Annotated in this window: 50 protein-coding genes and 1 pseudogene (1 of these 51 cut by a window edge); 29 read left to right on the top strand and 22 right to left on the bottom strand. The window is 51.4% G+C overall.

The annotated features are described in order from the left end of the window. Positions 1–366 (top strand): DUF1963 domain-containing protein (locus BJ887_RS16515; protein ID WP_121340124.1); only part of this gene is annotated, 366 nt, incomplete at its 5' end. Between the two features lie 218 nt (positions 367–584). After that, positions 585–884: a DUF6966 domain-containing protein gene (locus BJ887_RS16510; RefSeq protein ID WP_044867644.1), complete on the top strand. Its 300-nt coding sequence runs from the start codon at positions 585–587 to the stop codon at positions 882–884. A gap of 320 nt (positions 885–1,204) precedes the next feature. On the opposite strand, the gene BJ887_RS16505 is transcribed toward BJ887_RS16510, so the two are convergent. The 3 genes from BJ887_RS16505 to BJ887_RS16495 all read right to left on the bottom strand — a co-directional run bounded on the left by BJ887_RS16505 (position 1,205) and on the right by BJ887_RS16495 (position 3,680). Continuing rightward, the gene (locus tag BJ887_RS16505; RefSeq protein WP_044867642.1) at positions 1,205–2,080 is read right to left on the bottom strand and encodes a GyrI-like domain-containing protein; all 876 of its coding nucleotides are present in this window, start codon (positions 2,078–2,080) and stop codon (positions 1,205–1,207) included. Between the two features lie 238 nt (positions 2,081–2,318). Beyond that, positions 2,319–2,576 carry a hypothetical protein gene (locus BJ887_RS16500; RefSeq protein WP_044867641.1) on the bottom strand — a complete coding sequence of 86 codons (258 nt, stop codon included), beginning with the start codon at positions 2,574–2,576 and terminating at the stop codon, positions 2,319–2,321. A 228-nt stretch (positions 2,577–2,804) separates the two neighbouring features. Continuing rightward, positions 2,805–3,680, bottom strand: coding sequence for a LysR family transcriptional regulator (locus BJ887_RS16495; protein WP_121340123.1), 876 nt, complete (start codon positions 3,678–3,680; stop codon positions 2,805–2,807). A 128-nt stretch (positions 3,681–3,808) separates the two neighbouring features. Between BJ887_RS16495 and gstA the strand changes: the two genes are divergently transcribed. After that, positions 3,809–4,414 (top strand): glutathione transferase GstA, encoded by a 606-nt coding sequence (gene gstA / locus BJ887_RS16490; protein WP_121340122.1) that lies wholly within the window; start codon positions 3,809–3,811, stop codon positions 4,412–4,414. Between the two features lie 332 nt (positions 4,415–4,746). Here gstA and BJ887_RS16485 read toward each other — a convergent pair whose 3' ends face one another. Both BJ887_RS16485 and BJ887_RS16480 read right to left on the bottom strand, forming a co-directional pair. Further along, complete coding sequence (locus BJ887_RS16485; protein WP_121340121.1) at positions 4,747–5,526, bottom strand: SDR family oxidoreductase; 780 nt, start codon at positions 5,524–5,526, stop codon at positions 4,747–4,749. Continuing rightward, entirely contained in the window at positions 5,526–5,852 is a 327-nt protein-coding gene (locus tag BJ887_RS16480) for a nuclear transport factor 2 family protein (RefSeq protein WP_014169009.1), read from the bottom strand. The genes BJ887_RS16485 and BJ887_RS16480 overlap by 1 nt, the downstream gene beginning before the upstream one ends. Positions 5,853–5,941: 89 nt before the next feature. On the opposite strand from BJ887_RS16480, the gene BJ887_RS16475 reads away from it, so the two are divergent. Together BJ887_RS16475 and BJ887_RS16470 are read left to right on the top strand one after the other, a co-directional pair. Next, positions 5,942–6,268, top strand: coding sequence for a helix-turn-helix domain-containing protein (locus tag BJ887_RS16475; RefSeq protein WP_032681484.1), 327 nt, complete (start codon positions 5,942–5,944; stop codon positions 6,266–6,268). Positions 6,269–6,848: 580 nt separating this feature from the next. After that, on the top strand, positions 6,849–8,429 hold the full coding sequence (locus BJ887_RS16470; protein ID WP_121340120.1) for a phosphoethanolamine transferase: 1,581 nt from the start codon (positions 6,849–6,851) through the stop codon (positions 8,427–8,429). Positions 8,430–8,630: 201 nt separating this feature from the next. On the opposite strand, the gene BJ887_RS16465 is transcribed toward BJ887_RS16470, so the two are convergent. The 4 genes from BJ887_RS16465 to BJ887_RS16450 form a co-directional block, all read right to left on the bottom strand. Continuing rightward, entirely contained in the window at positions 8,631–9,527 is an 897-nt protein-coding gene (locus BJ887_RS16465; RefSeq protein ID WP_044859287.1) for a PhzF family phenazine biosynthesis protein, read from the bottom strand. A 137-nt stretch (positions 9,528–9,664) separates the two neighbouring features. Beyond that, on the bottom strand, positions 9,665–10,201 hold the full coding sequence (locus tag BJ887_RS16460) for a GNAT family N-acetyltransferase (RefSeq protein WP_086463066.1): 537 nt from the start codon (positions 10,199–10,201) through the stop codon (positions 9,665–9,667). Between the two features lie 255 nt (positions 10,202–10,456). Then, positions 10,457–13,489: an autotransporter outer membrane beta-barrel domain-containing protein gene (locus BJ887_RS16455; RefSeq protein ID WP_121340119.1), complete on the bottom strand. Its 3,033-nt coding sequence runs from the start codon at positions 13,487–13,489 to the stop codon at positions 10,457–10,459. 116 nt (positions 13,490–13,605) lie between these two features. Continuing rightward, positions 13,606–13,920: a lipoprotein gene (locus BJ887_RS16450; RefSeq protein ID WP_014169014.1), complete on the bottom strand. Its 315-nt coding sequence runs from the start codon at positions 13,918–13,920 to the stop codon at positions 13,606–13,608. Between the two features lie 175 nt (positions 13,921–14,095). On the opposite strand from BJ887_RS16450, the gene BJ887_RS16445 reads away from it, so the two are divergent. The 3 genes from BJ887_RS16445 (at position 14,096) to BJ887_RS16435 (ending at position 16,906) form a co-directional block, all read left to right on the top strand. Beyond that, positions 14,096–14,728 carry a response regulator transcription factor gene (locus tag BJ887_RS16445; RefSeq protein ID WP_044867764.1) on the top strand — a complete coding sequence of 211 codons (633 nt, stop codon included), beginning with the start codon at positions 14,096–14,098 and terminating at the stop codon, positions 14,726–14,728. Further along, positions 14,725–16,512 (top strand): hybrid sensor histidine kinase/response regulator, encoded by a 1,788-nt coding sequence (locus BJ887_RS16440; RefSeq protein WP_086463064.1) that lies wholly within the window; start codon positions 14,725–14,727, stop codon positions 16,510–16,512. Before BJ887_RS16445 ends, BJ887_RS16440 begins: the two co-directional genes overlap by 4 nt. 76 nt (positions 16,513–16,588) lie before the next feature. Beyond that, positions 16,589–16,906 carry a YebG family protein gene (locus BJ887_RS16435; protein ID WP_047955193.1) on the top strand — a complete coding sequence of 106 codons (318 nt, stop codon included), beginning with the start codon at positions 16,589–16,591 and terminating at the stop codon, positions 16,904–16,906. 152 nt (positions 16,907–17,058) lie between these two features. On the opposite strand, the gene BJ887_RS16430 is transcribed toward BJ887_RS16435, so the two are convergent. Next, complete coding sequence (locus tag BJ887_RS16430) at positions 17,059–17,895, bottom strand: MipA/OmpV family protein (RefSeq protein ID WP_086463063.1); 837 nt, start codon at positions 17,893–17,895, stop codon at positions 17,059–17,061. A gap of 205 nt (positions 17,896–18,100) precedes the next feature. On the opposite strand from BJ887_RS16430, the gene BJ887_RS16425 reads away from it, so the two are divergent. Next, on the top strand, positions 18,101–18,778 hold the full coding sequence (locus BJ887_RS16425) for a response regulator transcription factor (protein WP_020885069.1): 678 nt from the start codon (positions 18,101–18,103) through the stop codon (positions 18,776–18,778). Beyond that, positions 18,778–20,172 (top strand): HAMP domain-containing sensor histidine kinase, encoded by a 1,395-nt coding sequence (locus tag BJ887_RS16420; RefSeq protein ID WP_086463062.1) that lies wholly within the window; start codon positions 18,778–18,780, stop codon positions 20,170–20,172. Before BJ887_RS16425 ends, BJ887_RS16420 begins: the two co-directional genes overlap by 1 nt. A gap of 86 nt (positions 20,173–20,258) precedes the next feature. Here BJ887_RS16420 and BJ887_RS16415 read toward each other — a convergent pair whose 3' ends face one another. The 4 genes from BJ887_RS16415 to BJ887_RS16400 all read right to left on the bottom strand — a co-directional run bounded on the left by BJ887_RS16415 (position 20,259) and on the right by BJ887_RS16400 (position 23,885). Continuing rightward, positions 20,259–21,041 (bottom strand): alpha/beta fold hydrolase, encoded by a 783-nt coding sequence (locus tag BJ887_RS16415; RefSeq protein WP_121340130.1) that lies wholly within the window; start codon positions 21,039–21,041, stop codon positions 20,259–20,261. 99 nt (positions 21,042–21,140) lie between these two features. Further along, positions 21,141–21,524 carry a RidA family protein gene (locus tag BJ887_RS16410; RefSeq protein WP_020885066.1) on the bottom strand — a complete coding sequence of 128 codons (384 nt, stop codon included), beginning with the start codon at positions 21,522–21,524 and terminating at the stop codon, positions 21,141–21,143. Between the two features lie 107 nt (positions 21,525–21,631). After that, positions 21,632–23,089, bottom strand: a complete 1,458-nt coding sequence (locus tag BJ887_RS16405) for an MFS transporter (RefSeq protein WP_121340118.1) — start codon at positions 23,087–23,089, stop codon at positions 21,632–21,634. 49 nt (positions 23,090–23,138) lie between these two features. Then, positions 23,139–23,885, bottom strand: coding sequence for a glucose 1-dehydrogenase (locus tag BJ887_RS16400; protein ID WP_044857227.1), 747 nt, complete (start codon positions 23,883–23,885; stop codon positions 23,139–23,141). A 111-nt stretch (positions 23,886–23,996) separates the two neighbouring features. On the opposite strand from BJ887_RS16400, the gene BJ887_RS16395 reads away from it, so the two are divergent. Beyond that, positions 23,997–24,866, top strand: a complete 870-nt coding sequence (locus BJ887_RS16395; protein ID WP_014169025.1) for a LysR family transcriptional regulator — start codon at positions 23,997–23,999, stop codon at positions 24,864–24,866. Between the two features lie 19 nt (positions 24,867–24,885). Here the strand turns inward: BJ887_RS16395 and BJ887_RS16390 are convergent, their stop codons facing one another. Beyond that, complete coding sequence (locus tag BJ887_RS16390) at positions 24,886–25,794, bottom strand: LysR family transcriptional regulator (protein ID WP_020885062.1); 909 nt, start codon at positions 25,792–25,794, stop codon at positions 24,886–24,888. Between the two features lie 125 nt (positions 25,795–25,919). Between BJ887_RS16390 and BJ887_RS16385 the strand changes: the two genes are divergently transcribed. The 10 genes from BJ887_RS16385 (at position 25,920) to BJ887_RS16340 (ending at position 35,192) form a co-directional block, all read left to right on the top strand. Further along, entirely contained in the window at positions 25,920–26,657 is a 738-nt protein-coding gene (locus BJ887_RS16385; protein ID WP_014169027.1) for an SDR family oxidoreductase, read from the top strand. A 232-nt stretch (positions 26,658–26,889) separates the two neighbouring features. Further along, positions 26,890–27,804 carry a LysR family transcriptional regulator gene (locus BJ887_RS16380; protein WP_044857229.1) on the top strand — a complete coding sequence of 305 codons (915 nt, stop codon included), beginning with the start codon at positions 26,890–26,892 and terminating at the stop codon, positions 27,802–27,804. Positions 27,805–27,974: 170 nt separating this feature from the next. After that, entirely contained in the window at positions 27,975–28,622 is a 648-nt protein-coding gene (locus tag BJ887_RS16375; protein ID WP_020885059.1) for an isochorismatase family protein, read from the top strand. A gap of 334 nt (positions 28,623–28,956) precedes the next feature. Further along, a complete protein-coding gene (gene aroQ / locus BJ887_RS16370) occupies positions 28,957–29,520 on the top strand; it encodes a gamma subclass chorismate mutase AroQ (protein WP_050737417.1) in 564 nt (187 codons plus the stop codon). Positions 29,521–29,617: 97 nt separating this feature from the next. Next, entirely contained in the window at positions 29,618–30,673 is a 1,056-nt protein-coding gene (locus BJ887_RS16365) for a catalase family peroxidase (protein WP_121340129.1), read from the top strand. Next, positions 30,670–31,215 (top strand): cytochrome b, encoded by a 546-nt coding sequence (locus tag BJ887_RS16360; protein ID WP_014169034.1) that lies wholly within the window; start codon positions 30,670–30,672, stop codon positions 31,213–31,215. Before BJ887_RS16365 ends, BJ887_RS16360 begins: the two co-directional genes overlap by 4 nt. Before the next feature lie 75 nt (positions 31,216–31,290). Next, complete coding sequence (locus BJ887_RS16355; protein WP_044857230.1) at positions 31,291–31,878, top strand: TetR/AcrR family transcriptional regulator; 588 nt, start codon at positions 31,291–31,293, stop codon at positions 31,876–31,878. A gap of 409 nt (positions 31,879–32,287) precedes the next feature. Further along, entirely contained in the window at positions 32,288–32,782 is a 495-nt protein-coding gene (locus tag BJ887_RS16350; RefSeq protein ID WP_020885054.1) for a molybdopterin-dependent oxidoreductase, read from the top strand. Positions 32,783–32,798: 16 nt separating this feature from the next. Then, entirely contained in the window at positions 32,799–34,742 is a 1,944-nt protein-coding gene (locus BJ887_RS16345; protein WP_059306371.1) for a bifunctional diguanylate cyclase/phosphodiesterase, read from the top strand. 63 nt (positions 34,743–34,805) lie between these two features. Continuing rightward, the gene (locus tag BJ887_RS16340) at positions 34,806–35,192 is read left to right on the top strand and encodes a hypothetical protein (RefSeq protein WP_063214853.1); all 387 of its coding nucleotides are present in this window, start codon (positions 34,806–34,808) and stop codon (positions 35,190–35,192) included. Between the two features lie 108 nt (positions 35,193–35,300). Here the strand turns inward: BJ887_RS16340 and BJ887_RS16335 are convergent, their stop codons facing one another. Next, the gene (locus BJ887_RS16335; protein ID WP_014169039.1) at positions 35,301–35,777 is read right to left on the bottom strand and encodes a GNAT family N-acetyltransferase; all 477 of its coding nucleotides are present in this window, start codon (positions 35,775–35,777) and stop codon (positions 35,301–35,303) included. 92 nt (positions 35,778–35,869) lie between these two features. Between BJ887_RS16335 and BJ887_RS16330 the strand changes: the two genes are divergently transcribed. Further along, entirely contained in the window at positions 35,870–36,829 is a 960-nt protein-coding gene (locus BJ887_RS16330; RefSeq protein ID WP_032677630.1) for a LysR family transcriptional regulator, read from the top strand. Positions 36,830–36,844: 15 nt separating this feature from the next. Then, a complete protein-coding gene (locus tag BJ887_RS16325; protein WP_020885049.1) occupies positions 36,845–37,201 on the top strand; it encodes a DUF4440 domain-containing protein in 357 nt (118 codons plus the stop codon). 321 nt (positions 37,202–37,522) lie between these two features. Here BJ887_RS16325 and BJ887_RS16320 read toward each other — a convergent pair whose 3' ends face one another. After that, the gene (locus BJ887_RS16320; protein ID WP_121340117.1) at positions 37,523–38,629 is read right to left on the bottom strand and encodes an FRG domain-containing protein; all 1,107 of its coding nucleotides are present in this window, start codon (positions 38,627–38,629) and stop codon (positions 37,523–37,525) included. Between the two features lie 337 nt (positions 38,630–38,966). Between BJ887_RS16320 and BJ887_RS16315 the strand changes: the two genes are divergently transcribed. After that, positions 38,967–39,755, top strand: coding sequence for a phosphotransferase (locus tag BJ887_RS16315; RefSeq protein ID WP_121340116.1), 789 nt, complete (start codon positions 38,967–38,969; stop codon positions 39,753–39,755). 86 nt (positions 39,756–39,841) lie between these two features. Here BJ887_RS16315 and BJ887_RS16310 read toward each other — a convergent pair whose 3' ends face one another. The 3 genes and pseudogenes from BJ887_RS16310 to BJ887_RS16300 form a co-directional block, all read right to left on the bottom strand. Beyond that, positions 39,842–40,297 (bottom strand): hypothetical protein, encoded by a 456-nt coding sequence (locus tag BJ887_RS16310; RefSeq protein WP_040016886.1) that lies wholly within the window; start codon positions 40,295–40,297, stop codon positions 39,842–39,844. Between the two features lie 26 nt (positions 40,298–40,323). After that, positions 40,324–40,440, bottom strand: a pseudogene (locus BJ887_RS16305) (ash family protein); the annotation flags it as partial. Between the two features lie 203 nt (positions 40,441–40,643). Then, complete coding sequence (locus BJ887_RS16300) at positions 40,644–41,525, bottom strand: LysR family transcriptional regulator (RefSeq protein WP_014169049.1); 882 nt, start codon at positions 41,523–41,525, stop codon at positions 40,644–40,646. A 105-nt stretch (positions 41,526–41,630) separates the two neighbouring features. On the opposite strand from BJ887_RS16300, the gene budA reads away from it, so the two are divergent. The 5 genes from budA (at position 41,631) to BJ887_RS16275 (ending at position 46,361) form a co-directional block, all read left to right on the top strand. Further along, positions 41,631–42,410, top strand: coding sequence for an acetolactate decarboxylase (budA, locus tag BJ887_RS16295; protein WP_025204708.1), 780 nt, complete (start codon positions 41,631–41,633; stop codon positions 42,408–42,410). A 13-nt stretch (positions 42,411–42,423) separates the two neighbouring features. Next, positions 42,424–44,103: an acetolactate synthase AlsS gene (gene alsS / locus BJ887_RS16290; protein WP_020885041.1), complete on the top strand. Its 1,680-nt coding sequence runs from the start codon at positions 42,424–42,426 to the stop codon at positions 44,101–44,103. A 20-nt stretch (positions 44,104–44,123) separates the two neighbouring features. Next, on the top strand, positions 44,124–44,894 hold the full coding sequence (locus BJ887_RS16285; RefSeq protein ID WP_020885040.1) for a (S)-acetoin forming diacetyl reductase: 771 nt from the start codon (positions 44,124–44,126) through the stop codon (positions 44,892–44,894). Positions 44,895–45,025: 131 nt separating this feature from the next. Next, complete coding sequence (locus BJ887_RS16280; protein ID WP_014169053.1) at positions 45,026–45,499, top strand: cold-shock protein; 474 nt, start codon at positions 45,026–45,028, stop codon at positions 45,497–45,499. Between the two features lie 163 nt (positions 45,500–45,662). Then, positions 45,663–46,361, top strand: a complete 699-nt coding sequence (locus BJ887_RS16275) for a GNAT family N-acetyltransferase (RefSeq protein ID WP_014169054.1) — start codon at positions 45,663–45,665, stop codon at positions 46,359–46,361. Positions 46,362–46,407: 46 nt separating this feature from the next. On the opposite strand, the gene betA is transcribed toward BJ887_RS16275, so the two are convergent. Together betA and betB are read right to left on the bottom strand one after the other, a co-directional pair. Further along, entirely contained in the window at positions 46,408–48,072 is a 1,665-nt protein-coding gene (betA, locus tag BJ887_RS16270; protein WP_121340115.1) for a choline dehydrogenase, read from the bottom strand. Positions 48,073–48,085: 13 nt separating this feature from the next. Beyond that, positions 48,086–48,242, bottom strand: the end of a protein-coding gene (gene betB / locus BJ887_RS16265) for a betaine-aldehyde dehydrogenase (protein WP_121340114.1). 1,316 nt of this gene lie beyond the right edge of the window; the window shows 157 of its 1,473 coding nt (coding positions 1,317–1,473); its start codon lies beyond the right edge, outside the window; it ends in the stop codon at positions 48,086–48,088.

The following is a 48,242-nucleotide window of genomic DNA, read 5'->3' as shown; positions in this document are numbered from 1 at the left end:
TACGCCACCCTTGATGGGCTTGAGTTATTGCCTGCAATTAACACTCCATATCGAGCATTTCCGGTTCGGTGGGTGAGTGTCAATGATGATGCTCCAGGATGGGAGGATGCTTGGGATATTATTGACTTGTCTGACGTAAACGATGATGAGGATGCAAGTGATAGATTCTATGATGGTTTTAACCGGTACAGGGGAACCAAGGTTGGAGGATATCCAATGGAGATACAACATGGTGTGGGGATTCAAGATTTTGTCTTTCAAGTGGGGTCAGAAGAAAAAGTAAACTGGATGTGGGCGGACAATGGTATCGGCTACTTTCACAAATCCCCAGAGGGACTTTGGACGTTTTCATGTCAGTTTTACTAGAAACTCAACGTCCTCTCATCGCTCACAGCGGACCTTCTGCTCCGTTAGTTTGGCCGCTTTGTGCCAGGAGCGGACGCGGTCTCCTCTGTTCGAAGGACAAAATTTAATGAGCCACTACACTATCAAACAGACCTTTTTTCCGGTGGCTCTGAGCAAGTTGTAGTACCTGCACCGTGGAAAATACCTGACGTTAAGATACTTGGAAGTAGTGGTTTGAAATGAAAAATGAAATAAAGAAAACAGTAACTGACATCATTAAAATACTATCCTCAAATGAGGAGGGTTCATGGGCAAAAACATTTGAAAAACTGGCCATCGAACTCGATGTTGATTGTGAGTCATCCATTTACTCATTGAAAAAACTCTACGGCGGGATGGGGTCATTTAACGATATTGTTCTCCATAAAAATGGAATACCTCTAATTCGAGAAAATGACGAGTTAGATGATTTGAGACACAAACTCTATAAGCAACTTGACCATGCAATCGGCTTGTTAAAAGCAGGAGATTTACCCTAACGTCGTTACCGGTAGCGCCTTTGAGTTACTGGCGACGCTTACGATGAGAAAAGATAAAACTGCTATGTATTGACCCGGAAAACGACTGGAAACGCGCCCGGTAAAATATATCCGGATGCATGACTATGCAGCCAGCTGAATTACCACTCGGCTCGCCGAAACATGACCAATCGGCGGACAGCACTAAGGTCCGCTCCTCGCTCGTAGTGGACCTTCTGATCAATTAGTTTGGTCGCTTTGTGCCAGAAGCGGACGTTGCAAATATCACTGTTTTAATCGATGGGGAGCAGGTCAACGATAAACAATAACCCTGAATCAGCTCATTTTAACGGCAAAAAGATATCCGTGAGTAATTCATGTTCTGCTACCTCATGCACAAAGTTGTGGTAATGAAAGAAAAGCGGGAAGTCGCGAAGTTCCTCTCCGCTCTCTGGCAACCAGTCACGATACAGAGACTTAGCCAACTCGGTTAACGCATCATGCGATCCCTGATGACGTAACACCGCACAGCGACCAGCCGGAATGTCACTATTTATCACCCCGAAGCGATTGTCTTCAATAATGGGTGACGTGACGGTTCCGCAAATATGGAACTCAAATTCATCCGGCGGCGTTAAGGTTGGATCGTGTGGTGCAATACCGTATGTCTGGCTACTGGCAACCGGTGAAAAACCCGTGGTTTTTCGCCATTCAATAAAGCGAGCCGCCGTTTCGTTTATTCGCTCCGGTTGTCCATAATGTGTCAGCATTGCGACTGACGTCGCGGGGAAAGTAATGATCCTGACCTGGCTTTGCATGGTTTGTCTCCTGGCTTTGTAAGGTTCGGATATGCGCTTATGCCAATCCACCCAGGGGGGCTGCTGGCGGAATTGCGTCGGTGATAGACCGAACATTTGTCTGAAAGCACGGCTAAATGATTCAGAATGCTGGAAACCGGCGTCGTACGCGATATCAGTGATTTTCTCTAACGGATTAAAAGCCAGTCGATAAGATGCGCGTTTTAAGCGCATCATCTGGATGTAACGGCCAGGTGGCATCCCACAATAACTACAAAACTGACGATGGAAATGAAATGGCGAGAAGTGAGCCACTTCACTCAGTTTTTCCAGTAATAAAGCGTCATCGAGATGGTGGTCAATATAATCAAAGACCTGTTTAAAGCGTCTGGCGTAACTATCAGTTTTATTATCACACATGACTTCCTCCGTGCTGCTTAATATGCTCGAAGGCGATTCAGTTTGCCTGACCGATCTTGCTCAATGACGTACAAAGGAGAGCATTTCCAGGTGGCTATCTTTCGAACCTTTGACTTGCTCCCCATTGCTCAAGACTCTCGATGTCAATATGCATGCCGAACTTCCACTGTTCGCTCAAAGTTGCTCCTCAGCTCCACGTCAGGCGCGGAGTAAACGCATCCGTGTAAGTGCACAATTTTCATGTGCCACTAAAGCAGCGTGTTCCCATCGACATTCTGTCAGCTTTATACGCCTGCCACTCGCGCCAGACATTCTCTGGATCAATATCGCGGTAGCCACGCTCTCTGATTATATCCTCGGCTGCTTCGGCCGGCAGGCGGATGGCTGTAGCGTCATCGCGGATGGACTCAACCTCATCGCGGGTCAATTCACGTCCCATGCCCTGTTCTTTATCAATCAGGACTATGATCAACGCAGGGATAAAAACAATCTTCATACTGATTAGTCTCTGAAATATTCGCATACCACTGTATCACTAACAGTTTTGATATAGTTTGACCTGTTCCCAGTTGATTGATACACGACATTGTGAGCAAGATCTATGCCGACTTAATTATGAACGTCTGCTGATTGCTCATAGCGGACCTTTTGCTCAGTCAGTTCGTCCGCTTCGTGCCACAAGCGGACATTTAACAAGGCGCTGAATTGAATAACACCAGCTGGCTCATCTTCGCTTACGTAGCGCATTAAGTAGCGTCTGCGTTGCATCAGAAGACGCTCCAGATGACGAACAAACCAGCCCAAATTCCCGGTGTATAGCAGGCGTCAAAGGTGCCACGCACAGGTTGCGCAGCGTCTCCGGCAGGGCTGATTCAGGTACAAGGGCGACGCCCATCTCTTCCCCGACCAGCTTACAGGCGCTAATCCAGTCGCGTACTGTTACGCGTATATCGGAAAGTTGCAAACCAGCCATTTCCATCAGGCTTTTTCCATTAACGACACATCCGCCTGTCGCCAGAATAAAGGGCTGGTCTGCCAGCGCCTTTAGCGTTATGCCATAAGCCCTGGCATGATGTGCCAGCTGATGTTTCGCTGGTATTACCGCGACCCATGCATCCTGTCCTAATATAACCTGTGCACGCCCGGGGCCGGGATTCATGACCACCCCAAGTTCTATGGTATCGGCGGCAAGCCACTCCTCGACTTCCTCGTCCGAACCTTCCAGGACAACGATTTCAATACCCGGATGCATGCGCTTAACGTCGCGAAGAAGCCCTGGCAACAATGTGGACGTCACTGAGGGGAAACTGGCCAGGCGAATGCGCCCTCGGTGTAAGTCTCGGCTCTTATCAGCCAGTATGCGGATGGCATTCAGCTGCGAAAGCATGTTTCGTGCATTTTCAATAACCTGCTCACCCAGCGCGGTAATACCGATATACCGTCGCTCACGCGTAAATACCGGGAATCCAAGCGAAGCTTCGAGCTGGGCGATGGCCTGGCTGGCACCTGACTGAGTCATTCCTATCTCTTCTGCGGCGCGCGAGATGTTGCCGGCATCGGCGACGGCCACCAGCAGGCGCCAGTGTAAAAGATTCATCATGATTATCAGTAGCTCAGCTAATAGTTAGATTCTATATCATTAATTTTACAGCGTAATACGCGTCAAATACAGTGAGTTCAGAATTGCTTCGAATTTCTCGATGGCTTTACACATTTAACGGAGACAACATGAAACTCTATTACGCCCCGGATACCTGTTCGTTATCACCGCACATTGTGCTGCGCGAACTGGAAATTGAATTTGAACTGGTGAAGGTTAACAACAAAAGCAAGCTCACTGCTGATGGTCGCGACTTCCGCACCATTAACCCTAAAGGTTATGTCGCTGCACTTGAATTGGATAATGGGCAGATACTCACTGAGGGGCCAGCCATTGTGCAGTACCTCGCCGATCTTAAACCAGAATATGGCCTGGCACCGCGCGCGAACAGTTGGGCTCGGGTGCGTCTGCAGGAATGGCTTAACTTTATCACTAGTGAAATACATGCTGGCTCGGCACCGCTGTTCAACCCCGCACTGCCCGAGGACATCAAAGCGATTTTTCAGGATAAGCTCTTCCGACAGTTCGATTTACTCCAGGCGAGGCTCAACGAAAACACTTATCTGACTGGCTCATCCTTCAGCGTAGCGGATGCCTACCTTTTTACGGTGCTGGGTTGGTGTAAATTCTTCTCAATCCGACTGGAACGCTGGCCAGCGCTACCGGCGTACATGGAAAAAATAAATGCCCGACCTGCTGTACAGGCTGCATTACTGGCTGAAGCGTCTCAGTAGGGGAGGTAATCGCTTATTGCTGGACACAGCATGTTGAGTGTCTGCAAAGAGGTCGTCTGCCCTTTGTTCAACGTGGGCCTGAAGTTGCGCGTAGCGTTCTGCTCTTTAGCATGAGCAGATGCTGAAACCCATTCCCGGCGGGATTCACTGCTGCTTTCATTTCATTATGGACTCAACGCCGCGCGACTTTTTGCCTTCATCTATGCCTCAAGTCAGACCTTGCGGCTCTTATATCAGGCCGCTTTATACCCTAAGCGGCCATTACGCCTGGCCACTCGTTTGTCGTGAGGAAACGTTAAGACTCAAAATAATGCACTGTTTCAGATATAAAATTATACCGTCGGGACAGTACCGCCATCGATCACATATTCCGTACCGGTAATAGTGGCAGCACAGGATGACGCGAGGAAGACGATAAGGTTCGCCACTTCGATGGGCTTTGAGGGACGGCCCAGCGGAATTCCACCGAGTGCATTCATGATGATCTGCTTACCTCCCTCGTAGTCCGTTCCAGCCTGCTGAGCAAGTCGTTCCGCCATCGCTACCGATGCTTCGGTTTCTACCCAGCCAGGCGCAACACGCACCACCCGAATTCCCTTAGGGGACACCTCTTTCGACAGGCTTTTGCTGTACGCCGACAGTGCCGCTTTGGCCGCCGCATATCCGGTGGTCGATTCCGGTAACGGCAGTTCACGCTGAATAGAGGTGACGTGGATGATCACCCCATCCTGTTGCGCCAGCATCCCTGGCAACAACGCGCGATCTAAGCGTACCGCAGGCAACAGATTAAGATTGAGCTCCTGTTGCCATTCCTCTTCCCCAAGGGCTGCAAACCCACCGCCGGGAGCGGTAGAACCGCCTGCTACGTGGATGATGATATCGACGCCGCCCAGGTGTTTCTGAACGGCGTCCACGACTAAATTACATCCCTGGATGGTGGTCAGATCCGCCGCTACGAAAGCGTCTGCGGCAGATTCTGCGGGCTCGTGACGCGCGGTGGTTAGCACTGTAGCCCCTTGCTGTTTTAAAAGGTGGACAACTGCTTTGCCGATCCCTTTGGTACCTGCGGTAACCAGAACACGTCTGCCCTGTAAATCAAGATCCATCAGCATCAGATTATCTCCAGAGTCGCAATCTTGTCGCCAGCGAGGCCGAAAGTATGTGTAAGCATCACGGGGCTACCGGGAAAATTACCGACAACATTCGTGGTGACTATTACCCGATCGCCTTCCGTGAGAACTTCAATGGGGTGAACGCTATAGTCGAAGGCAGCCCGCGCCGCGCGTTGCCACGCTTCGATTGCCGCGTACCCCCGATGGGTTTTACCTTCGTCGAACACGACGGCATCGAGAGTAAAACAGCGCTTAACGCTGGCAATATCGGCACCATTGCCGATCGCAAAATAGGTTGAAATAGCTTGCGGTAGAGATAATGACATGGCCCTTACTCCCGTTATTTACAGTACGGGAATTTTTAACATAGACTGTAAAATTGACAAGTACGCACAAAAAAGTGAGCAACTGAATTATGAGTAAGTTATATAGCCCGGAATCTGCCGCAAGCGGCGTGGAACAAGTTCTGCGAATGCTGGAAGGTCGCTGGAAACTCATTATTCTGTTTCATCTTTTCGACGGAAAGGTGCAACGCTATTCTGATTTTGAAAAACTGATCCCCGAAATTTCGCAGAAGATGCTGGCACAACAGCTGCGACAGCTGGAGGCCGACGGCATTGTGTCACGTAGGGTATATCCCCAGGTTCCACCGAAAGTCGAATATCGGCTCACTGAGTGGGGGCAGGCGCTGTGTCCGGCTCTCGATGCGATGCTGAAATGGGCAGAAAAACGCGAGGTTTAGGGGCTCGGGTACATTTTTGTTTATGATCGAAAATTGTTGATGTTCATTCCTTGCTGATAGCAGACCTTACGGCTCTTATTTTGGTCCGCTTTGTGCCGGGAGTGGACATTATTTTCTCGACTTATTCTAAATTCAATGCAAGGTACTATTATTGAATATATTGCCTAGGTTAAATTATGAACACAACCAATCCCATAACGGGCAATATTGTGAAACGGAGGAATTTTGGCATATGGCCTCATGGCCGCATCCTTGCTCATAGGCTGTTATGCGGACGTACAACGCATTGAGTGGAGTAGGGAGCATGATAAAGAGCGAAGTATGAAAATCGAAATCTACTAATCCTCGTAGTACCGAAGATTGCCGGCATACTATAGACTCTGGCACCCGCAGCGTTTCATATTCTAAAAGTCCTCAAGAAAGCTAAACAAGGCGTCCTGATTCTGTGAATCCTTTGAGCTTATGAAGCATATTTGCATTAATTAATCAAGCTCTGCTGATTATATAATAAACAAGAATCACACTATTTTCTATATTTAAATAAAACGGATAAAAACCGAGCCGGCTTAGGTGCTATGAAATGTTATTAACTCTTAAAAAAATTTGTTATGATAATTTTAGATTTGTTTTAAGTGGGGCGTTTTTTATAATTTCAGTATCCATTGTTGTTATTGTTAATTTTATTGGTGCGCGTTATAATTTGGTCATTAATCGCACCTTGGTTTTTGCTTTTCTGTTATTAACACTTCTTTGCATCAATAGCAAAATATTAAAAAACCTTATTGGCTTTATAGCCTTAACATTAATCGCTGCTGATTTATCTCTTCAGATGTATGCCTGGAATCACTTCAACGCTAAATTTGACTATGGTTTTGCATTAAGTGTAATAAATACTACAGGTAGCGAAGCATTTTCAATGTTAGGCGTTTATTGGAGAAGTTGTGCAATTTTTATGGGGTTGCTGTGTTTATTTGTTTTAACTATCAACTGTAGCACAAGTACCCTGCCGTTAAAGTATAGGCGATACCCTGCAATATTATTCGTGCTTTTGTTAACTGGCTATACTGTACAGGGTATACTGCATCAATTACGAAAAAGCAATGTTGATAGCCTTGCTCAACGTGTTGTAAATTCAACTCCGCTAAGCACGGCTACAGTCTTTATGCAAGCCATCTCTGATATGAGTATTGCCTCCAGTATTAATAATAATACACCTGACTATTCAGTATTACTATCAGATACCGGAATTGATAATTATGTAATTATTATTGGGGAGTCTGAGCGCAGTGCAAATATGAGCATATATGGATATGAGCGAAGCACGACTCCTGAACTGGAAGCAGAAAGGAAAAATCTTCTGTTGTTCCAGCATGCCATTAGCCCCGCGCCAGTGACCATTATGGCTGTGCCGCTTGCGCTCACTGCTGATTCAGTACAGGAAGCAGATCCCGCTAAGTACAGTGACAATATTATTAGTATAGCGAACAAAGCCGGGTACGATACGTACTGGTATAGCCACCAGGGAAAAGGGGGCGCATATAATAATGTGATTACAGGTATCGCTATGAAAACCAAACACCATCAGTGGATTGATCAGGGGTTCGATGACTCTTTGCTCCCAGAACTTGAATCAACTCTGAAAACATCTGGTAAGAAATTAATTGTGCTACATCTATATGGTAGCCACGAACCAGCCTGCGCGCGCTTCCCAAAAGATGCTTCCGTCTTTAAAGATGGAAATAAAGATGATGATTGCTATGATAACTCTGTGCGCTTCACGGATTATGTTATGGGGAAAGTTTTTAGCCAACTTTCAAATACACGCTCTTCTGTATTTTACTTTTCTGACCATGCCTTAATACGCGATCCTTCACGTTCAGTGGTATATTATCATGCAGGGGCTAATCCCCCCCGGGAAGCGTTATCTGTCCCAACTTTCATTTGGTATAGCCCTAAGGTTGAAAGAAAGAATAAGTTGATCGGAGACTACGATACGCCATGGTCTACCGATGATGCGAATACCCTTTCCGAATTATGGCTCGGAATACATCGGGTTGAAAATGATATCGTTAGCTTGCAAAAGTGGCTACAGGACTATCAAAAACCGATTGTAATTAAGGATACAACGGGTAAGAAATTTAATTGGACGGATATAAAGTAGTTGAAGCTATGATTTTTAGTTAAAAATTATTCTGCCGATTGACTGAAAATACATGACTGTGGGAGCCAGGCCTGAAGAGGTACTGGCTCGTACTCTAAATATTCATGACCAGCTCTCCATTGATTTATACACTATGCTCTGAGTCAATCTTCATCGGGTGTGATAAAAATTGCGACATCCGCACCTCATTCACCGCGGCCGTCAGGGCAATGTAAATGAGCCTTCCATGACAACAACGCTTTTTCCTCCTACCCGAACTGACGGGCTTTCTGCAGTGCCGTCATAGCCTGAAAATAATATGCTGGCGCGCCCCATATCAACGCCCTGGCTTACGCGAAGAGAGAGCTCTTTTTTATTGCGAAGCTGGGCCAGCAGGGCTGTTACTGCGCCAGTCGCGCTGCCTGTTGCCGGATCTTCGGTCATGCGTGGCGTAAACATCCGGGCCTGTAAATCACACGGGTCTTCAGGATCCGTTTCCAGCGTATAGGCGTAAATGGACACCGCACCGTCGAGGGGCAAAATAGCCCGGAAACCCTGCAAATTGGGTACGCAACAGCGAAGCGCATTTCGGGTCGCGAGTTCGACAATCAAAAAAGGCAGGCCAACAGAGGCGACGACAGGCATATGTATTTCAGTGCGTATATCACTGGCTTCAAGAGAGAGGCAGGCCGCCACGTTTTCCGGACTAACTTCTGAATGGCAGGATAAGGCTTGCGGAACAAGAAGCTCTGCACCCGTGACCTTTGCATTTTCTCTGATAATCCTGACAGGTACCCGCCCGGCGGCTTCTTCGAATATCAGCGTTTCAGGTAGCGATTCGCCATTCAGTTCACCCTGATACGCCAGGACAAAAGCAGTCCCAATATTGGGATGACCAGCGAAAGGGATTTCACGCGTTGGGGTAAAAATCCGTACCCAAGCCGTATGTGATGGTTCTTCAGGAGGTAAAACAAACGTCGTTTCACTGTAGCCAAATTCTAACGCGAGCAGCTGCATTTGCTCAGTGGTCAATCCCTCGGCATCCAGAACGACAGCTACCGGGTTACCGCAAAACGGTTTATCAGTAAACACATCTGCAATCACATAACGTCTTCTCACCAGGACCTCAACTTCCGTGCCTTAAAATGAATTTATACTCAACGAGTTTGTCGTTTTAATATACGCTCACGTGAAAACATAACCCACTGGCATTTAACTGTATGCGTATTTTTCACATTAACGACGGAAGATGATGTTTACCTGATTTTCTTCATCCACTCCGTTAAGGTGAGTGAATACAAAAGGCTCGGCGGTGCGTCTTTAATATCATGTATATCTCTGACATATCTCAGTCCCGTTCTCTCAAGAACCTTCTGTGACGCCAGATGGTTAGCTCTGACAACGGCTGAGATCTCGGTGAGTTGCATATCATCAAAACCATACCTTACCGCGTGTGTAGCAAATTCTGTCGCCAGGCCTTTTCCCCAGGCATCTGTCGATAACCGATACCCAAGATTGTTAATCACACTATCGCCATAGCTACGGATGCTCAGCCCACCAAATCCGATAATTTTTTCAGGGGATTCGAGAAGCGATATGGCGAAGCTACCAAAGCTGTGAGTTTGCCAGTGGGCGAGCCAGCGATTGAGAACCGTTTTTGCATGATCAATATCCGGGTAGGGGCCTGCGGGGTTAAACGTGTTCGTCGCCGGATCACCATAAATTCTGAAGAGATCGGCTACGTCTGATGCCATTACCGGGCGAAGGCACAATCGAGTTGTTTCAATTCGCAAACAGACCTCCTGATATGTATTGACGGGAATATGTCTTTCATTAATTGATGCTCTCTGATTTAAGCATATATGTGTTTTGACGTAATTCGACAGATCCGATTGTGTGCTGTCGTGGCGAAACGCTCACGACGAATACCCTGGTGTGTTAACCGATGGGAACAGGTCAGCCTCACCAGATATCAGTTTGCGATGGACAGAAAACGGACAAAAAAAGACCCGCAGTACGCGGGTCTGTATAAATGCTGAAAAGGGTAATCAGAACGACCAGCGCAGGTTAGCGTTGACCGAATTGATGCGGGTGTCTTGACCAAGTTGCCCCTGATAACCGACATCCAGCGTCGCAGCGCGCGACAGCTGTACGCTGACGCCGATATCGCCCACCATCACGTCCTCATCAACGGCCTGGCCCTGGGTGATGAACGCGTCACTGCCGGCAAATGCCATCCGCGATGAGGTGTTTTTATCCCCGTAGGCGTGCTGCCAGCCCAACGAACCATACAGGTTAACGTTTTTCGGCAGTTCGGTGACGCCGCGCATCCCGAGCGTGGAGTAGAACGTGTTCATCGTTTCATTACGCACGCTCAGCGCGGCGGCACCGCCATCTTCCCTGAAACTGTCGGTATGCAGTCGAATCCAGGACAGGTTGATAAACGGTTCAACATTCATCGCCGGCTGGCCAAAACGGTAGCCCGCCTCGGTAAACGCCAGCAGCGAGTTGGCGTCGTAATCTGACTTCAGGCGGTCCGAGAAACCACTGAAATCAACGTTGCGCTCGCCTTCAATCTTGTGCCAGGTGTAACCCAGTGTGCCGCGCAGTGAGAACGCATTCTGTTGCGCTGCGGCATACAGGCCAAGGTGATAGTTATCGGTATCCGTGGATGAATGGCGGCTATCAACGTCGTAATCACCACGGCTATAACCAAAGTACCCCCCGACACGTACGTTATGGTCAGCCAACTTGCGATCCGCGCCCAGCAGGAAGCCGGTGGTGTTGCCGTCCAGCTTGCCTGCGTTACCGTTGTCGCGCGTTCTGCTCCAGGAACTGAAGGTCTGGCCCCATACGCCGTTATTTTGTTGCTCCGGCTGTTGTACCAGCGACATCGCTAACGGCGGTATCGGCAGACTGTCATTATCGAACGCGCGCTGCATGCGCTGGTTCAGTACGTTGAACAGCTGAGTGCTGCCGGCGATCAGGTTAGACTGTACCGACGGGTAAACTTCACCTGACAGCTGGTTGAACGCCTCGCGCGCTTGCGGTGCGCTGAGTACCAGCAGAGAGTTATACAGCGCCAGGGAAGGGCCGTTTTGTGTCAGCGTGGAAAGCGCGCCGGCGGTATTCCACTGGTTGCTGGTGTTGGCTACCGTCTGGAAAATACCCGGTTTACCGCTTCCTGGATTTTCTCCACCTGGATTCTCGCCGCCTGGATTCTCACCGCCAGGGTTTTCACCACCCGGATTTTCACCCCCAGGGTTCTCACCGCCCGGATTCTCACCACCCGGATTTTCACCCCCAGGATTCTCTCCGCCGGTCTCTTTCTGCGCGATGGTGAGATCGACAGCGTCGGTGCTCTGTTTCAGTGCCACGTCCAGGAAGGCGGATTTGGAGATGGCCCCGGCGAACTGGCCGTCAATTCCCCCGTTGGAGGTTAGAATGCGATAGCTTTGGCCCGTTTTGTAGCTGGTCTGCGGATCCAGCGCGGTAACCTGTACTTTAGCCTGATCGCTGATGGTCGTTTTGCCAGACACCAGTAACTGATCGCTGCGGCCGTCACCAGCGATATCAACGTCATAGAACGATTCACCCACAAAGTTCAGGTAGCGTTTCAGCGTCAGCGTGCCGATAGTACCATCACCGGGCGAGATATGGCCGCCGGAGAGGATCTCTGTCTGGCCCAGCGTGCCGTCACCGCCCAGCGTGCCGCCGGCTTTGATCGACGCGGCGCTGCTGTAACCTTGTCCGTTACTGACCTCCGATCCCGCCGTCGCGTTGAGGATCAGCGTGCCGCCGTTCTCGGCGCTAAGCGTCTGCACATCAAAAATATCGTCTTCGGGTTGGGTGTTGATATTGCTGGCAATAATGACTTTTCCACCGCGCGCGGTCACGTTCGCCTTGAGCCCTGAAAGATCGCCGTTCAGCGTGGTCTGACCGGAGGTATTGATCACTTCACCTTCGCCGCTCATCTTGTTGCTGAAAACGTAATTTCCGTCGGTATGGTTGAAGTAGACATAGCTGCCGAATAACCCACCCCGAAGGCTGATTGCCGTCTTCGCATCAAGAGTGCCCGCGCCGCCCGCCGCGCTGAGCGTCGGCTCCGTTAAACCGGTGCCGGAGTCCATATTGCCGCGGCTGCCGATTATCAGCGCGCCCCGGTTCGAGCCGGAGCCCGTCATCCCCACTACCAGCTCATTACTGCCTGCGGAAAATGCACCGCCGTCCATGACCGACAGTACGCCATTGCCGTAATCGCCAACGTTAACGCTGCGGGCACTGGTAAAACGCGAGCCCTCGCCCGCGATAACCAGCTCGGCGGTTTTACGCGCGCCAGAGACGCCCGCCACCTGAATGTTGCCCACGTTAACCGCTCCGCCGTTGAGCACGTCCAGATCGCCATAAAGCGTGAGCGTACGGCTAACATTCCATTGCGAACTGGATCCCGTGACGGTGGCTTTCGGGCTCAGCTTGTCGGTTTCATCTGGGCCGGAACCATTGCCGATACGGGCATCGTAGGTAGTGTTGAGCGTCGCACCGTTTTCAATCGCCAGCGTGGAGCGGGCACCCAGGTCAGTGCCAACGCTGAGAAAATTACTGACGACGCGTGAACCGGCGCCCGTAGCGATAAGGTGGCTGTCGTAGCCACGGGTGGTACCGACCACGATCTCCTTCGCGCTGGCCAGCGCACCGTCTTCAACTCGCAGGGTGCCCAGGCCAAGATTCAGGCCACCACGCAGAATGTACTGATCGTTAACCGCGTTCAGCTCAGCATTTGGTCCGCGGACCGTGACCGCGCTTTCATAAATTTGTCCGTTGAACAGTCGACCGATATTGATGTTATAGGCAGTGATTTTGCCATTATCGATCAGCAGGTTCCCGCGTTGGTTACGGCCGACGTAAACATCGCCGGTGTAACCTAAAGATTCGGTAACACGCGCGTCGCCGTCAAAAATGGCATCCGCTGCGCGAGCGAAATCGGCAGGGGAGAGCATCAACAGCGGTGCGGAAAATAGAGCGAGGTAAAGTCTGGAAAGCGGTGTCTTAACCGCTAAAGAATGCGATGTAGAGTTATTCACGGGCTATCTCCGTACTCATTAGCATGATGTCTGGAAAATCGTTTTTATATGAAACTCAAATGTGTCGGGAAATTTAAAAGGCGTTATTATTTGTACGCCTTTTGGTATTGAGGAAATTATTTATGCGTGACAACCGGCGTACAGGTCGGCGCGCTTAGCGTCGGCGCAGATCCTAAAATTCCAGGCATCATCATTGATGAGCAATCGAAAATTCGCCCTTTTTCTGTCGTGGCGCGATAAGAAAGTTTTTGGCCGCCCAATGCATCCGGTTGGGCACCATTCACGTTGGTCACCGTTATTTCGTCCGACGAGCCCAGCCCCAGCATTTTAGCGGTTTCCGCCTGCAGCAGTGGAATAGCCTGATCGGTTTTCAGGGTGGAACAACCGGCTAGCATCAACGTAACGGTTAAAGCGATTAGTGGTCTTTTCATAAATTATCCTTTATATCCAACCAGTTAAAATCACTGATTGTATTTATGTTTTCTATTACCCAAATCAGCGGGTAATATATTTCTCTTTCCTAATTGAAAAAACCCTCCTAAAGTAGGGTGGGTCGATAATAATTCATCTGTACTCTCAGATACGCGAAGGTGAAAGGAGATTCCTTTGGGGCAGAATTATGCGTTGGTCGTTGATGACCATCCATTGGTAGCAAGCGGCATCGCCAATTTTCTGATTACACATTGCCGGTTCAAACAGGCGTATGTCGTGACGAATGAAGAAGATTGCTACCGTCATATTAGGGAAAATGGCCCGCCACGTTTACTGGTAATCGATTTTTGGCTATCTTCCGGTACGGCGTTGAAATTACTCAAAGAAGTGAAACAGCTTTACCCTCAGGTGCGCCTCCTGGTCGTCAGTGGGGATGAAAATAACGATATCTGGCAGAAAGTGCATACGGCCGGAGGACACGGTTTCGTATTGAAAAGCGAACCTCCTGAATTATTCTCACGGGCCGTTTTTGCCCTGGCGGATAATCTGACATGGTTTCCTTGTGCAAACGAATGTGCCGTTAAGACGAATAATGAGAAGTTAAGTAAATTTAACTTAACGCCGCGGCAAATTGATGTTTTGAATATGATTATGCGCGGCCTGCCAAATAAAAGAATTGCCGCCCAGCTTTCTATTTCTGAGCCCACGGTAAAAGAACACATCAGCAATATTCTGAAAAAGATAGGCGTTAACAGTCGGGTGGAAGCCATCACGCTACTGCATGGCAAACGGGAGCCGTCGGAATGAGGTTTTTCCAGGGTTCACAGAACGATGGCATCTCTCCCCCCGCGCAAATTCGCCTGCTGAATAATACGTTTCTGCGGCTGGTATTCAGCTTTAGCGCTGTGCCTTTTGTCGGCATTCCTTTCGCTATCTGGATCCATTTGCTGGGGGACGATCTGGGTCCCACCATTACCTGGATAATAATTTACTTGCTCTGTGCTGTGGCGATCCGAATAGTGCATCGGCGCTATCAGCAAGAGGTTAAAGAAAATGATGATGAGGCCGTCCTGCGCCGCTGGCTTCCGCGCATTAATAAGGTGGCCTTTTTTCATGGGCTGGGGATTTCATCACTCTATTTAATTACCCCGCAGACGCAGAATTTTGACTTTTTCCTGCTCCTTAATATCAGCATTGCCGCTATTGTCGCTGCCAATGCGACGCATCTGACGCCGGTCATCAGCACCTTCACACGGTTTTTCTTTGCCTCCTGGGGGGTTCTGACTCTCGGTATCATCCTGCGACTGGATGACCTGATGTTCATCGTGCTGATGCTGAATCTGCTGTACGGCTTCGCAATCTACCGCCATGCGTTAACGTCCCACGCGTTCTTTATCCAGCAAGCACTACTGGAAGAGCAAAGCTCACGCCTGGCGGAGCAGTTCCGGCAGGCCAAAGAAGAAGCGGAACAGGCGTTGCTCGATAAAAATCAGTTCCTGACGACCGCCAGCCACGATCTTCGCCAGCCGGTGCATGCCATGGGCTTTTTGATCGAAGCCATTATCCACAGAAACCAGGACGACAGCCTGACGCCGCAGCTGCTTGACCTGCAACAGAGCGTTCGTTCGGTGCACCTGATGTTCAATTCCCTGCTCGATCTCAGCAAAATTGAATCTGGCAATGTAATGACCGCCCCTACACGCGTGGACATCGGCACGCTTCTCGACTCGGTGATCACCCTGTTTCGCGAAGAGGCCAACAGTCGCGCCCTGCGGCTGCGAACCTGGCGGCCCAAACGTCGCCTCTTCGTGATGGGGGACCCGCTGCTGGTGCGTCAGTCCTTGATAAACCTGATACAAAATGCCCTTCGCTACACGCAGCAGGGCGGTGTGCTGGTTGCCATCCGTCCGCGCGGTGCCGAGTGTCTGGTGGAAGTATGGGACACCGGGGTGGGGATTGCCGACGACGAAAAAAGCAAAATCTTCTCGCCTTACTACCGCCCCGAGCTGGCATGGAAGATCGACAGCGCAGGGCACGGGCTGGGCCTGGCGGTGGTTGCCCGCTGTGCCAAGCTGATGAACGTGAAGTATGGAATGCACTCCATTGAAGGCAAAGGTTCACGATTCTGGATGCGCTTTACGCAATACACGGGTGACGTGAAAGCGGTGGATCCACTGCCCGCCGGTGACAACCTCTCTACACCGGTACGCTATGCGCCACTGCATGGCTCCTGCCTGATCGTTGACGACGATCCGCTGGTGACGTCCGCCTGGGAGAGCCTGATGAGCCTCTGGGGGATTAACGTGCGCTGCGCGGCCTCGGCCGAAGACGCTTTTGCCATCATTGACGACGGTTTCACGCCATTTGCTGTACTGTGCGACCAGCGCCTGCGATCCGGCGAAAGCGGGTTCGACATCCTGAAAGCACTTTTCGAACGTCTGCCCGACATGAGCGGCGCGATGGTCAGCGGGGAGTTTAACTCGCCGGTTCTGCTGGAAGCGGAGCAGGAAGGCTACCTGGTGTTGCGTAAGCCGCTGGAGCCCGCCAAACTGCATGCGCTACTGACACAGTGGTCTGCAGGCTCGGGCTAAAACGAAAGTACAATTTGACTGCAACACAATTCTGGAAATGCTATACTGTATATAAATACAGTGTGAGGGGTGCGTAATGGCTGTTGAAACAAAATATGTTGTCGTACGAAAAGGTGAAGAGAAAATGACATTTGCCAGTAAAAAAGAGGCTGACGCTCACGACAAACTGCTCGACATGGCAGAAGCGTTCACCGACTGGCTGTTGCAAAGCGGCATGCAGATGGATGAAACGCAGGCTGAAAATCTTGGGCTGTATCTCGCCGAGCAGAAAGAGGCCGTGCAGCATATTCTGCGTACCAGCAAGCTTCCCGATTTCAATGCCGCCACTGCCATAGATAACCCCGAGCCAGATGCGGCTGGCAGTAAAAAAATCAGAGCCGTTAAAGCTGCCTGATCGCCAGAGTGCATCATCGATTCTGATGCCCCGAGTCAGGGGGGCATCAGGGCGTGTTGAGTGCCGCCCCGTTATCTTACTGGGGCGGAACGAATACATATTATTGAGAGTTCTGAGCGAGAAGTCGTCGGGAAGCACTCATCCCATCACGATCAGAAGCTGTACGTCACTTTCAAACTTCCCGTGGGCGACGTTTTTCGTTGAACAATGGGGCTATTGCCTGCATCTCCCGTCAACTGCGTAACACCTGTTGCGACAGCTACGCTCCAGTCCGGGGTGAGCTTGTGGGTCCAGTCCACATTCAGCGAATAAGCATAAACACCGGATCCAGCATCATGTCGGGAAAACCCCGATGCTGCTGACTGTGCGGCATTCACCCCGTAGTAAGTCTGCATGTATTTGCTGGATCCCCAACTGGTGGTCAGCGCCAGCGTCAGCGAATTTTTCGGTGATGTATAAAGTGGGCTGATAATCCCGAAGTGCAGGGCCTCACCGTTGTTTCTTTCAGAAACCGGCACTTCAGCCTGCAATTGCACACTCAGCCAGTCGGTCACCTTATACCCCAGTCCGGGCACAATGATGGCCGAGCCTTTGACGTCACCCATACCCCGCAAGTCGTCACTGCCGGAGCTTATTGAATCGCTGTTCACGTCACGATCCTTGCGACCAACGCGATAGCTCAGCGCAGCGTTGTAATCCAGTTTACCGACACTGTTACCGTAACCGATACCCCGCGTGGTGCTGATAAAGACGCCATTTGCCATGGAGTAATCGAGCACTAATGCTGTAGTGGCACGGCTTTTATCCGAACCAGAATAGCGTGGCGCAATATCCACACCTCCCCCCAGGGTCAACACGTTACCCTGGTTCTGTTCTGCCGCCAGTGTCGGGGTGGTCAGAAACGCCAGAACGACTCCCGGCACTATTTTTTTCAGGCTGCGAGGCGAGAGCAAAGGAGGATACTGATGACGCAGTGCGATGTTTCTCATTAAAGAAGTCCTTGTGGATTCAAATGATGACGATACAAGCGGTTATTCACGCCAGTTTTCTCAGTTTGAATACGCACCCTAAGGTTCTTATGAGCCGAAAATGAAGAAACGCTGAAGCAAGTACCGCTGCAGTAAACCTGATAGATTTATCGAAACCGTTTTTTTCTTAAGACGTTCTTCATTCACTGTTGATACCGTTACCAATGTGAAAATTCTACTAATCGAAGACGACCTGGATCTGGGCAATGGCGTGCGGATCGCCCTTGCAGATCAAGGATTTGATGTCATATGGGTTCGCCGCAAAGAGGATGCGCTGCATCAGCTTGATGCCTGCGTGCCAGAACTGATATTGCTCGACCTGGGACTGCCCGATGGCGATGGCATGGGCCTTATGACCTGCTTGCGGCAACAGTTCAAGGGGATCCCTGTCATCATCCTGACTGCGCGAGGCACGCTACAGGATCGCCTGTGTGGGCTGGATGCCGGTGCAGACGATTACCTTGTTAAACCTTTTATTCTCGCCGAGTTGTTGGCCAGGGTAAGAGCGCTTGCGCGACGCAGTTACGGTTTTCAGAATGAGGCAATAGAAATCAGAGGGTTATCTCTGCATGTGCCAACGCGTCGCGTGACGGTGAGTGCCCGTCACGTGGAGTTGACGGCAAGTGAATACGCGCTGCTTGAAACGTTAATGTTGCGCGCTGACCGCGTGCTTACACGACGATTTCTGGAAGAAAGAATCTTCGGCACCAAAGAAAATCTGAGTAATGCTCTCGACGTGCATATGGGGAATTTGCGTCGAAAAATCGGGGACGGTTATGTGCGAACGGTGAGAGGGGTGGGGTATGTCATTGATACTGTACCGATCTACAAAGGCGGTGATTGATGCGAAATATCTGGCGCACCCTGAGACTCCCCACGCTCGTACGGCGAATCATCATCGCCCAGATGCTGCTGCTGACCTTGCTGTGGTGTCTTTTTTTGACTTTTGTTTTGTGGGAGGACTTGCGTAGCCCCCCGATATTAACGGGCAGTAAGACCTACGAAACCCTTTTTACGCTGGTGGACAGTATGGACGATCGCCCCCAGGAACGCACCGATGTGCTGAACACGTTCAGTAAGGCGTTGCGGGAGGGATATGGCGGAGGTGAAGATCCTGAACTGTCAATCAGCCTCATTATTCGCAAACATAACGAGATAATTTATTCATCTGATGGCGCACCAACAGGGGTCGTAAACACCCAATTGGGGGAATTACAGCGTATTGAGAGTGAGGGGCGCACCTGGACCAGCCGTACGCTCAAATCCGGGAACTCCGATGTGGAGGTGACACTTGTGACGCCTGCCGGAGGCTGGAACTTCTTTATCTACCTGAACTCGCGTGGCTATTACATATTGCCGCTACTGGTGTGCATTCCTTTTCTTTTATTTCCCGCGTGGCTGTCAATTCGTATTGCAATGCGACCCTGGAGCAAGGTCGTAAATGAAATATCCTTGCGAACGCCAGACGATCTCTCTCCATTTAAAGCCATGCCAAAACACAGGGAGCTTCGCCAAATGGTGGACGCGATAAACGTGTTTCTTGCCAGGGTGCGCGAAAGCGCGGAAAGGGAACGGATTTTCATTGCTGATGCCGCTCACGAGCTGCGTACTCCTCTTGCTGCAATGCGAATCAACGTGGAGGCGCTGCAGTCGTATGTAAGCAATGAGACTCAACAGGAATTACTGGCGGGGATTATTCGCAGCAACAGCCGGGCCGCCCGACTCGTCAATCAATTGTTGCTGATGATGCACAGTGAAGCACGTATTGATACCGTTATGCAGCCAGTGCCGCTGACGACGCTCATTCAGGAGCGAATGGCTGCACTGGAACCGCTGGCTACGGAGCGCAGGATAGAGCTTGAATTCATCTCTGATGATGAAGTCTGGATCACAGGCATCAGGGAGCGCCTGATGTCGCTGATTGACAATTTGATTGAGAACGCAGTCAAGTACAGCCCTGAGGGCGGACGGGTTGAAGTAGAGCTACGATCGCGGGATAAATCCACGCAGCTTCGTGTCTCAGATGCCGGGCCCGGTATTCGGCCTGAATTGAGGGAGCGTGTGTTCGACCGATTTTTTCGCGACCCCAATCAGATGCAAAGCGGGAGTGGACTGGGGCTTGCCATCGTCAACGCGGTTGCGCAGCAACACAACAGCAGCGTAGGCCTGTGTACGTCTGCAGAAGGCGGGCTGCTGGTCACTGTCGATTTCCCAACTCAGATAGCCGAAAATGCGTAGCAGAGGCCAGAAGCAGACATCTAAGAAAAATGACCTGGCGTTTGATTCGCAGAGAATAGGGGGACTCTGTTTGCACCAACGTTATTTTAAAGGCCTGTTTTATCGAGCCATCTGGACACACGCTGGGCCAGTTCATCCGGTTTTTCCAGAGGAATAAGATGTCCACAACCGTCAACATAATCCACACAGGTTCCGGTTAGCCTGGCGAGTTCTTCTGCCTCCTCTGTTGAACGCAGCCGATCATGTTTCGCTGCAATAACGTAGGTCGGGCATAAAATGGGTTTTAATGTTATTCGCTCGCGGTTTAGCCCTGACTGAACTCTGAATACATCGGCTCCCAGCCTTTTTCCCATATTACGGATTTTCTCAATAATGGCCGTATTACTGGCGAGATCAGCATGAAGGGATTTTCTAATGGCCGTTGTGCTCAGCCCACTAAAGTCTCTGGAGGAATTGATATTCGCTGCAGCAACACGGGTATTTATCTCTTCTGCCGAATCCTCTCTGAGAGACGTAGCAATGAGGATCATCGCCGCTGTCCGCTCCGGAAAAGCCTCATAAATAGCTCTGGCAACATAACCACCTAGCGAAAAGCCGGCCAGCACAAAACGCTCCGGTAGTTTCTGGACTATATTAGCGGCAATATCCTGGATTGTGGTTCCCTGGCCCAGGCTCGCAGGTATAAAGAGCCTGCGCTCGGGAAATGCGGTGATAAAATCGTCCCACAGTGTTTCATCAAGCATAAATCCCGGGATAAGTACCACAGGAAGGTTCTCTGCATTCATCGGCAAGTCCCATTTTCTGGCCGCAGTGCCATTGCCAGGGTTTCTGAATCTGTAAACATAGCCTATTGCAGTTGATGAAGACATTGTCGTCTCGTCGAGGTCTGCCGTTTGTTCGTAGCAGACCTTGCGGCGCTTAAGCCGATCCGGTTCGTACCCGGGGTGATTTGGGGACACACGGTGGCACTACTTTTTAGCCACAATCCGCATTTCCACCAGCGCATTTTCTGGAATGAACGCTGATACGCCTATGGCAGTCCATGCCGGGTAGGGTGCCTTTACATATTCATCTTTCACTTTAGAAAAAACGTCTATATGTTTTTTAAGATCAATATGAAAAGTGGTCATCTCAAGAATATTTTCATACCCTAAGCCTGCGGCTTTCAAATAAACACCAAGCTTATAAAACGCATCATGGAATTGTTCTTCCGGATGCTGACTTATCGGTTTGTCCTTCCGTGCCGCGGTAACACCAGAGAGATACACCGTGCCATCTGCTTCGATAACGGGCGAGAAGTGCCAGTCATCGAAATAGTGTTGAAATTCTTCAGGGACTATCGATTTTTTCATGATTTTTTCTCAGGTTGACGCATGAGTTCCTGCTGCGGGTAAACGGCACGCTGGGGAGGAACATGAGCAAGGATGTCCACCCCTCAGCCAGTTGATTGTCTGTTACGTTACTTGATAGACGCGCCGCTCGCAGCAGAAAATAAACCGGAGGCCTGCCGGATAAGCCGGATGCTTAGCGCGGCACCCGTTGCCAGGCATATCGCCATCGCCAGAAGGGCGACGATAAAGGCATGCGTAATATTTGCACCGCTTCTGCCGGTGTCCAGCATGCTGTAAAAAATGCCACCGATGACGGCGACGCTCAGTGCAGTGCTGATTTGGAGTGTCGAGCTGGTTACCCCGGCAATCATGCCTGAAAACGCCGGTGCAACGCGGCCTGTCACCATCCGGACCAGCGTCGGCATCGCCAGTCCTTGGCCGAGGCCGGTGATAAAAAGCAATACAGCGAGCGGCAGCATGGCCGGTGCGCTACCCATCATGGTATGGGCAATCAACCCTGCCAGGCCTGCTAACCCCAACGTCTCGCATCCCATCCCGATTGCGCTCAGATAATTGCCGACAAAACGCCTCAGATAAGGTGTTAGCAACGGACCGATCAGAAAACCCACGCCAAAAGGCAGAAAAAGCAGGCCCGCAGTCAGGGCGTTTAACTGCAACGCATCTTGTAGATAAACGGAGAACAAAAGAAAGAAGGCCCCGATAGAATAAAACAGCAAAACGATCGCCAGCCCCTGACCCAGCCCCGGCGCGCGTAATACGACCGGATCAAGCAGAGGCGAACCGCCGTTCTGGCTAAGGCGACGCTCATAACGCCATAACAGCGACGCCAGCAGCGGGACAGCCAGAAATGACAGCCATGTCCACCAGGGCCATCCCGCTTCACGGCCTTCAATTAACGGCACAATCAGCGCACTCAACGTGGCGGTCGCCAGTAACATGCCGACCGGGTCCAGTCGTTGTGCGGATGGCGCACGCGTCTCTTTCAGCAGTGGCAACCCGAAGAGAATGACCAGCAGCGCCACCGGCAAGTTAACGAGAAAAATAGCCCGCCATCCCAGGTGAAACAGATCCGCTGAGATCAGGATACCGCCCACTACCTGCCCGATAACCGAGGCCAGGCCAAATACAGCGCCATAGATACTCAACGCGAACGGTTTTTCCGCTTCCGGAAAAATGGCCTGTACGGAAGCCAGTGCCTGAGGCGCCATAATCGCGGCCGTAGCACCCTGTAACACGCGTCCACTAATCAGTACCCATGGTGACCAGGCTAAACCGCACAGCAGCGATGCCACCGCAAAACCGATAAGCCCTATAAAAAACATCTTCCCACGACCATAAATATCACCCAGACGACCGCCGGTAATTAAGGTTACGGCATACACGGCTGCATAGGACGAAATGACCAGCTGTTCAGCAGAGGAAGAGGCGCTCAGCTCGTCCTGAATAGCAGGTAGCGCAACATTGACGATAAAAAAATCGAGCGGGGGCAAAAATGCGCCAACCAGCAGGATGACAAACATTGCCCAGCGACGCGGCTCGGCTTGCGGGAGGATAGGGGGCGACATGGAACACTCCACAGGTAACAGTTATGTGCAGAGATTGAGAGGCAGGGCGTTAGCGCATGCCACCAGAGGCAAGAATCACCTCACCGGTGATCCATCCCGCATCGTCTGATGCGAGAAATGAGACGATCGGCGCAACATCCTGCACCTGACCGATGCGGCCGAGTGGGGTCTGCTTTTCATTCCATGTCTGGAAGTCCGAGTTCATCGCGCCTGCACTATGACTGCCTTCCGTTTCGATAAGGCCAGGGTTGACCGCGTTGACGCGAATTCCCCGGGGGCCGAGTTCTCGTGACAGTACCCCGGTAATAGCATCGATCGCCCCTTTGGTGCCGCTGTAGATGGCACTCTCGGCGATAAAGACGCGGGTGACGAACGAACTGATGTTAATGATGCTGCTGCCTTTATTCAGATGCGGCGCAGCAGCGCCGGACATTAATAGCGGGCCCAGAACATTGATGTCGAATTGTCTGCGGTAGAGTGCCTCTGTGCTCTCTTCAATGCGGGCGAACTCATAAATGCCGGCGTTGTTCACCACAATGTCCAGCCGCCCGAAAATGTCGATGGCCGCGTGAACCAGCACCTCAACCTCAGCCTGACGGGTGACATCCGCCGCGACCGCTACCGCCTGCCCACCGGCAGCTTGTATATCGGCAACGACGTTATCAGCACTACTTTTGCCTGACGCGTAATTGACAATAACCTTTGCACCGTCAGCCGCCAGTTGACGGGCAATCCCGGCTCCGATGCCTTTGGAACCACCGGTTACAATCGCCACTTTGTCTTTTAATTTGTACATGTCATTCATTTCCTGACTGGGGTGAGGACGCTATAGTGATATCGACAAAGTTGTTTTGGAACTGCCACTTTTGTATATTCAATGTTCATTTTTGTACGGTGAGACACTGGCATGGAATGGGGCGACGTCCGGGTATTTCTTGCAGTTATGCGTAAGGGCTCTTTCGGCGAGGCGGCACGAAGCCTGGGTGTGAGCCATCCGACGATTGGTCGCCGGATAAAGGCGCTTGAGGAAGAGGCGCAGCAAGCGCTATTTCGCCGGACACAGGAGGGGCTGGTTCTGACCGACGCCGGCGACAGGGTGCTGAAGCTGGCAGAAGCGATGGAAAACTCCGCGCTGGCGATGGAGCGGCGTCTCGCCGGTAATCACGAACGTCTTGAAGGGATATTGCGGATCTCTTCAGCAGAGTGGTTTGCCAACTATGTTCTCGCACCGGTCCTGGAGGAACTGACGCGCCGCCATCCGGCGATTGTGCCGGAGCTTATCGCAAGCTACCGCTTACTTAACCTGTCGCGGCGTGATGCCGACATTGCGTTTCGCATCGTTCCCTTTACCGAACCGGATATTGTACAGCGCCGCCTGATGCGCATCCCCTATGCGCTATATGGAACGCCGGAAATCGCCGATATCGCCCGACACGATCCGGCCGCAGTGGGGCTTATTCTGATGAACACGGCACAATCCCACTTCTCTGACGTCGCCTGGCTGCTCGACAGGTTCCCCCAGTCACGACGTGTGTTCACCAGTACCAGCCGGGCCGTACAGGCACAGATGTGCCAGCGTGGAATGGGCATCGCCGTGTTACCGCGCCCGCTTGGTGATGCCATCACCGGCTTAGCGGCTATCAGCATGCCGGAGCCACCGCCGTCCAAAGATATATGGGTAGGGTATCACTCTGACCTCCGGCATATGGATCGCCTGCGGGTTATGCTGGATATCGCCGATGCGATGCTTGCCGATCCCGCGGCGCCGTCAACGTGAGCGACGGTTTACGCAGCCATTAAGCGTTCACCTCAAAGCGTTCCCGATAGAGAGAAACCAGCCAGTCTACAAAAATCCGGACACGGGGAGACAGCTGTCGGTGCTGTGGATAGATAGCCGAAAGTTGCATGGCCGGGCTTTTCCAGTCGCTTAACACTTCCTGTAGCAGGCCATCCCGAAGGGCATCGTCCACATGATAACGTGGAAGCTGAACCAGCCCACATCCGCGCAACGCGCAAATAACGTAATTCTCTGCGTCATTCACTGTCATCCAGCCTTTGGTCGGATAGCTTTTCTCTTTACCGTTAACAATGAGTTCCAGAGGGTAGTTCTTACCCCGGCTGGTGGAAAAGAAATTGACGCTCTGGTGAGAAAGCAGATCGTCTGGAGTCATCGGTCGGCCGTGCTTACGAAGATAGTCCGGACTGGCGCAGATAACCTGAGGCATCTGGGCTAAAGGCCGGGCAATTAATGATGAATCAAAGAGCTTGCCCGCGCGTACGGCGCAGTCAACGCCTTCCCGAATCAGATCGACCAGACGATCCCCACTGCTGATAACCAGCCTGATGGCGGGATAGCGGGCGTGAAACTCGTCAATACGGGGCAGTACAATGCGGGTCGCATGGGCCCCGTGAAGATTCACGCGCAAAATCCCCTGTGGCCTTACGCCGGAATGACGCAGGGAAGACTCCGCATCGTCCAGTTCAGAAAGAATATGCACGCAGCGTTCATAAAATGCCTCGCCATCCAGCGAGGCCCGCACGTGTCTGGTCGTGCGCTCCAGCAGACGACACTCCAGGTTTTTCTCCAGGCTTTTTATTGCATTGCTGGCCGTCGCTCTGGGGATCCCTAGCTGGTCCGCGGCCTGACTGAAGCTTTGAAGCTCTACAATGCGGGTGAAGAGCAGCATGGTATCAAATTTATCCATCACGGATCCTGAAGGCGATTATTAACGATAATGGAATTATGTTATCAAATATCACCCATTTATCTCTCCTGCTAAAACATTAATATCTCCATTCAGACCCCCTTTCACTGAAACCGGAGAGAACGATGGACAAAGTCAATAAAACTGCCCTTGTTACGGGCGGTTCCCGTGGTATCGGCCGCGCCATTGCTGAGCGTCTCGCGCGGGACGGTTTTACCACTATCGTGAATTACGCAGGTAATGCCGAGGCGGCAGAGCAAACCGTGCAGAGCATCGTTGCTAAAGGTGGCCGTGCGACGGCGATTCAGGCTGATGTTGCCAGCGAAGCGGATGTCAGCCACTTGTTCCAGCAAGCGAAAGCGGTTACCGGCAGACTGGATGTGGTGGTGCACAGCGCGGGGATCATGCCAATGGCGAAGATTACCCCTGCCGGTCTTCACGATTTTGATCGTGTCATTCATACCAACCTGCGTGGCGCATTTCTGGTGCTGGCAAATGCTGCTGAAACCGTGAGTGAAGGCGGCAGAATCATTGCCCTTTCGACGAGCGTGATCGCCAAATCCTTCCCGGCTTATGGTCCCTATATCGCCTCAAAAGCAGGCGTGGAAGGGCTTGTACACGTGCTGGCAAACGAACTGCGGGGCAGAAATATCACCGTTAATGCCGTTGCTCCGGGCCCCACCGGGACTGAGCTCTTCTTTAACGGTAAGAGCGAAGAGCAGGTTGCGGCCGTTGCAAAACTGGCCCCGCTCGAGCGCATCGGTACCCCAGAAGAGATCGCCAGCGCAGTAGCGATGATCGCCGGTCCGGACGGGAGCTGGATCAACTCGCAGGTTATTCGTGTAAACGGTGGCTTCGCCTAATCCCCCCGACAGGCGGATGCATACGCTTCCGGGGTAAATGAGCGATGAGGCCTGCACGGTCATGCCGCGCAGGCAATAGTCAATATCGTCAATACACCTGCGGGAAACGTCCCTTCCGGGTTGATATTGATCCGACTGATGAGAGTGCGGCGGTGGTCAATGCCATTGCCGAGCGCATCCGCCAGCAATTTTTACAGCTGGCCTGCCGATAAGATATTTGGATTTAAAGAGTATGAAGAAAATGACCTCCCAGAACTTTTCCTGGGATGATTTGAAAACCGTTATGGCTATAGGTGAGCACGGTAATCTGTCACGCGCCGCAGATGCTCTGGGCATCAATCATTCCACCTTGTTTCGTCGGTTGGGGGCCATTGAGACGTCGCTGGCATTAGCCCTCTTTCTGCGTCGCCGCACCCACTACGTTCCGACAAAAGCCGGAACCGCGCTGATCGCCCTGGGACACCGCATTGAAGAGGATATCCACTATGTTCTACAGAACATTGAAGAGGATGAATGCGGTTTTTCGGGGGAGATAAGGGTCACCACGTCGGATGCCCTTTTGCAGGATTACCTTAACCCGCTGATCGCGTCATTTAGCCGAATAAATCCCCACATTACCTTTCAGGTCTCGACAGAAAATGAATCCGTCAATTTGTTCGATGGCGGGGCGGATATCGCGTTTCGAGCCACCAGAGACATTCCGGAGCATCTTTCCGGCCGCAAGGTGGGATCGGCGTTCTGGGCAGTGTATGGTTTACGTGAACAATGGGAAAAAAAGCAAGTCAATGCTATGACGCTCACGGAGCATCGCTGGGTCTCCTTCCATTACGCAATGTCTAAGTTAAACGCCTTTCTGTGGATTGAAAAAAATATTCCCGAGAAAAATATCACCTTTCGCGGCGACTCCGTTCTCAGTGTTGCGTCGGCAATCTCAAGCGGCATTGGGATCGGTTTGTTACCCTGCATGCATGGCAATCAGATAGATAAACTGGCTCAGATTAGCCCCATCGTGGAGGGACTGGGTGAAGACATTTGGCTGCTCGCGCATCCTGATGTGAGGAAATCAGCAAAAATAAGGGAATTTATGAATCACTGTTCCCACTATTTAGCAGAGAACAGAAAGAGAATATTCGGACAAACATGTTAATTCCTTTTTTCATATAAAATTCATTAATATTTCACAGCGTTCATTTTTGCAATAAGCCCTTTGCAAAAATGAACGGACAAAAGAATATTTCGTTTTGTATAGTTTTCTCGTGTTCACGAATCAGGTCATTAACACACTGATAAATTTAAACAAACATCGCGGAAACTATTATGACGATTAAAGCAACACCTGCAGCGGCCAGAAATCTGTTAAGCCCGGAAAACCATGCGCTGATCCTGCTGGATCACCAGAGCCAGATGGCGTTCAATGTGAAAAATATTGATATCGGCCTGCTGAGACAAAATACCGCAGTCCTCGCGGAAACAGGCAAGGGGTTTAATATTCCGACCCTTGTTTCAACGATTTCACGCCATGATTTTGCGGGCCCGGTATTTCCTGAAGTTTCAGCGGTATTCCCGGATGACGCGTCGTACGTTAACCGATCCACCTCAAACGCATGGGAAGATGGTAATTTTGTTGATGCCGTCAACAAACTGGAGCGCGACCGCCTGGTGTTTGCAGGTCTGTGGACCTCGGTCTGTCTGAATGGTCCGGTTCAGTCTGCCATTGAGCAAGGTTTTGACGTCTATATCGTCACAGACGCCAGCGGTGACATGAGTGCAGAAGCTCATGAACGCGCTGTGCAACGCATGATTCAGGCTGGCGCAAAGCCGATTACTGCCCTGACTTACCTGCTTGAACTGCAACGTGACTGGGCACGTCATGAAACCTACGAACTGACCACTTCGATCAGCCAGAAACATGGCGGAGCGTTCGGTATTGGCATCCAGTATTGTGCAGATATGGTTCACGCCTAAGATAACTCGCCATACGATTTTTTTTGCTGGGGGAGTGGAATGACCGTATGGCCGGTATGCGGGCAGGATGCAGTATTCCTGCCCGCATGTTTTTTCTGAGTTCTGTTCATCTTTCTTCGTTCCCCCTCGCTCGCCGTTTCGGCAGCCTGTCTTACCCCGAATTCTTTTGAAAACCATTCCGAACAAACATGGCATCCAGCATTGAGTAAAAAATGAGTGATGAAATTGACACTAAACCTACCAACTGGTAGGTTGGTTTTCGTTCGCTTTCCAGCCAACCGGATCCGGGCCTGAGAACGTTATTTTTTTACCTATGCGATAAGTGAGATCGGTAATGGAGAAAAAGCATGAGTTAGCGGCAGGGCCATCCATTCAGGGAGATGGCATTGCGGAAACAACGACAGCGATCGAGGTTTTTTCCGGCCCCGGCATGAGTATCAACCTGCGTTTTTGCCTGATGAAAGAGGTTGCGGCGTATAAGGCGCAGCAGGGTCAGGCAATTGCCGACCCTGAACAGGAACGGGACGTGCTTGAAAGAGCCTTTGCTGTCGCCCACGCGTCAGGGCTGGAAAGAGAGAGCGTCAGGTCTTTCATTCAACTGCAGATGGACATTGCGAAGGCTATCCAGCATTTCCATTGTGCCGACTGGCTCATGGAAGAAGACACACCGAGGACACCGATGCCGCTCTCTGTGGTGAGAGCAAAAATTGCCCATGCCGATGAATCAACGCTTCGCAGTATCGCCCGGAAATTAAAAACGGAGGGCGGCTTTTCCGGAGCTGATAAAGCGGCATTCATGCGAGAAATTCAGCATGAAAAAATACGTGACAGAGATAAAGAGCGGCTCTGGGCTACAGTTAAAAAAATCCTGCTTCATTCATCCTGTGGCGCGTCTTAATGGGCGAGTTATCACGCCAGCAGCGAAAGACGTGCTTAATGTTTTCAGGAATACGTTCTCGCGTATTTGATTGTGTATTCACTGTGTGAGCAAAAATATGACGAACACTTCACTTTCCACCGGCCAAAAAATAGTCCGCCTGTGCCTGGTCGCGATTATTCCCCTTGTCTTGATAGCGCTGTTTCTCTGGTCAGGCGGCTGGCTGACGCCGAATCGTCTGACGTCTGACAAACTGGTTTCGGTATTGCAGAAATCGAGTGGGGAACATCCTGGTTTTCGCCGCAATCACGCGAAGGGCGTGTGCGTGGTGGGGGATTTTATCTCTAATGGCCAGGTCAGTTCGTTATCGCGAGCAGCGCTGTTTGCCCCTGGCGAAACGCCGGTTACGGGGCGTTTCGCCATCGCAGGGGGTAACCCAAAAGCGCCGGATTATGCCGTTCCCGTGCGCAGCATGGCGCTGCAATTCAGGCAGAGCAACGGCGAGCAATGGCGAACAGGCATGAACGCGATGCCACGCTTTCCGGTCTCTACCGTTGAAGACTTCTATGCGCTGCAAAACCTGACTCTGCCCGATCCGGCAACCGGTAAACCCAACCCCGATAAGCTTAAGGCGTTTGTGATCGCGCATCCTCAGATGCAACCCTACCTCGCCTGGGCAAAGCAGTATGTACCGTCATCCAGTTGGGCAAGCGATCGCTTTAATAGCCTGAATGCATTTCGCTTTATTGATAAAGCGGGTAAAGAACATCTGGTCCGCTGGAGTATGGTGCCGCATATTGGCTCTCAGCCGATGAGCGAGGCGGATAAAAATGATAAAGATTTTCTGCAACACGATCTTGAAGAGCGTCTGAAGCAAGGGCCGCTGAAATGGGATCTGATGATTACCGTCGCTAAACCGGGCGATCCGGGCAACGATGCAAGCCAGGTTTGGCCTGAAGATCGGCAAACCATCAATGCCGGCATGCTCGTGCTGACGCGTGCAACACCGCAGCAAAACGGTCCGTGCAATGACATCAACTACGATCCGCTGATTTTGCCCGATGGCATTGCCCCTTCGGACGATCCTTTACTGAATGCGCGCTCGGCGGCCTATGCCAAATCCTACAATGCGCGTACCCGTGAACAGTCCCGACAGTCAGGAGCTGGCTTATGAAACAGGTTGCTTATTTCCATCCGGCGTTGCGCATTCTGCACTGGTTCATGGCGGCGGCTATCGTGGCAATGTTGTTTATCGGTATTGCAATGGTTTCAACCATTTCGTCGAAACATGCCCTGCTGGTGGCGATCCACAAACCGCTGGGGCTGATGATTCTGGTTCTGGTGGTGGTCAGGCTATGGCTGAGGTTTTATACCTCCGTCCCTTCGCTACCGGCTTCCATACCGGCCTGGCAGCGCCTGATAGCGCATCTCTCACACTGGGCGTTATACCTCATGATGTTCCTTCAGCCCCTGATTGGCTGGGCGATGCAGTCAGCGGCGGGGTACCCCATCACCCTCGGGGGCGGGGTTGTTTTGCCACCCATTGTTCCGGTGAATAACGACTGGTTTGCTATTCTGCGGCCTTTGCACTCTCTGGTTGCGCTGATGCTATTTGCTACCGTGATGCTGCATTTGGCGGCCGCGCTTTTTCATGCGTTAGTGCTGCGAGATGGCGTCTTTGACAGTATGGCGGGGACCGGCAGACGGCGGCAGTAAAGGCGGCCTGTCGGTAGGTTTTCGCTCTGCTCTCTGATATCTTATTGATCTGTATACTGACAATGGGTTACGGCTATGTCCACCGAACGTTCACAGAAAGCAAACGACATTATATTTTTCACGCGACAATTGCTTACCACCGGTGGCTACCGAAGCTTCAGTTTTGCCGACCTTTCTGAAAAGGTGAATATTCGCAAGGCGAGTATTCACCACCATTTTTCAAGCAAGGCGGAGCTGGTAAGGGTCGTCGTGAGCGAGTATCGCCAGGAGGCTCGCGCCGGAATGCAGGCATTAAGCCGTCAGCTAAATAATCCGGTTGCCGAACTTCAGGCCTATGCCGATTATTGGGCCAAATGCATCCAGGACGGTTCTGCGCCATTTTGTATCTGCGCGATGCTTGCCGCCGAACTGCCGACGTTGCCGCCCGAAGTCGCTTCGGAAGTGACGGGACATTTCGCCGATCTCTCTGGCTGGCTGACGGAGTTGCTCCAGAGAGGAGAAAGGGAAAAATGCTTTACTGTCCGGTCAACCCACGCCAGCGAGGCGGGGCAGTTAATGGCAACGGTACATGGTGCCATGTTAGCCGCACGCGCGTTTAACGACGCGAAAGTATTTCAGCAAATCGTCCAGCCGGTGATCGACAATATTCTTGTGTCGGATTGATCGCTCGATAGCACGACATTGCCCTTTTAACCTGCTTATAAGGGCGCAATGTGCACCTCTCCTGAGGGTATTCTGTAGCAATAATTGACCACTCCGCACAAATTCTGACCGTTTAAGACGCAGCGGGGGATTAGAAACGACAATTTTTTCAAATTCCGCCTTCGTCCAATTTTAATAACCTGCTCTGTCTCATATTATCATGGTGTAAAAGGGAGACAGGGACACGTCTGAAGGCTAATCTTTGTTAATGACGATACGGCAAGCAACAACGTCGGGATGGCTGTCATGGACCGTTAAACGAGAGTATAACGGGACCGTTTCGTCCTGGAGTCTTATCTGGTTGGCTGGTAACAATTTGTGTCAGAATAGACGACAAGACATACCTATTTCCTTAATGGAGTCATCGCGCATGAGAATGGCAATCACCCTACTTTTCTTGATTATTTCGACCTGTTCCTGGGGGAAGGAACTCCCTAAGCTTGAAGGGAAACCCGTGTTAACCATCTCCGGGAAAATCGAGAACAGTAATCAAAATGGCGCTGCAGTCTTTGATATCGCTGGCCTGGAAAAAATCGGCCTCGTTACCATGCGTACCCGTAACCCATGGTATAATGACCAGACAAGCTTTGAGGGTATTCCCATGAAAAAACTCATGGAACTGGTCGGCGCCAAAGGCACTGTTCTGAGTGTAACCGCGCTCAATGATTATACGACTGAAATTCCCATTGAAGACTTCACAAAATATAACGTGATCCTTGCAATAAAAATGAACGGCCAATATATGCGCGTTCGCGACAAGGGCCCTCTGTTTATTGTCTATCCTTATGAAAGTAACAAAGAGTTGGATAACCAGGTCTATTACTCGAGATCAGCATGGCAGATTAGCAAAATGGTCGTAGAGTAATAATCTGGAGAAATGCATGAACAGGATCCTGGTAGGCATTATATTTTTCCTATTCATTACAACCGGGTATATTTCATTTCTTTTGCATGAGCGGCAGGAGGATCTGCAAAAACTCAACCATTATAAAGACTCCTGGTCTGTCTCTCAGATGGTTTCAGAATACTACAGGCTGGAGTCGTGGATCAGCCGTTATTCTGACAATAATCCTGATATCACCATGGACGATCTCCGCATGCGGCTGGAGATCATGCTTAGCCAGCGTGAGTTACTGAAAGAAGGCGATTTAGGGAAATATGTAAAGTCGAATAAAAGCCATAATGCACTGGCAAAAAACCTGCATGAAACGCTTGATTACCTTGATCATCATCTGGAAGGGATGACTCGCGCTCAACTTGCTGATTATCTTGAGAAAATGTATGCGCTTGATTCCTCCCTTAGCCAGTTTTCATCCAGTGCACTTTCCAATGATGTTAACTCCATCAACGAGACAAACCAGAATATACAAAAGCTGTATCGTATCTATTCAGGCCTTTCGGTTCTGCTGATTATTTTAAGTGCGATATTGGGTGTTTTAAACGTCTGCCAGAACAGGAAGATACTTAAAACTCACCGACAGGTTACCAGCCTGGCAAATGAACTTCAGAAATCGAAGGAAATACTCCAGCAACAGAATAAAAAACTGGCGTATGACGTTTACCATGACTCGTTGACGGGGCTTAAAAACAGGCTTTATTTCTGGGATGATCTTATTAATAATATCTCGATAGCGAGCCGCATACACAGGCCAGTCACGGTCATGTTATTTGATCTTGATCGCTTTAAAGAAGTCAATGACAGCTTTGGTCACGATGCCGGCGATCTGTTATTGCGTGAGGTTGCGCACCGTTTATCTTCCATGAGCAACGAAACAAATACATTCTATCGCCTCGGGGGCGACGAGTTTGCATTATTGTCGCATGAGCTGACGGAAGAAAGTGCCGTTAATCTGGCCATGGAAATCTGTGAGTGCATTAAAAAGCCTTACATAATAGGTAACTCTAACGTCACCATTGGTACCTGCGTCGGTATTGTTGTTTCAGAGTTAGAACGGCGTTCAGATTACCTTTATAAGTTTGCCGATCTGGCTCTGTATGAAGCTAAACGTGCAGGCTTAAACATGATCAAAGTGTTTCGCCGCATTATGCTGCAAAAGCTCGAGGAAAGCAGAACCCTGGAGCGTGATTTATCAGTGGCAGTCGCAAATAAAGAGTTGGTCGTTTACTATCAGCCGATTGTTGATTCGTACACCACTGAAATATATGGCTATGAAGCCCTTCTGCGCTGGAATCATCCCGTTAAGGGCATCATTGCGCCGGATGATTTTATTTCGGTAGCAGAGAAAACGGGATTCATCCATGAGATAGGCAAAGCCGCGCTTGAAATCGCCTGCAAGGAAGCGACGACATGGAAGGTGCCGGCAAGGATCTCTGTCAACGTGTCTCCGGTGCAGTTAAGCAGTATGAATTTTGTCGATACAGTACGCGCAGTGCTGGCCGAAACGGGGTTGCCCGCGACCCGACTCGAACTGGAAGTGACGGAATCTTCGCTGTTTACCGACAGTGAAACCCCCATCGAAATCCTTATGGCGCTCAGAGTGCTGGGCATAAAAATCTCTATTGATGATTTTGGTACGGGCTATTCCTCCCTTTCAAGATTGATTCAGTTAGGCTTTGATAAAATAAAAATCGATAAATCTTTTGTGCGAACAATATCCACGGATGAAGAAACTCAGACCATCGCAAAATTAATGGTCGGCATGGCGAAATGCCTTGATATGATAATTATTGCTGAAGGCGTTGAAACCAATGATCAACTGTTGTGCCTTCAACGTTTAGGGTGTGATTTGGCACAAGGATATCTCTTTGGAAAGCCCGCGCCCTTTATCAGTCAATCAATCAAAGCGGGTGAAACACTTGTTTAATCCTGCGGTGACGCTCCCTGGTCAACACGTGTGCCTGGCGCCTGGAAGAGAAGAGAGGGCGATATGCATGCGCAACGGCTGATGGGGGAGGGGTATGAACCGTACGTTGAGCAACAGGGTGACAGACTGACCTACTCTTTGCCGGTCGATTCCGGATTTGTCAGTTTTAACTTCACGTTTGATCTTCGCCAGACCGATCTGGATGTCCTGCTGTCGAGCGATTACAGGCGAGCCGTCCTCGAGATCACGGCCCACACCTTGCTCCAGCATTCGACACTGAAGGGGAATGACCGTTTCACTCAGAAAGACTTCGACAATCTGGTCGCAGTCACACTCCACGCATCGCTGGCGCTTTTGCACATATTCATTTCGCGCGTGAGCCGTGAGCACAATATTGCCATTGACCATTATGTCGAAGAAATACTCCACCGACGAACGCGCCGCGACTGAACAGGCCCGAAGCCTGATCAATGTGTTCCTGATACTCCCCTCAACGCGAACATGACTGCCCCTCAACAGAAGCAGCCTGCATCTGCAATTTGCTGCAACACGGTCGCGTTATTCGGCAAAGTTCAACAGCGCGTTACCCTCCAGGCGATACCGTACCCATTCGTTTTGAGGTAATGCGCCAATGCTGAGGTAAAAATCAATTGCGGGCTGGTTCCAGTCCAGTACGCTCCATTCAAGGCGTCCGCAGCGCCGTTCCACGGCGTACTGCGCAATTTTCTTCAGCATCGCTTTTCCCGCGCCCTTGCCGCGATAATCGGGGGAAATATACAAATCTTCCATGTAAATACCGTTACGTCCAAGCCATGTGGAGTAGCTGGTGAAGAACACGGCGTATCCGGCGATTTTCCCTTCAATCTCGCAGATTAATGCTTCGGTATGGCTGCCGTCGCCAAAGAGTGTTTCGCGAATCTCATCCGGTGTGGTGACCACTTCTTGCGGGGCTTTTTCGTAAACCGCCAGCTCATAAATCATATCGTAAATAGCGGAGGCATCTTCCGGGCGGGCCTGGCGAAGGCTGATACTCATATGTTTTCCTGTCTTTTTTGCAAGGCATCGTTATTGATGGCGTTAAGCATAGGGGGTATTGTCGGAAGAATTAAGTGCAATGAAATCACCCCATGATGAATATTATGCATCCAGCGCTACGACGTCTTGATTTAAACCTGTTGCTCATTTTTGACGCCATTTATCGGCACTGTTCCGTTCGCCTCGCCGCGGATGAACTGGCGATGAGCACCTCTGCGTTGAGCCACGCGCTGTCCCGACTGCGTATTGCGCTCAATGACCCGCTATTTTACCGGGAAGGCCACCGGATGTGCCCAAGCGTGTATGCTACCCAGCTCGCGCCGTCTATTGCATCAGCACTGAAATTTCTCAATCAGGAGCTGACTGTACAACCGGCGTTCGTGGCTTGCGAAAGCACGGAGCGGATCCAGATTGCGATCACGGACTTTACCGCGTTGTGCATTTTCCCGACGTTGATGCAGAGACTGCAGCAGGAAGCGCCTGGCTTGCGCTTTGATTTACGCTATTTGCCACACAGCCCGGCGCTGAACGAACTGTTGGCAGGAGAAGTGGATCTGGCGCTGGGGTTCAGTACACCCGACGATATCCGCCACAATGAACTGGACGAGATAAACTGGTTTGAGGATGAGTATGTTGTCATCAGCAATACCCGCCGAACACAGCTGACGCTGGAAGATTATCTTGCCGCACGGCATCTGGTGATAACCCCCTGGAACGAAAAGCAGGGTGTACTGGATTTACGGCTTGAGCAGTTGGGGTATACGCGGCAGATAGCGCTTAAGACGCCATCCATGCTGAGTGCCCCGTTTATCGTTGCGGAAAGTGACCTGCTAATGGCCATCCCCCGTTTTGCTGCTGAGAAGCTGAAACATGCTGCCAGTATTCAGATTTTTTCATTGCCGTTCACCATAAGCCCGTTTGAAGTAAAGATTTACTCGCATAAACGCAGTGGCCAGAGAGGGGCAACCAAATGGCTGAAGACGACACTTCACATGCTGGCGGACGAGTTGCCGCAAAACATTTATGGCCATGCAACTGACAGTCGAATTTGAATGAGGGTAAATGCCATGCTTCTGGAACAGTTGAAAACGCTGGAACGCACGCTTCATGGCAGCAGGCGCAACGATCGTGAATGGCTTGAACAGATACTTCACGACCAGTTCAGGGAAATGACACGATCAGGTGTGTTGATCGATCGTTCGCAGACAATCGAGGCACTTTCTGCCGAAACAGTTATCCCGACCATTCTCAGCAGCGACTTTCAGCTCATCCAAATACGAGAGGATGTCGCGATATTGCACTACAGGACATTCAATACGGACGGCACTCGCCCGACTTTGCGCTCTTCATGTTGGGAGCGGGCCGGGAGCGGGCAATGGAAACTGGTATTCCATCAGGGGACACCTGATGCGGGGAGCGGATAAGGTCCCAGGAGCGCACCGCAGAAAACGATTTCTGGATCTCAAGTGGGGAGAGTTAAGCCAGCCGACGGGCTGGCCTGAAATAGCGGCATTGCTCCGCACTCATTTTAAGTTTATGGGGTCGCTTATCGCTCGTAGCAAACCTTGCGGCTCTTATGTCGGTCCGCTTTGTGCCAGAAGCGGACGTTCCAAAAGACGTACTATATTTTGCTATTTATTTGAAAGTTTTATGGTATATCTAAAATATCAACCTTGGAAAACATGGTTGATATTTTATTCACCAAGCAAACACTTCCTTTTAAGAACATATATTTAAATTGTTGATTAAATGTAACTTCTGAGTATCTTATCTTTCATATATAAAGTGTAGTTCGGTAACTCAGGATAAATGAAGTCCCGAGTAATGCCATAACGTTCCAATTCTTTTCTGATAGCATCCACATATTTATACTTAATAATAATTTTTAAACAACTCTCGTTCGCGAAGTTTTGTGATTTAAAGTCGGTATCGGAAATAATATTATTGTCAAAAAAATGTGATGCTTTAAAAATTGGTTTGTTGATGACATTCGAAAATAATAGTAACCCTTGCTGATTTTTAATGCGTTGGTTAATTGGAAGAGGGCTAATTACCTGTAATGTAGAGTTGTAAATACGGATTGAACTGTGGGATTGTCTAAAATTGAAGCCATCTTCATCAGAAAATATATGTAGTATTTCTTCTATTTTTTCGTCATTATACGATGCCATGCTATTGAGCACGGCACTGTGATCTGGGTGGATATCATCTTTGCATAGCAATAATTCTTGATTCAATTCGTAGAAGTCAATTTTATAGTTTTTGAATAAATCAATAGCTTTGGAAATGGATTCTTTACTCCCCGCACGCATATACGGTCTAATTAATTGATAAAAATCATAATATTTCTTCTGAGCCTTTTCCAATTTTGATTGAAAAACTTTGCTAGATGTTTCGGAATACCCATTTTTTAGAATAAATACAGCAACATCAGTATCGGACTTGTTTTCTTCGGTGGCAAAGTAAAGTGAAATTAATGGGTTTTTGGTTAGATCGACTACACGTGTTGGTAATTGATAATGCTGAGCCATAACATGCAGGTCTATATCATTCAACTCGTATCCTTTTATTATATTAACATCAGAATACAGTACAAATTTATCTTTAAAACTATCAAATAACTCAGATGCCAGTCGAGAGTGTGAAATTTTTAAAGCGAAATCAGGATCCATGTTTTTAACTGGAAGAGGTTTAATGTCATTAGAATTTAATAATCGACAAAGAGAAGATTCTATCCCCCAACTAGCATCTGCTTGGCCTCGAAAATATAATTGGCGGTCTTTATTTTGTTTCGCAACTTCGTTAACAATTTTTAAAATATCGCCAACGCAGGAAACTTCGTGCTTAAGCATAATTACTCCTTTTGTAACAATTTTTATACACTAATAGCCTCCCTTGATTCAATATTATTAAAAGGAGACATAGGTCTTATCGGCCAACAAATCTTTTCCTTTACAAAAATACACAACTAAAATTTTGATATATTGAATTTGAAGCATGGTGACAAGATTTTTCATCATCATTGGGCTGCCTCATTTAGTATTACTTAGCACAACGCAACTTCCGCACCTCGCTCTAATCGGACCTTCCCACAACCCGCAACACTGCCCGTAAAACGCAATGCCCCTGATCTCTCCGCATCACACTACACTTATCCCTTAAAGCCAAACCTGACTCAGGGAGTCATGTATGTCTGCGGAGAATTTATCCCAAATGGGTGCGGCAAAAGTGCAGCGTTTGGTGGATCAATATGGTCAGCAAGTCATAGATAAATGCCCTGTTAGCCCTGTGGAATACGCTTTCTACGAGTATGCGGCGGAAGAGCTCAACAGCAGGGGAATCAAAACCCCGACGCTGTTGTCTGCCGATCCACATCTACGCCGGTTAAGGCTGGAATATATCCCTGGAAAAGTGTCTCAGGATGAGGTGTCGGGGGATGACATATTGAAATGCCTTTCTCATCTTCATTGCACTCCACCAGACCCAACCTGGGTGTATCACCCTCATTCCTGGTCCGAGAAAGCGCTTGAAAAATCACTGGCGCTTTTGAAATTACCGGACCGCGCGGCCCACCAGATGCGCTGTTTTCAGCAAGCGGGCAGCGTTTTGTTTCGGCAGAAATGTTTAATCTCAGGGGATACCAATGCCGGTAACTGGGGGAGAAGAGAAAACGGAGAGTGGGTTCTCTTTGACTGGGAAAGGTTTGGCACGGGCAGTCCGGCTATCGACCTCGCCCCGCTGGTAAAGGGGATGGGCTCCAGGCAAAGCATTTTACAGCTTGCGGAGCGTTACAGCGTGCATTATCTGCATATGCCTGCCCGACAGCTAGCGACGGAAATAACCCTTGCTAAAGCATGGATTTTGTCAGAGGTGGTGTCCCTGCTCTATGACCGAAATAAAACAGATTTTGAGCTGTACCTGAACTGGTACAGAGAAACGCTTCCCGGCTGGCTGGACGAGGCTACCTCAGTACTTTAACCCTTCGTCTGCATGGGTTTTTTAGATTATTAAGGCCGAAATTCTGGCTCACAGACCAGCTGAATTTCGGCCCTTACGCACTGGCCTTAGTGCGCCGTGATATACGGCTCTTTCACGAACTCCGCCAGCAGCCAGACCATATCATGTAGCAGACCGGTCAGCTCTTTTGCCACGTTTGCAGGCAATGTTCCGCCCATTACCGCCTGCGTTAACGCCAGCGCATAGTCCACCTGGAGCGACGTATCCTGCCAGCAGTCCGGAACGCAGGAGACAATCTTCTCTCCTGCAATCAGCTGTTCGACCAGATAAGGCGGGAGGGCAGAATCACAACGCGCGCGAAGGCGTTTAAGGACTGCCAGCAAACGCGTGCACAGTGTTGCATGGGTGACCGCATCGTCAGTTTCTACCAGCACGCTTACATACGCGGTGCAGGCATCGGCCAGTTCGAAGAGATCTGCAGATTCAGGCAGTTGTAGATGAAGCAGATGGTGTATAGCGCTTTCTTCAGAGAGCGCGTAAGACAGGGAAGGGATAGTAGCCATATGGCATCCTCTTTATGCAAAAATTATTAACCGCCCGGTGAGTTCCTACGCTCTTGGGGGGTAGCGCTGACGGAGGTAGGAATACCGTGCATAAAGAAAAACGGCCAGCCTTTCGGCTGCTCCGCCAGCGCCACCGTGATTTTAACGGTATATGCGCTGTCGCGACAAAAAAAATCGCTTTATGCCAACGGGTTCCTACGCCCGGTTGCGGATGTGCCGCAACGCAGGCACTTTACGGCCGGGAGGAGAGTAAGAAAAGCAGTAACCCTGAATTACACAGGGTTACTTGCAGGTTTGCGAGGCGGCTTCCAGAAAGGCCTTAGCGGGCGCAAGCAGCGCCGCGCCATTACCCTTCACTCAGCATCGCCAGAAACCGTTTCACCGTCCGCGAACGTTCAAAACGCCGCCAGCACAGCGCGATATCAGTATAAAGCTCCGGTGATGTCAGCGCATGGTAGGTCACATTGGGGGGCGAAATGGCGGCCATCGACTTCGGCACCAGGGCGAACCCGCCGCCAGCGGACACCATGCTCAGGGAAGAGGAAAGTTGCGAAGACTGCAGCGTGTGCTGCACGTCAATTCCGGCCCGCTCGCAGCAGCCGTAAACGCGATCGTACAGCCCTGGCGCGACCTCCTGCGGGAACAAAACGACCGGCGTATCCCGCAGTTGCTCCAGCGCCAGCGATCCACACTTCGCCAGTGGATGGTCGCGATGCAGCGCCACAACCATCGGCTCACGGTCGAGAATTTTTAGCTCAAACGCTTTGCTGCTCTCACACGGCAGACGCACAAACGCGATATCCAGTTCACCCTCCGCCAGCATCGCCGTCAGCGAAGACATATTGGCTTCCACCTGGTGCACTCTCACCGCCATGTTCTGCAGCTGATACTGGCGAATAAGGGTGAAGATTTTGGGGTGAAAGGCGTCTGAACTGGTGATCCCAATCGACAGACTGCCGTTCAGCCCGCGGGCAATGCCCCGGGCTTTCTCCAGCGCGGCGTCGCTCAGCGCCAGGATCTTACAGGCGTCCTCATAGAAGGCTTCTCCCGCTTCAGTCAGCTCCACGCCTCGCGTCAGGCGTCTGAATAACGGCGTGCCCACTTCTTCCTCGAGCCGTTTAATCTGCTGACTCAGAGGAGGCTGTGAAATACCCAGCGCTTTGGCCGCTTTGGTGAAGTGTCGCTCACGTGCAACGGCGACAAAATACCGCAGATAACGAAGTTCCATATCAAAAACGTCTCAAACCAGCATGGATTCTATATTGGAACTCTATGCTGAATCGGGTCAACATTTATTTAACCTTTCTAAATAAAGTTGAAGAGGACGAGCATGATGGTGCATTCATCTGCATGCGACTGTGAGGCCAGTTTGTGCGAGACCCTGCGTGGGTTTTCTGCCCAGCATCCTGACAGCGTGATCTATCAGACATCGCTAATGAGCGCCCTGTTAAGCGGCGTGTACGAGGGGGATACCACTATCGCCGATCTGCTTGCGCACGGCGATTTTGGTCTGGGTACGTTCAACGAGCTGGATGGCGAAATGATTGCCTTCAGCAGCCAGGTGTATCAGCTGCGCGCCGACGGGAGTGCCCGTGCCGCGAAGCCGGAGCAAAAAACACCGTTTGCGGTGATGACCTGGTTCCAGCCGCAGTATCGCAAAACCTTCGATGCGCCGGTCAGCCGTCAGCAGATCCACGACGTGATCGACCAGCAAATCCCCTCCGATAACCTGTTCTGTGCGTTACGCATCGACGGTAATTTCCGCCACGCCCACACCCGTACCGTTCCGCGTCAGAAGCCGCCATACCGTGCGATGACCGACGTTCTGGACGACCAGCCGGTGTTCCGCTTTAACCAGCGAGAAGGGGTACTGGTCGGGTTCCGCACGCCGCAGCATATGCAGGGCATTAACGTCGCGGGATATCACGAACATTTTATCACCGACGATCGTCAGGGCGGCGGGCATCTGCTCGACTACCAGCTGGAGAGCGGCGTGCTGACCTTCGGTGAAATTCACAAACTGATGATCGACCTGCCTGCCGACAGCGCATTTTTACAGGCCAACCTTCACCCCAGCAACCTTGATGCTGCAATCCGTTCCGTCGAAAACTAACAGGAGAACCACCGTGAACAGTGATAAACAGGCACGTCAGTGGGCGCATGGCGCCGATATGGTCGTAGGCCAGCTGGAAGCGCAGGGCGTGAAGCAGGTTTTCGGTATTCCGGGTGCAAAAATCGACAAAGTGTTTGATTCCTTGCTCGATTCCTCCATCGAAATCATTCCCGTGCGCCACGAAGCGAACGCGGCGTTTATGGCCGCAGCGGTAGGGCGCCTGACCGGCAAGGCCGGGGTCGCGCTGGTCACCTCCGGACCGGGCTGCTCAAACCTGATCACCGGGATTGCCACCGCCAACAGTGAGGGCGACCCGGTGGTCGCGCTGGGCGGTGCCGTGAAGCGGGCAGATAAAGCGAAGCTGGTGCATCAGAGCATGGACACCGTCGCCATGTTCAGCCCGGTGACGAAATACGCCGTAGAGGTGAGTTCACCGGATGCGATTGCCGAAGTGGTCTCGAACGCGTTTCGCGCCGCCGAGCACGGCAGGCCTGGGGGCGCGTTCGTCAGCCTGCCGCAGGATATTGTCGACCAGCCCGCCACGGGCGCGATTTTGCCGGGCAGCAGTACTGCCAAAATGGGGCCAGCACCGGAATCCGCCATTAACGACGTGGCGAAGCTTATCGAAAAAGCCAAAAATCCGGTCATTTTACTGGGCCTGATGGCCAGCCAGCCTGCCAACAGCGCCGCGCTGCGTAAGCTGCTGGAGAAAAGCCGCATCCCGGTCACCAGTACCTATCAGGCGGCCGGGGCGGTGAATCAGGAACATTTCACCCGCTTTGCCGGACGTGTCGGCCTCTTTAACAACCAGGCAGGCGACAGATTGCTGCATCTGGCGGATCTGATTATCTGCATCGGTTACAGCCCGGTGGAATACGAACCGTCCATGTGGAACAGCGGCGACGCCACGCTGGTGCATATCGATGTGCTGCCTGCCTATGAAGAACGCAATTATGTGCCTGACCTCGAGCTGGTGGGGGACATCGCCGAAACGCTGAACCTGCTCGCGAGCCGGATCGCCCACAAGCTGGAGCTCAGCGCGCGCGCGTCAGAAATCCTGGTCGATCGTCAGCATCAACGGGATCTGCTCGATCGCCGAGGCGCCTCGCTCAATCAGTTTGCCCTGCATCCGCTGCGCATCGTGCGCGCCATGCAGGACATCGTCAATAACGACGTTACGCTCACCGTTGATATGGGGAGCTTCCACATCTGGATCGCCCGCTATCTCTATAGCTTCCGCGCACGTCAGGTCATGATCTCTAACGGTCAGCAGACCATGGGCGTTGCACTGCCGTGGGCGATTGGTGCGTGGCTGGTCAATCCTGGCCGCAAGGTGGTCTCGGTGTCCGGTGACGGTGGCTTCCTGCAGTCGAGCATGGAGCTGGAAACCGCCGTGCGTCTCAATGCCAATGTGCTGCACATCATCTGGGTGGACAACGCCTACAACATGGTGGCGATCCAGGAAGAGAAAAAATACCAGCGCCTTTCCGGCGTAGAGTTCGGCCCGGTCGATTTCAAAGTCTATGCCGATGCCTTTGGGGCGAAAGGCTTTGCCGTCGAGAGCGCGGATGCGCTGGAGCCTACGCTGCGTGCTGCAATGGATGTCGATGGCCCGGCCGTGGTCGCCATTCCCGTCGACTATAGCGATAACCCGCTGCTGATGGGCCAGCTCCATCTCAGCCAGATTTTGTGAATCAATATAAGGACAGAGAAATGCAAAAAGTTGCTCTCGTAACAGGCTCAGGCCAGGGGATTGGTAAAGCGATTGCGCTTCGCCTGGTGAAAGACGGTTTTGCCGTCGCCATCGCGGATTACAACGAAGAGACGGCAAAAGCCGTTGCCGATGAGATCACTCGTAATGGGGGGAAGGCCGTCGCCGTGAAGGTGGATGTCTCCAGCCGCGAGCAGGTGTTTGCAGCGGTGGAAAAAGCCCGCACTGCGCTGGGCGGTTTCAACGTGATCGTCAACAATGCCGGGATCGCGCCTTCCACGCCAATTGAGTCGATCACCCCGGAAATTGTCGACAAAGTTTACAACATCAACGTCAAAGGGGTTATCTGGGGTATCCAGGCTGCCATTGACGCCTTCCGTAAAGAAGGGCACGGCGGCAAGATCATCAACGCCTGTTCCCAGGCAGGCCATACCGGGAACCCTGAACTGGCGGTCTACAGTTCCAGTAAGTTTGCGGTACGCGGGTTAACCCAGACGGCGGCACGTGATCTTGCGCCATTAGGGATCACCGTTAACGCTTACTGCCCGGGCATCGTCAAAACGCCGATGTGGGCGGAAATTGACCGCCAGGTCTCCGAAGCAGCGGGTAAACCGCTCGGCTACGGTACTGAAACGTTTGCCAAACGCATTACGCTTGGCAGATTGTCCGAACCCGAAGATGTGGCCGCCTGCGTCTCTTATCTCGCCGGGCCAGATTCCGACTACATGACCGGTCAGTCCTTGTTGATTGACGGTGGTATGGTGTTCAACTAAATACTAATAAGCTCTGACATGAGTTTTCCCCTGCCCCCGTGCAGGGGCTTTTTTTTGTCTCCTCAGCCATTGTGGATTACACTGCGCGCTGCAAAACTTTAGTCTTAGAGATCTGACAGGCGGTAACAGCGATGAACGGTACAATCACAACGTGGTTTAAAGATAAAGGCTTTGGATTTATCAAAGATGAAAACGGTGACAACCGCTATTTTCATGTGATTAAGGTCGCCAACCCTGATCTGATTAAGAAAGACGCAGCGGTGACCTTCGAGCCCACAACCAACAACAAAGGCCTTTCCGCCTATGCGGTGAAGGTGATCCCGGAAAGCAAACACCTCTATATCGCAGGCGAGCGCGTGAAGCTCACCTCGATCAAATCGTTTGTGGTGTTCAGCGAAGAAGAGCCAGCAGATACCGGCATCGATAAAGAGAACGCGGTACTGTCCGTGGGGCTGCTGATGAACAACATCAAACCCAAGTCTGATAAAAAACCGGGTGAAATGCGCACGGTGAAGAAACTGGCTATCACCACCTTCCAGAATACGACGATGATCTTCACGGAAGATGAGATCGACATCGACGCTACGGTGAAGCTGCTGAAATAATGCTTTGCCGGGTAGGACGACGTCTTACCCGGCGTACCGCTGTCATCCTGGCGTGCAAACGCCACTCCCTCCCGTTTTCCCGAGCAGGCGATACGCCGCGTCTCTTTTCGTCCGCTTTTTAACCTGCTATAACAAAACCCTTATCCTTCCGGGAGTCAACGCCGTGCCCGAGCTTAATCAACATGGTCAAACTGTTAACGATATCGTCCCCGACTGGAAATGCGCCCGTGCGTTAACCCGCACTCCGCTTGTCGGTCAGTATTGTCGTCTGGAGCCGCTGGATGCCGAACGTCACGCCGCGGATTTGTATGAGGCCTATGCGCTGGGGGACGACAGCGACTGGACGTGGCTTGTCAGCACCCAGCCCGTGAGCGTTGAAGACACCGCAGAATGGGTCCTTGGCAAAGTACTGGATGATGAACTGGTGCCGTATGCCGTCATCGATTTGCGTACCGGGCAAGCGGTGGGGCTGGTGAGCTATATGGCAATAGAGCGCATGCAAGGGTCGGTGGAGATCGGCCACGTCACCTGGTCACGCAAGATGAAAGGCTCCCGCCTCGGCACGGAAACCGTATGGCTGCTGCTCAGGAATGCATTCGAGCATGGCTATCGTCGGCTGGAGTGGAAGTGCGATTCAATGAACACTGCCTCGCGTAATGCGGCGGAAAGGCTGGGGTTTGTCTGGGAAGGCCGACTGCGTCAGAAGCTGGTGCGCAAAGGGCGCAACCGCGACAGCGACATGCTGTCAATCATTGATGGAGAATGGCCACAGCGGGATGCCGAACTCCGCGCCTGGCTGGCTGAAGCGAATTTTGACGGGGAAGGGCGGCAGCGTAAAAAGCTGGAAGCGTTTCGTCTGTAAAATATGCCCCTCACCCGTTGGGAGAGGGGCTGCTTAGCAAACTGCGTTACAGGCGAACCGGTGCACCGTTGGCGACATAATATGCCGCGGTACTCTTCGCCAGCGGCTCGCGTCCGCGAATGGCATCGGCAATTTTCTCGCCAATCATGATGGTGGTGGCGTTCAGGTTGCCGGTGATGATCTGCGGCATAATGGACGCATCCACCACGCGCAATCCTTCCAGCCCATGAACGCGACCTTCGCCGTCGACCACGGCCATTTCGTCATACCCCATCTTACAGGTGCCGCACGGGTGGAAGGCGGTTTCAGCGTGGTTACGCACAAACTCGTCCAGCTGTTCGTCGGTCTGGCACTCAATGCCCGGGCTGATTTCCCGTCCACGGTATTTATCCAGCGCCGGCTGGTGCATGATCTCACGGGTGATGCGGATCGCATCGCGAAACTCCTGCCAGTCCTGTTCGTGGGACATATAGTTGAACAGGATCGCCGGATGCTGATGCGGATCGCGTGATTTAATCCGTACACTCCCGCGGCTTGGTGAGCGCATGGAGCCAACGTGGCACTGGAAGCCGTGCTCTTTGACCGCGTTCGACCCGTTGTAGTTAATGGCGACCGGCAGGAAGTGGTACTGAATATTCGGCCATTCAAACTCCTCGCGGCTGCGGATAAACCCGCCCGCTTCAAAGTGGTTGCTCGCTCCCACGCCGGTGCCGCCAAACAGCCACTCCGCGCCAATCTTCGGCTGGTTCCACCACTGCAGGGCAGGGTAGAGAGAGACCGGCTCTTTGCACTCGTACTGCAGGTACATCTCTAAGTGATCCTGCAGGTTTTCACCCACACCCGGGAGGTCATGTACCAGCGGGATGTCAAACTGCTTCAGCAGTTCCGCGTTACCCACGCCGGAGCGCTGCAGGATCTGCGGAGAGGCAATCGCCCCGGCGCACAGCAGCACCTCTTTGCTGGCCGTCGCTTTTGACGGAATCGTGCTCTCGCCTTCCAGCCACTCGACGCCTGTCGCGCGTTTGCCGTCAAAAATAATGTGATCGGTCATGGCATGGGTGCGAATGGTCAGGTTCGGGCGTGATTTCGCCTGATCCAGATAGCCGCGTGCGGTACTGGCGCGACGGCCTTGCGGCGTCACGGTTCTGTCCATCGGGCCGAAGCCTTCCTGCTGATAGCCGTTAAGATCGTCAGTACGCGGGTAGCCCGCCTGCACACCGGCTTCTACCATCGCTTCAAACAGCGGGTTTACGCCGGGTTTAGAGGTGGTCACGCTCACCGGGCCGTCGCCGCCGTGGTAGTCGTTTGGCCCCACGTCACGGGTCTCTGCCTTACGGTAGTAGGGCAGGCAGTTGAGATAGCTCCAGTGTTCCAGACCCGGCTCAGTTGCCCAGTTATCCAGATCCATCGCGTTACCGCGGATGTAGCACATGCCGTTGATCAGGGATGAGCCGCCCAGCCCTTTGCCGCGACCGCACTCCATACGGCGGTTGTTCATGTGCGGCTCGGGCTCGGTTTCATACGCCCAGTTGTAACGCTTGCCCTGCAAGGGAAACGCCAGCGCGGCAGGCATCTGGGTGCGGAAGTCAAAACGGTAATCCGGGCCGCCCGCTTCGAGCAGCAGAACGGTGGTATTGGGATCTTCCGTCAGTCGTGTTGCCAGTACGTTGCCGGCAGAGCCGGCACCAATAATGATGTAGTCAAATTGCAAAAAAACCTCCCGGTTAAAATATGGACTGGAATTTACCCATCTCAACCTGGATGGACTTCACCTGGGTATAACTCTGGAGCGTCATTACGCCGTTCTCGCGGCCAATGCCGGAGTGTTTGTAGCCACCAACCGGCATCTCTGCCGCGGATTCACCCCAGGTGTTGATCCAG

Origin of the sequence: Enterobacter sp. WPR_3_1, from assembly GCF_003635055.1 — a bacterium.
GTDB lineage: Bacteria > Pseudomonadota > Gammaproteobacteria > Enterobacterales > Enterobacteriaceae > Enterobacter > Enterobacter ludwigii.
Note: the sequence above shows the minus strand (reverse complement) of the source record. Positions and strands in the feature narration are given on the sequence as shown.

Excerpts from the sequence above, each read along its gene's own strand:
- BJ887_RS16480 (WP_014169009.1), bottom strand. The coding sequence starts at position 5,852 with ATGTCATTATCTCTACCGCAAGCTATTTCAACCTATTTTGCGATCGGC.
- BJ887_RS16395 (WP_014169025.1), top strand. The coding sequence starts at position 23,997 with ATGGAATGGGGCGACGTCCGGGTATTTCTTGCAGTTATGCGTAAGGGC.
- BJ887_RS16375 (WP_020885059.1), top strand. The coding sequence starts at position 27,975 with ATGACGATTAAAGCAACACCTGCAGCGGCCAGAAATCTGTTAAGCCCG.
- BJ887_RS16495 (WP_121340123.1), bottom strand. The coding sequence starts at position 3,680 with ATGATGAATCTTTTACACTGGCGCCTGCTGGTGGCCGTCGCCGATGCC.
- BJ887_RS16325 (WP_020885049.1), top strand. The coding sequence starts at position 36,845 with ATGCTTCTGGAACAGTTGAAAACGCTGGAACGCACGCTTCATGGCAGC.
- BJ887_RS16440 (WP_086463064.1), top strand. The coding sequence starts at position 14,725 with ATGAGGTTTTTCCAGGGTTCACAGAACGATGGCATCTCTCCCCCCGCG.
- BJ887_RS16300 (WP_014169049.1), bottom strand. The coding sequence starts at position 41,525 with ATGGAACTTCGTTATCTGCGGTATTTTGTCGCCGTTGCACGTGAGCGA.
- BJ887_RS16280 (WP_014169053.1), top strand. The coding sequence starts at position 45,026 with ATGAACGGTACAATCACAACGTGGTTTAAAGATAAAGGCTTTGGATTT.
- BJ887_RS16510 (WP_044867644.1), top strand. The coding sequence starts at position 585 with ATGAAAAATGAAATAAAGAAAACAGTAACTGACATCATTAAAATACTA.
- budA (WP_025204708.1), top strand. The coding sequence starts at position 41,631 with ATGGTGCATTCATCTGCATGCGACTGTGAGGCCAGTTTGTGCGAGACC.
- BJ887_RS16415 (WP_121340130.1), bottom strand. The coding sequence starts at position 21,041 with ATGTCTTCATCAACTGCAATAGGCTATGTTTACAGATTCAGAAACCCT.
- BJ887_RS16470 (WP_121340120.1), top strand. The coding sequence starts at position 6,849 with ATGTTATTAACTCTTAAAAAAATTTGTTATGATAATTTTAGATTTGTT.
- BJ887_RS16430 (WP_086463063.1), bottom strand. The coding sequence starts at position 17,895 with ATGAGAAACATCGCACTGCGTCATCAGTATCCTCCTTTGCTCTCGCCT.
- BJ887_RS16380 (WP_044857229.1), top strand. The coding sequence starts at position 26,890 with ATGAAGAAAATGACCTCCCAGAACTTTTCCTGGGATGATTTGAAAACC.
- BJ887_RS16405 (WP_121340118.1), bottom strand. The coding sequence starts at position 23,089 with ATGTCGCCCCCTATCCTCCCGCAAGCCGAGCCGCGTCGCTGGGCAATG.
- BJ887_RS16320 (WP_121340117.1), bottom strand. The coding sequence starts at position 38,629 with ATGCTTAAGCACGAAGTTTCCTGCGTTGGCGATATTTTAAAAATTGTT.
- BJ887_RS16400 (WP_044857227.1), bottom strand. The coding sequence starts at position 23,885 with ATGTACAAATTAAAAGACAAAGTGGCGATTGTAACCGGTGGTTCCAAA.
- BJ887_RS16410 (WP_020885066.1), bottom strand. The coding sequence starts at position 21,524 with ATGAAAAAATCGATAGTCCCTGAAGAATTTCAACACTATTTCGATGAC.
- BJ887_RS16350 (WP_020885054.1), top strand. The coding sequence starts at position 32,288 with ATGAGAATGGCAATCACCCTACTTTTCTTGATTATTTCGACCTGTTCC.
- BJ887_RS16345 (WP_059306371.1), top strand. The coding sequence starts at position 32,799 with ATGAACAGGATCCTGGTAGGCATTATATTTTTCCTATTCATTACAACC.
- BJ887_RS16315 (WP_121340116.1), top strand. The coding sequence starts at position 38,967 with ATGTCTGCGGAGAATTTATCCCAAATGGGTGCGGCAAAAGTGCAGCGT.
- BJ887_RS16420 (WP_086463062.1), top strand. The coding sequence starts at position 18,778 with ATGCGAAATATCTGGCGCACCCTGAGACTCCCCACGCTCGTACGGCGA.
- BJ887_RS16500 (WP_044867641.1), bottom strand. The coding sequence starts at position 2,576 with ATGAAGATTGTTTTTATCCCTGCGTTGATCATAGTCCTGATTGATAAA.
- BJ887_RS16505 (WP_044867642.1), bottom strand. The coding sequence starts at position 2,080 with ATGTGTGATAATAAAACTGATAGTTACGCCAGACGCTTTAAACAGGTC.
- aroQ (WP_050737417.1), top strand. The coding sequence starts at position 28,957 with ATGGAGAAAAAGCATGAGTTAGCGGCAGGGCCATCCATTCAGGGAGAT.
- BJ887_RS16330 (WP_032677630.1), top strand. The coding sequence starts at position 35,870 with ATGATGAATATTATGCATCCAGCGCTACGACGTCTTGATTTAAACCTG.
- BJ887_RS16485 (WP_121340121.1), bottom strand. The coding sequence starts at position 5,526 with ATGCTGATGGATCTTGATTTACAGGGCAGACGTGTTCTGGTTACCGCA.
- BJ887_RS16340 (WP_063214853.1), top strand. The coding sequence starts at position 34,806 with ATGCATGCGCAACGGCTGATGGGGGAGGGGTATGAACCGTACGTTGAG.
- BJ887_RS16365 (WP_121340129.1), top strand. The coding sequence starts at position 29,618 with ATGACGAACACTTCACTTTCCACCGGCCAAAAAATAGTCCGCCTGTGC.
- gstA (WP_121340122.1), top strand. The coding sequence starts at position 3,809 with ATGAAACTCTATTACGCCCCGGATACCTGTTCGTTATCACCGCACATT.
- BJ887_RS16390 (WP_020885062.1), bottom strand. The coding sequence starts at position 25,794 with ATGGATAAATTTGATACCATGCTGCTCTTCACCCGCATTGTAGAGCTT.
- BJ887_RS16355 (WP_044857230.1), top strand. The coding sequence starts at position 31,291 with ATGTCCACCGAACGTTCACAGAAAGCAAACGACATTATATTTTTCACG.
- BJ887_RS16335 (WP_014169039.1), bottom strand. The coding sequence starts at position 35,777 with ATGAGTATCAGCCTTCGCCAGGCCCGCCCGGAAGATGCCTCCGCTATT.
- BJ887_RS16285 (WP_020885040.1), top strand. The coding sequence starts at position 44,124 with ATGCAAAAAGTTGCTCTCGTAACAGGCTCAGGCCAGGGGATTGGTAAA.
- BJ887_RS16435 (WP_047955193.1), top strand. The coding sequence starts at position 16,589 with ATGGCTGTTGAAACAAAATATGTTGTCGTACGAAAAGGTGAAGAGAAA.
- BJ887_RS16360 (WP_014169034.1), top strand. The coding sequence starts at position 30,670 with ATGAAACAGGTTGCTTATTTCCATCCGGCGTTGCGCATTCTGCACTGG.
- BJ887_RS16385 (WP_014169027.1), top strand. The coding sequence starts at position 25,920 with ATGGACAAAGTCAATAAAACTGCCCTTGTTACGGGCGGTTCCCGTGGT.
- BJ887_RS16310 (WP_040016886.1), bottom strand. The coding sequence starts at position 40,297 with ATGGCTACTATCCCTTCCCTGTCTTACGCGCTCTCTGAAGAAAGCGCT.
- BJ887_RS16475 (WP_032681484.1), top strand. The coding sequence starts at position 5,942 with ATGAGTAAGTTATATAGCCCGGAATCTGCCGCAAGCGGCGTGGAACAA.
- BJ887_RS16450 (WP_014169014.1), bottom strand. The coding sequence starts at position 13,920 with ATGAAAAGACCACTAATCGCTTTAACCGTTACGTTGATGCTAGCCGGT.